This window comes from Hydrogenophaga sp. L310 (assembly GCF_055703065.1).
Genome location: NZ_JBVPZA010000006.1, coordinates 110397 through 165639, shown reverse-complemented (window position 1 = coordinate 165639; position 55243 = coordinate 110397). Strand labels below are relative to the sequence as shown.

Genomic DNA, 55243 nt, shown 5'->3' with positions numbered 1-55243 from the left:
GGGAGACAGCCACCCATGAACACGTTCACCACCCACGTCGAAGGCATAGCGCTCTGGGCCCCGGGCCTGCCGGGCTGGGCCACCGCACGCGCCGCCTTTCGCGGCGAAGCTCCCCTGCAGCAGCCACCGGCGACGGTGCCGCCCCCGCTGATGCTGCCCCCGGCCGAACGCCGCCGGGCCCCGGTGACGGTAGCGCTGGCGCTGGCGGCCAGTGAAGAAGCCATCCGCGCATCGGGTCAGGAACCCGGCGGTTTGCGCGCCGTGTTCTGCTCGGCCCACGGCGACCTGCCCATCATCGACCACCTCTGCAGCACGCTGGTGCACACGCCTCTGCTGATATCGCCGACCCGGTTCCTGCATTCCATCCACAATGCGCCCGTGGGCCTGTGGAGCATGCTCAACAACAACGTCCACGCCAACACCGCCGTCAATGGCGCCGGTCACAGTTTTGCCAGTGGCCTGCTGGAGGCCCTGGTGCTGTGCGAGGCCGAACGCTGCCCGGTGCTGCTCACGGGCTACGACACCGCCGCGGTGGGCGCACTGAAACACACCACCCGCAGCGAGGGCGCTCTGGCGGTGGCGCTGGTCCTGAATCCGGAAAGCACCCGCCACACACAGGCCACCTGGCGCTGGCGGCTGGCAACGGGTCGCATCGCCGAGCCGGACCTGCGCAGCGACGCGGCGCGCGCGCTGGGCGGCAACGGCATGTCCAGCGCGCTGCCGGTGTTCGAGTCGCTGGCGCGGGAAGAACGGGCATCGCTGGCGCTGCCGCTCTCGCTCCATCAAACCCTGTGCATCGATGTCGCCGCGCCAGATGACGATGCCCCGGCGCAGCGACATCCGGCCACCGCCGATGCCCTGGGCGGCCGATGAAACAAGCCGTTCCGAACCGCGTTTGAGGCGATACTCCACCATGGTCAACACCCCTCCCCTTCACGACGTCGTCATCCTCGGTGGCGGCCTGGCCGGGCTCACGCTGGCCATGCAACTGAAACGGCGCGATCCGGACATCGACATCCTGGTGCTGGAGCGGCGCGCTCACCCGGTCCCCGAGGCCATCCACAAGATCGGTGAGTCGTCCGTCGAAATCGGCGCGCACTACTTCGACAAGGTGCTCGGCCTCGGCGAACACCTCAGGGACAAGCAACTGCGCAAGTTTGGCTTCCGCTTCTTCTTCTCCGAAGGTCGGCGCGACATTGACCAGGTCACCGAAATCGGCGCCAGCCGCCACCTGTCGGTGCCCAGCTACCAGATTGACCGCGGCATTTTCGAGAACTTCCTCGCGATCGAAGCCCAGAACCGGGGCATCCGCTTTGTCGAGACCGCCATGGTGCGGCAGGTCGAACTGACCGACGGGGAACCGGGTTCCCATGCGACGCACCAGGTGGTTTACGAACACCAGGGCGCATCCCACACCGTCAACGCGCGCTGGGTGGTGGACGCCTGTGGCCGCGCCGGCCTGCTCAAGCGCAAACTGAACCTGGCCGAGCTCAACGACCACCCGGCCCATGCGGTCTGGTTCCGCATCAAGGACCGCATCCACATCGACGGCTGGAGCGACAACACCGCCTGGCGCGAGCGCTGCGACCCGCAGGCACGCTGGCTCTCCACCAACCACCTGGTGGGCGCCGGCTACTGGGTCTGGCTCATCCCGCTGTCGTCCGGCTCCCACTCGGTTGGCATCGTGGCCGATCCGGCGATCCACCCGCTGGACCGCATGGACAGCTTCGACAAGGCCATGACCTGGCTGGAGCAGTACCAGCCGCTGCTGTTCGACGAACTGGACCCCAAGCGGCACCTGCTGCAGGACTTCGCCTTCTTCAAGCGCTTCTCCTATGGGTGCAAACAGGTGTTTTCGGCCGACCGCTGGGCGCTCACCGGCGAGGCCGGCCTGTTCCTGGACCCCTTCTATTCACCGGGCAGCGACTTCATCGCCATCAGCAACACCTACATCACCGAGCTGATCGCCATGGACCGGCGCGGCGAGCGGCTGGGCGCACGCACGCAGATCTTCGACCAGCTGTTCCATTCCTTCTATGACAGCACCATGGTGCTGTACCAGGACCAGTACCCGCTGTTTGGCGATCCGGAAGTGCTGCCGGTCAAGGTGATCTGGGACTACACCTACTACTGGGGCGTGCTGGCCCAGTTCTTCTTCCACCAGCGCCTGACCGATCTCTCGTCGCTCGCGGCTTTGCGCAGCGAACTGGCCGAGTGCCAGCAAATCAACGTGCTGGTGCAGGCCTTCCTGCGCCGGTGGTCGCTGGTGAGCCAGAAGCGCAACCCGGCGGTGATGCTGGACCAGGCCGGGATACCCTGGTTCGCGGAACTCAACCGCAGCCTGAACGACGATCTGGACACCGAAGCATTCCTGGTGCGCATCCGCGAATCCCATGCGCGCCTGAAACAGCTGGCTGGCGAGATCCTGCTGCGGGCCCTGGCCGATCATCCGGACCTCAACGCCGACGAACTGGCCGCGTTGCTGCCGGCGACCGCTGATGCGCCGTCGCGCTCGAACGGCGCCCGCATGCTGCCCGAAACGGTTCTCTGAAGACCCGGACCGCCCACCGCCCTACCGGTGGCACGGCCTCATGGCGCTGCATCCGCCGCCAGCTTTCCATCCGGTCGGAGAGACTATCATTCGGGGCTTCCAGCCGCCCATCGGCATTCCAGAGTCCCATCCCATGAATCCAAAGGCCCAGGGGGAACCAGGCCCAACCTGCGACGTGCTCGTGATCGGCGGCGGCCCGGCCGGCTCGACCGTGGCCAGCCTGCTGGCCGAGAAGGGGCACCACGTGGTGGTGCTCGAAAAAGCCCACCACCCCCGCTTCCACATCGGCGAATCCCTGCTGCCGGCCAACCTGCCGCTGTTCGAAAAGATGGGCATCGCCGATCAGATCAAGGCGATCGGCATGCACAAGCCCGGCGCCGAGTTCGTGTCGCCCGATCACGATTGCACACAGACGTTTCATTTTGCCGATGCCTGGGACAAGTCCATGCCCAGCGCCTACCAGGTCCGGCGCGCCGACTTCGATCACATCCTGTTCCGCCACGCCTCCGGCAAGGGTGCCGTGACGCACGAAGGCGTCAAGGTCACGAAGGTGGATTTTCTGGCCCAGGGCGGTGCCGACGTCAGCGCCCGCTGCGACGACGGTCACGAGATGCAATGGCGCGCGCGCTTCGTGATCGACGCCTCGGGGCGCGACACCTTTCTCGCCAACCGTTTCAAGATCAAGCAGCGCAACCCGCGCCACAACAGCTCGGCCGTGTACGCGCACTTTGACGGCGCACAACGGCGCGAAGGCGCCGACGAGGGCAACATCACCATCTTCTGGTTTGCCCACGGCTGGTTCTGGTTCATTCCCCTCACCAACGGCACCACCAGCATCGGCATGGTGACCTGGCCGTACCACATGAAGACGCGCGGGCAGCGCAGCCTGCAGCAGTTCATGATGGACAACATCGCCACCTGTGCGCCGCTCGTCGAGCGCCTCAAGGACGCCCGCCAGGTCAGCCCGGCGGAGGCCACCGGCAATTTTTCCTACGTCTCGCAGAGCAACCACGGCGCCAGCTACCTGATGCTGGGCGATGCCTACGCCTTCATCGACCCGGTGTTTTCTTCCGGTGTCTGGCTGGCCATGCACAGCGCCGTGGTGGGCGCCGACACCGTCGACACCTGCCTGCGCGAACCGCGGCGGGCCGCTGCAGCGCTCAAGCGCTTCGACCGCGTCATGCGCCATGGACCGCGCGAGTTTTCCTGGTTCATCTACCGCGTCACCAACCCCATCATGCGCGACTTCCTCATGGGCCCCAGGAACGTGTTGCGGGTCAAGGAAGCGATCCTGTCGGTGCTCGCGGGCGACGTGTTCGGCAAGACGCCGATCTGGCGCTCAATCCTCGTTTTCAAGGCGATGTACTACACCGCCAACATCCTTCAGCCCAAGCGCGCGTTCATGGCCTGGCAGCAGCGCCGCTTCAACATCCGCAAGGTGGACGACCCCGCCATGTACAACGCATGACACCCAAGCACAGCCGTCGTCCGGCACGGCATCCCTTGCAGCGGCTCGCCGCCTGTGCCTTGCTGCTGTGCAGCGCTGGCCAGACCGCACACGCGGCCGAAGAAAAGCCCCTGTGGGAGGCCGGCATCGGCGTGGCCACCGTCAGCTTCCCGGCCTACCGGGGATCGGACCAGCACCACAACTTTCTCCTGCCCTCGCCCTACTTCGTCTACCGTGGCGAGTTCCTGAAGGCCGATCGGGATGGCGTGCGTGCGCAATTGTTCGACTCGGATCGTGTGGAACTGACCTTCTCGGCCGCGCTCTCGCCGCCGGCCTCCAGCGATGACATCCGCGCACGCGCCGGCATGCCGGACCTGAAGGCGAACTTCGAACTCGGGCCGCAACTGAACCTGACCCTCTGGCGCACCGACGATCGCGCCCGCCAGCTCAAACTGCTGCTGCCCCTGCGCGCGGCCTTCACGCTGGAGAAACAGTCCCGGAGCCTGGGCTGGGTGGTGCATCCCAAGCTCAACCTGGACATCAGCGACCTGTCCGGCTTCCCCGGCTGGAACCTGGGACTGCAGCTCGGCCCCCTGTTCGGCGACCGCAAGCAGCACGACTACTTCTACGGCGTCGATACCGCCTACGCCACCAGCGACCGGCCGGCCTACGCCGCGGGTGGCGGCTTTGCGGGCATGCAGGCCATCGTGGGCGTGTCCAAGCGCTACCCGAAACACTGGGTCGGTGCCTTCCTTCGCTACGACAACCTGAGCGGCGCCCGTTTCGTGGACAGTCCCCTGGTGCGCACCCGGAACTACGTCGCCGCCGGTGTGGCGGTGTCCTGGATCCTGGGTGAATCGACGACGCGTGTCCTGGTTGATGAGTGAGCACCAGCCGCCGGGCCGTCCTCTGTGGACGCTGTACGAGCATGTCGCGATGCTCATCGGGCTGGGCAGCCTGGCCGCGCTGTGTCTGGCCTGGCTGCCGTTTGCCATGCTGTTGCACCCGGTGCTGCCGCGAGCGCTCGGTGAACGCCTGGGTCGCCAGGTCATCATGGGGGGGTTCCGCGTCTACCTGCGGCTGCTCGGCGCCTTGTGCGCCTGCCGTTTTGACCTGACCGCGCTGGACACCCTGCGCGACCAGGGGCCGCTGATCATCGCGGCCAACCACCCGTCCCTGCTCGACGCGGTGCTGATCGTCTCGCGGCTGCCCAACGTGGTCTGCGTCATGAAAGCGGCCCTGATGCTGCACCCTTTGTTCGGGTCGGCGGCGCGGCTGGCGCGCTACATCCGCAACGACGGCATGCTGCAGATCGTGCAGCAAAGCCGGGAAACGCTGCAGACCGGCGCGCAGGTGCTGATGTTTCCCGAAGGTACCCGCACCAAGGCTTTTCCGCTGGACCCGCTGACGCCGACGCTGGGGCTGATCACCCGGCGCTCGGGCGCCCCGGTGCAGACCGTGATCCTGGAGTTTTCGACTCCCTACCTCGGCAAGGCCTGGCCCCTGTTCCGCAAGCCAACGCTCCCGCTGCACTGCCGCGCCCGCCTCGGTCGCCGGTTCGACGCCCCCAACGACCACCATGCGTTCACCCTGGAACTGGAAGCCTATTTCCGGCAGGAAATGACCCCGCCCGCCCAAGCCGACCAAGATGCCTGAGACCACACCCCCTCCTTCAACCACCCACCTGGTGTTGATCCCGAGCTACAACCCCGGCCCCGGGGTGCTGGAAACGGTGCGCCAGGCGCGCGCGCAATGGACGCCCGTCTGGGTCGTCGTTGACGGCAGCACCGATGGCACCGGCAGCAGCCTCCAGGCCATGGCCCAGGGCGACCCCGGACTGCGGGTGATCGTGCTGCCGGAAAACCGCGGCAAAGGTTCGGCCGTGCTCGAAGGCATCGACCACGCGGCCCGCGCCGGCTTCTCACACGCGCTCACCATGGACTCCGACGGCCAGCACCCGGCGGACCTGATCCCCACCTTCATGGCCGCTTCGTTGAACGCGCCCCAGGCCATGGTGCTGGGCAAGCCGGTGTTCGGCCCCGAAGCCCCCGCCCTGCGCGTCAACGGCCGCAAAGTGTCCAACGGCTGGGCGAACCTGGAAACGCTGTGGATGGGCATCGGCGACTCGCTCTACGGTTTCCGCGTCTACCCCATTGCTCCTTTGGCCCGGATCATGCGCGCCAATCCCTTCATGCGGCGTTTCGACTTCGACCCCGAAGCGGTGGTGCGGCTGTGCTGGGCCGGCGTGCGGCCGATCAACATCGACGCGCCGGTGCGCTACCTCAGCGCCGAAGAAGGCGGCGTCTCGCATTTCAAATACCTGCGCGACAACGCCCTGCTCACCTGGATGCACACCCGGCTCTTCCTCGGTTTCGTGCTGCGCCTGCCGTTGTTGATCTGGCGCCGTCTGCGTGCCTCCGGAGATTGAACATGACCGAACCCCAGGAACGCACCGCCGCGCTGAAGTCCGACCCGCGCATGAAACACTATTTCGGCAGCGAAGACGAACGCCGCCGCATGACGCAGACCCTGTTTGACGAAGCCGCGCCGGGCTACGACAAGGCCGAAGCCCTGACCGGCCTGGGCAGCGGCGCCTGGTACCGGCGCGAGGTGTTGCAGCGCAACGGCCTGAAGCCCGGCATGGCCCTGCTGGACGTGGCCGCGGGCACCGGCCTGGTGACCGTGGCCGGCGCCGAACTGGTCGGGCCGCAAGGCCGTGTGTGGGCACTCGACCCCTCGCCGGGCATGCTGGCCGAGCTGCGCAAGAAGGTGGATGTGGAAACCATCGTCGCCTACGCCGAGGCCATTCCGCTGCCCGATGCGCAGGTCGATTTTGTGTCCATGGGCTACGCGCTGCGCCACGTCGGCGACCTGAACCTGGCGTTCGCCGAATACCTGCGCGTGCTGCGCCCGGGCGGCCGCGTCTGCATCATGGAAATCAGCCGTCCCCGCAACCGGCTGCTGCGTGGCCTGCTGCACTTCCATATCGGCGTGGTCGTGCCGGTGCTCGCACGCCTCACGCGCCGCCACGCAGACGTCCAGCGCCTGTGGGCCTACTACGGCGACACCATCGAATCGGCGCTCGAACCCGAGCTCATCCTCGATGCGCTCAAACGCGCCGGTTTTACCGATGTGGACTGCTCGGTCTCCCTGGGCATTTTCCGCGAATACACCGGGCGCCGACCGTGAACACCACCGAGGTCTTCCTGATCGCGATGCTGATCATCTTCAGCATCCCCTGGCTGGTCTGGCGGGTCTTCAAGACCGACTATTTCGCGCCGCTGGTGGTGGTGCAGATCGTCATGGGCATCGTGCTCGGCCCGGGCGTGCTGGGCCACTGGTTTCCGGCCTACTACGAATTCGTCTTCACGCCCACCGTGGTGCATTCGCTCAACGGCATCGCCTGGTGGTCGGTGATGCTGTTCGTGATGATCGCGGGCGTCGAGCTCGACCTCGGCAAGGCCTGGCAACACCGGCGCGAAAGTGGCATCACCGCCGGCCTGGCGCTGGGGGCCCCGCTGCTGCTGGGCTGTGGCGCGGCCGCCGTGCTGCTGGGTTTTGACGGCTGGATGGGCCCGAAGGCACAAACCTGGCAGTTCGTGGTCGGTATCGGCATGGCCTGCGCCGTCACCGCCCTGCCGATCCTGATCCTGCTGATGGAGAAGCTCGACATCCTGCGCCAGCCGCTGGGCCAGCGCATCCTGCGCTACGCCAGCCTGGACGACATCGCGATCTGGGGCGTGCTGGCGCTGATCCTGATGGACTGGAGCCGCATCGGCAAACAGCTCGCCTTCCTGATCGCCTTCGTGGTGCTGGGCCTGGCGTTTCGCCGCCTCATGGCCTGGCTGGACGAGCGGGACCGCTGGTACGTGGCACCGATCTGGCTGGCCCTGTGCGGCCTCGGTGCGGACTGGGCGGGCCTGCATTTCATGGTCGGCGCGTTCCTGGCCGGTGCCATCATGGACGGCCACTGGTTCAACCAGGAAAAGCTCGACCTGCTGCGCCACCACGTGCTGCTGGTGATGATGCCGGTGTTTTTCCTCTCCACCGGCCTGCGCACCAACTGGGCCGTGGGCGGCACCGAGGTGTTCGCCGCCGCCGCGCTGCTGCTCGTGGCCTCGGTGACCGGCAAGCTGATCGGCGTGCGCATCGCTGCACGGGTGCTGCACTGGGCACCGGGTGAAGCATCGATCATCGGCTGGCTGCTGCAGACCAAGGCCCTGATCATGATCATCTTCGCCAACATCCTGCTGGACAAACAGGTGATCACCAGCGAGGCCTTCACCGCCCTGCTGCTGATGGCGGTGGCCAGCACCATGCTGACGGTGCCGATGGTGGAGCCACAGATGCGCCGCTCGCGTGCGCTGGCGGGTTCAGCCGCTCGAAACAGCTGAAGCCGCGCGGATCAGGCGCCGCTGCAGCCGACGCGCTCGACCTTGATCGAGCCCATGACGGAGACGCCTTTGGCGGCGTTTTCGCCGCTCATGACGGTGGTGCCGCTGCTGGCCGAGGCCAGGCGGGCGCCGCAATGCAGCTTGATGTCCATGCCGCCCATGACGTTGACGGCCGCGCGCAGGCAGTACCAGCCGTTGGGGTTGAGCAGCTCGATCTCGGAGCCGCCCATGACGTTCACGCCCGGGTTCACCATGATCAGGCTCGGGCCCGGCGTGACCTCGCGGTCCGCCGTTCCCTGGCCGATGCCGAACACCTTGACCGACGTGGCCAGCGTCCTGTAGGCGGGGTTGGGGCCGAAAGGGTGTTCGCCCCAGGCCTTCAGGCAGGCCTGCAGCGCACCGCTTTCGCTGTCCTGGGCCTGCGCCAGTCCGGTGGCGCCACCCAGGATCAGACCGGCGATCAGGACGTTGCGGGTGAATCGGTTGCGGAGGTGTGTCATGGGATTGAGGCTCCTTGGAATGCGGTCTCGGCCGATGCGATCAGATCATCGCGCCGTTGATGGAAATCACCTGCCCGGAAATGTAGGACGCGCGGTCCGAGGCCAGGAAGGCCACCAGGTCGGCCACTTCTTCCGGGCAGCCCACGCGCTGCATCGGCACCAGACGTTTGACCATGTCGGCGTCGAACGTGCCTTCGATCATGCTGGTGGCGATGAGCCCCGGCGCGACCGCATTCACCGTCACGCCCCGGCTCGCCAGTTCCAGCGCCAGCGACTTGCTCGCGGCGTGCAGCGCGCCCTTGGCGGCCGAGTAGTTCACCTGCCCGCGGTTGCCCGCCACGGCGGCGACCGACGAGATGCTGACGATGCGGCCCCAGCGCGTGCGCATCATGGGCATGGTCAGCGGCTGGGTCACGTTGAAGAAGCCGTTGAGTGACACGTCGAGCACGCGGTCCCACTGCTCGCCGCTCATGCCGGGGAACACCGCGTCGTCGTGGATGCCCGCGTTGTTCACCAGGATCTGGATCGCACCGGCCTCGGTCAGCGCTTCCAGCGCGGCGGCTGTCGCCGCACGGTCGGTGATGTCGAAAGCCACGGCTTCGGCGCTGCCGCCATCGGCCACGATCTGCGCCGCGATGGCCTGCGCCTTCTCCAGACCCCGGTTGGCGTGCACGATGACATGGTGGCCGTCGGCGGCCAGGCGCTGACAGATGGCGGCGCCGATGCCGCCGCTGCCGCCGGTCACGAGGGCGCGCCTGCTTTTCGGTGAAGAGGTCATAGGGTCTGTGCGTCGAGCACCACCGAAGCCCGGCCTTCGATCAGGCAGCGTTCTCCGTGGTGGAGGTGGAACTGGTAGAGGATGAGCCGCGCATCGCCCGAGAGGCGCTCGGCGGTGATCCGCAATGGCCCGGACTGGTGATCCAGCCGGTCCACGTGCAGGCTGAGGCCGCGCACGCTGGTGAGGTAGCCCTGCGTGGGCGCAGCGGCCGACTGCGCGAGCAAGGCGCCGTGCACGGCCATGGCCTGCGCGGCGTACTCCACGCCGGTCGCCGCGCCCAGGCGGTCGGCCGCACGCAGGGGATTCAGGGGGTCGGTGTGACTCAGCGTGTCACAGACGATGCGCTGCTCGCTCCATTCGAGCACGTTCTCCAGCAGGCACATGCTGCCCTGGTGGGGAATGTGCGCGGCGATCCAGTCGCGGTTCAGCACGGTTGCAGATCCACCTGAAGCTGCATGGGTGCGAGGTAGTCGAGCACCACCGGGCCGGCCGCGCCGCGCGCCAGGCGCCGCAGCAGGGGCAAGGCGCGCAGGGCCGGGATGTTCTGGCGCAGCCCTTCGAGAGCCGCGTCCTCCAGCACATCGGCGGGCGCCCGGCTGGGTGTGACCGTGATCGACGCCAGCGAAGCCTCGCTGCGCTGGGCGCTGAGCAACAGCGCCACGCCACCGCAGTCGGGCGTGTCACGCTTGGCGTGCAAGGGTTCGGGGTATTCGCTGTCGTAGGCCACCAGCAGCACCGGCTGGCCGTCCAGGGCCACCTGGGCCAGGGCATCCAGCAGGCCGGCGCCGAAGCTGGCGTCGAACGCGCCCAGCACCTGGCAAGGCGCCATGCTGCGCGTGGCGATGCCCCAGTAGCCGGCGGCGGCGTTGTGCACCGAGTTGTGAAAGCGCGTGGGTGAAATCTGGCGATCCTCGCCCGCGAGCTGCTCGCACAGCGAATGGCAGTTGTGGCCGTCGGCGCCCGAGGCGGCGAACACGGTGGCCAGCGTGGACGCGTCGGCGCCCGCGTGGGTCACGGCCTCCTGCCCCACGCCCAGGCTGAGCCGGATGACGCGGCTGGCGCGGCGACGCTCGGCCGGGGGCAGCAACAAGGGCACGGGCAACACGCTGGGTGCCGCCACATAGGCCGCTTTACCGCGCAACACCGCCGCAGCGGTGGCCCAGTCGGGCAGACCGGGTGCGATGAGGCCGATGCCGTTGATCCACGCTTGCAGAGGTGCTGCGTTCATGCGATCTGGCGCCGGGCCGCCCCAAGCCGGATCAGCCCCCTCGGGGGGCAACGACCCGCGCAGCGGTGGAGTGTGTGGGCTCATTGCGTCACTCCAAGAACCAGGCTGCAGTTGCTGCCACCAAATCCGAACGAATTGCTCAGCGCATGGCGCAGCGGCACGTCGGCGCCGTGGAGCTGGTAACGGATCGGTATGGCCGGGTCCAGCGAGCCGGTGCCGGGGCTGCCGGGCAGGCGGCCATCGGTCAGCGCCATCGCGCAGATGATCGCTTCGATCGCGCCCGCGGCGCCCAGGGTGTGGCCCATGTAGCCCTTGGTCGAGTTGCCGGGCACGGTGTCGCCAAACAGCGCGCTCACCGCCTGGCCTTCGGCCGAGTCGTTGGCGGGCGTGGCCGTGCCGTGCAGGTTGATGTAATCCATGTCGCTGGCGCCCAGGCCCGCCGAGCGCAGCGCGGCTTCCATCGCCAGACGCGCACCCAGACCCTGCGGGTGCGGCGCCGACATGTGGTACGCGTCGCTGGACTCGCCAGCACCCAGCAGCAGCACGGTGCCCGGCGCAGGCTGGTCCGGGCGCTCCAGCAGCGCGAAGGCGGCACCCTCGCCGATGGAGATGCCGTCGCGTGCCGCGTCGTAGGGCCGGCAGGGTTGTGACGAGGTCAGTTGCAAAGAGGCAAAGCCATACAGCGTGGTCAGGCAGAGGGTATCGACACCGCCCACGATGGCCGCGTCGATCTGGCCCAGCGCGAGCTGGCGCGCCGCCGCGGCAAACACCTTGGCGCTGGACGAGCAGGCGGTGGAGATCGCCATCGCCATGCCCTCCAGACCGAAGTGGTCGCGCGTGAACTCGGCGAGCGAGAACGCGTTGTGCGTGGTCCGGTAATGGAAATCGTCGGGCAACGCGCCGCTGACCGGATCGCGCCGCCGGTAGGCCAGCTCGGTCTGCAGGATGCCGGCGGTGCTGGTGCCCAGGAAAACGCCGATGCGATCGGCGCCGTAGCGAGCGACGGCCTCACGCACGCGCTGCGCGAACCCGTCGGTCTCCAGGCCCATCAGGGTCAGCCGGTTGTTGCGGCAGTCGTAGCGGGCCAGCGCATCGGGCAGGCGCTGCGCATCGACACCCGCGACCTCGCCCACCCAGGTGTCGAGCGCCACCGATTCAAAGGCACAGGGTGCGAGTCCCGAGCGCTCGGCGCGCAGGGCCTCGCGCGTGGCCTCCAGCCCGCGGCCCAGGGCGGTGGTCAATGTGTAAGCTGAGAGTTGCAGTGGGGTCACGTGAGGCGGTGGATCGTCTAAACCCGCAGTGTAGAGGAAGGCACCGATCAGACCGGCACCCGGCACACCAGCATCACGTTGGCAAAGGGCTTGCCTTCGCTCATGGGTTCGGTTTCAACCTCAAAGCCCAGCGCGGTCAGCAGCGCCTGCCACTCGGCCAGGCTGCGGCAGTACAGGCGCGGCGGACGGCGGCTGCGCGCCAGGGTCACCGCGCGGTCCACCCAGTTCGACACCAGAAAGGGCCAGCCCGCTTCGGCGTCACCGACGCGGGTGAGGAACAGGCCGCCGGGCGGCAGGGCCGCGCGAATGCGTCGCAGCAGGCGCTCTTGCGAGGCGGGGTCCACGTAGTGCAGCGCATCGAGGATGGTGACGGTGTCCACCTGACCGACATCCACCTGGGTCATGTCGCCCTGCTCCACCTGCACCAGCGGGTGGTGGCCGCCGAACGCCGCCGCAGCGCGTTCGACATCGCGCGACATCAGTTCCACACCGCGCAGGCTCTGGAAACGGGGCGCGGGCGCCCAACCGGCCGGCCACTGCCCGCGCTCCGACAGGCGCTGCGCCGCCAGCAGCCAGGCGAACAGGCAACCCTGCCCGCAACCGAGGTCGAGCAGCCGCCCGCCCCTGGACAACAGGCCGCGCCGCAACAGCTCCCGGAAGATCGGGTCGCCGCCCAGCTTGCCCCAGGCGTGGAAAAAAGCGAAACGGCCTGCCGCCCAGAAGAGGCGGCTCGCGTCGGCGCGCAGGATTTTCAGAAACACCCGGGGCGCGGGTGCAGCGCCGCCCTGCGGACTGCGGTGCGAGCTCGCTTGGGTACGGCCCGGCGCTTCGCTCATGCCATGGCCTGCTGAAGTGTCACAGCCCGCAAGGACTCGGCTTTCAGCCGGTCGAGCAGCAGCGGCAAGGTGGCCAGGATCACCGGCTGCCCATCGGGCGTGAGCGCAGCGTGGCCGTCGTGCATGAGCAGGATGTCGCCCGGCCCCAGCCCTCGTGTCAGGCGTTGCAGCACCTGCTGTGGTCGTCCGTCGCGCGTGTCGTAGGGCCGGCGGGTCCAGGCGGCCAGCTGCAGATCGAGCCCGGCGAGCACCGGCTCCAGGAAGGGGTTGCGCAGACCGGCGGTGGGCCGGAAAAACAGCGGGGCCTGGCCGGTGATGTCAGAAAGCGTGGCCTGGGCGGCCGCGACGTCGGCACGCATGCGCCGGGGACCGAAGAGGGAAAACGCGTTGGAGTGCGAGTCGCCATGGTTCTCGACCCGGTGACCGCGCGCCACGATCTCGCGGCAGAGTGCCGGGTGTGCCCGCGCGCGCCAGCCGATGCAGAAAAAACTGGCCTGGGCGCCAGCGACGTCCAGCAGGTCGAGCACGCGCGGCGTGACCTCGGGGTCGGGCCCGTCGTCGATGGTCAGCGCCAGTTCGCGCCGCGCCTGTGAGTGCGCCGGCAGGCGGGTGAGGTTGGGGCCCAGCAGGCTGGAGCGGGGCAACAGGCCGGCCACTGTGATCACCGCGTGGTTGAGCACCACGGCCCCCAGTGCCCAGGGCCAGGCGGCTGGCATGGCCACCGTGCCCAGCGCTGCCCCCGCATGCAGCAGCGCGGACGCCTTGATCGCGGGGGGGACGGTCCAGGGCCGACTCATGGCAACGCCGAAAAATGCCCCTGGTCCAGAAAGCGCTGCCACAGCGGCAACCAGACCGCCCAGTCGTGTTCACCCGGCAAGGTGATGTGGGTCGCTTCGGGCATGTGCCGGGCCAGCAGGCGCATGCCATCGGCAAAACGGTCCTGCGCCCCATAACCCATGAACATCGGCACCTGGGGCAAGGGCTGCCTGAGCCACTGCCAGAGGCGCACGTCGGGGTCGGTCTGCTGATCGGGGCCCGCCTGCCAGACGTCAAGCCCGCCCGCACGATCGATCGCGTTGGTGGTCAGCCGACCGCCCGCGTAGGGGGCGAGCAGGCACAGGCCGTGCACCTCGCCCGTTCGCCCGGCGAGGCAGGACAGCGCCAGCTGACCGCCGCGCGAAATGCCCCCCAGCCACACCCGCTGGTAACGCGCACGCGCCGGCGCCAGCCAGTCTTCTTCCAGGCATCGCAGCGCCAGCTGGTTGTCGGCGCCCTCGGCGTGCAGGTCGGGCGCGATCAGGTCCAGCGCCAGACCCCGCCGCTGCACCTCGGCAAACAGGCCCGCCTGCACCATGTGCTGCGGCGTCATGAGGGCCCCGGGCAGCATGAACAGCACGCTGTCGGCCCCGCATTCGTGACGCTCGGCGGGGTTCACTTCCCGCCCTTGGGGTACACCAGCACGGCCGACAACAGCAGCGCCAGCAACGCGCCCGGCCCGACCGTGATGCCCACGGCCTGCAGCACCGGCACGCTGGAGCTGGCCAGCGTGCCGAACCCGATCACCGTGGTGAGCACGGCCACGGCCATGGACATCAGTGTGGCCTCGTCCAGCGGCTCCCCCGCCGCCACGCGGTCAAAGAACAGCGCGTAGTTGGAGCCCACGGCCACGATCAGCAACATGCCCACCAGGTGCAACAGGTGCAGCCGCGCGCCCGAGAGATGCAGCAGCGCGATCACGCAGGCCACGGTCAGGGCCAGGGTGAACAGCACCCGGGACAAGCGCGCGGCCGAGCGCATCGTGAACGCCAGCAGCAGCGCGATCGCCGCCACACCCGCCAGCGACAGCTGCACCGCCTCGCTCACGTAACCGCTGTAGAGCGATTCGAATTCGGTCTTGAGATCAACGAACACGGCGCCGCTGCCGGCCAGCGCGGCGCGAAGCTGATCGGCCGGCAGGCTGGCATCGAGGGCGTCCGCCGTGGGACGCAGCGGCAGCATCGCGGTCCACCCGCCGTTCTCGGTGCGGGTCAGCATCGAGTCCACCCCCAGCGCCAGGGCACTGCCCTCCAGATCGGCGCGCTGCATCACGCCCTGGCTGCGGGCTGCCGTCACGTCGCTCAGGAACGGACCGAGCTTGCTGGCCGGCAAGGGCGAATCGACCAGCGCCCGGTCCAGCCGGGCCTGCAACTCGGCCGGCTCGGGCAGGCTGGACAGGCGCTGGCGCTGCAGCTGTTCGCTGGGCAGGAACCGCGCGGGGCTGTCGTAACCACCGATCACGCCCGTCTCCACCAGTCGGTCCAGCCGCTCACCCGCGCGCTCGGCGGCCTGCAAAGCGCCCTCCTGGTCGGGCGCCGTCACGGTCACGAGGTAACGTGCGTCGGGCGCGGCCAGGTCGGTGCGCATGCGCGAATCGGCCGTCGCCTCGGCCTCGCTCACCGTGGACAGCGCCGAGAGGTTGCCGTCCCACAAACCATCGCGTACCTGCCACAGGTAGGCGCCGACCAACACGGTCAGCACCACCGCCAGCCAGCGCAGGCGGTGGGCCTGGTTCAGCAGCGAGAGCCCTTTCCTCACCCAGGGCCCCGACTGCGGCACGCTGACGCCCGCACCGGTCAGCGCGGGCAACACGAAACGGGTCACCAGGGCCGCGGTGACCACGCCCGACAAGGCGTAGAGGCCCAGCTGCGACAGGCCCGGAAAACCCGAGAACAACAAGGCACCGAAACCGATGGCCGTGGTCATGACCCCCAGCCGGATGGTCGGCCAGAACACCCGGCGCCATTGGTCGACGCCCTGATGACCGGCCTGCACGAAGTAATAGATGGCGTAGTCCACCGCCTCGCCGATCAGGGCCGACCCGAAGCCGACCGTGATGCCAAACACCGTGCCGTGCACCAGGCTGACCATCACGATGCCGGCGAGGGTGCCACTGAGCACCGGAATCAGGCCCAGGGCGAGCAGGCGAAACGACCGGTAGACCCAGAACAGCACGAGCCAGATGGCCACGGAACTGATGAGCGACAGCCGGGCCACCTCTTTCTTGATGGTTTCACGTGACTGCACCGCGAACTGGCCGGGCCCAGACAGATTGAGTGTCAGCGCCGAATGACCGGTGGTCTGCAGGGACTGGGCAAAGGCCTGGCGCACGCTGTCGATCGCGGCGGCCTGCCCGTCCGTGTCGGACCCGAGCGCACGCGTCTGCAGCAGCAGCATGGCGCGATCGCCATTGCGGGAGGCCCACACGCCCGCGCGGGTCTGCGGCTGTGTCGCCGGGTTCAGCTGGCCCAGCACGGCCAGCACCTCACCCGTGGGGTCGTTGGCCAGGTAGGGCTTGAGCAACACGCCAGCGGGCGATGTCAACAGGTCAATGGTGTCGGTGACTGCCGACTTCAGACCCTCTTCGGTGAAGCGCTCGGGCGAAACCGCCGGGCTGAGCTGGTAGCGGTAGCGCAGCAGCACATCACGCTCGCTCTCCAGCCCGCCCGCCTCGCCGTTCTGCACCGACACATAAGCCGGGTCGCTGGCCAGGCGCTTGCGCAATTCGCGCGAGACTGCGGCGCGCTGGGGCGCGTCACCGCCTTCGATCGACAGCATCAGCAGGCGTGAGACCGTGCCGTCCTTCAGTTGCCCCACCAGCGCCTGCTGCTCCAGCGTGGGCTTGGACGGCAGAAAAAAGGACATGTCCGCCGAAAAGCGGCTGTTCCACACCACGGCCACCCCGGCCAGCATCAGCGCCAGCCAGACCAGAAACACCTTGACCGCCGACGACCTCATTGGAAAACCTCCGTCCGGCGGACTGCGGTGCGAGCCCCTTCGGGCGGCCGGGCGGGGCTCATTGAGCTTCAATCGGTTCGATGGTGATCTCCGAACGATCGCCGTCCACCTGCAGATACTCGATGTGTCGCACCTGGCTCTTGCTGCCTGTCACCGTGATGCGCTGGAGCAGCGCAGCGATGGCGGGTTCGCTCGGCACCAGGGTCAGCACCCACTGGGCGCTCTCACCCTGAAGCTTGAGCGCGTAGCTCTGTTCCAGCGACTTGCGGTTGCCGGCGAGTGTGCTGCGGATGCTGTCGACGAAGGCCAGGGCCTCCGGGCGGCTCTGCAGGTTGATGGTGAGCTTGCGCTTGTCGCGTTCCATGCTGAGCATGTCCTTGTCCAGCACCATGGTTTCCACCTTGGGCAGCAGCGTTCGCTTCTCCAGCCGGTCGGGCGGGCTGTACACCATCTCGCCGCTGGCCTGCACCGGTTTGTCGAGCAGGGCCACATGGCGTTTTTCGACAAAGCGCGCGCGCCCGCCCTTTTGCCCGGCCAGATCGGTCATCAACTGATCGATGTCGTACGCCGCATGAGCGGCGGTCGCCAGTCCCAGCCACAGCAGGGCCATCCCAAAGCGTCGCATCATTTTTTCCAGAAGTCGAAGAAGTTGAACCAGTTGTAGGGCGCCAGCCTGCAAAGTCGCGCCAGGCTGTCGGCATAGGCCTGCACGGCCGCCTTGATCGCCGCGTCACGCCCACCGCGCTCGACATTTGAAAAATCGGCCAGCTGTTCGAAATGCAGCTGGTAGCGGTTGCCCCCGAGGTACAGACCCGCCATGAGGAACACCGGCCGCTTGAGCATCGCCGCCATGCGCCAGGGACCCAGCGGAAAAGCCGCCTGTTCACCCAGAAACTCGACCGACAGGGTGGCGTCATCGTTCAGCGATCGGTCCGCCAGCATGCCCACCAGATACCCTTCGTCGAGCTTGTCGCGAACCTCCAGCATCGACTCCAGGTGTCCCAGGGAGATGATATCTTGCATCGCCTTGGGGTTGATGGCCGCGAGCGTGGCGTTGAGCTTGCGCGCGTTCTGCTCGTACATCAGCATGGCCACGCGCAGTCCCTTCTTCCCCCGCCCCATGGCACGCAGCACCTCAAAGCTGCCCAGGTGGGCCCCCATGAGCAGCGCGCCGGGCTTTTTTTCAATCGCCGCCAGCAACGCCTGGTCGCCCTTGACCTCGATGTCAAACACGTTGAAGCGGTCATTCAGCAGGTAGATGCGGTCGTGGATGGTGCTGGCGAAACTGAACACGTGGCGGTAGCCATCGCGCCAGCCCGCGTAGCGGCCCAGGACACGGTGCAGGTAGGCGCGGCTCGCACGGCGCGCCGCGGGCGCAAACAGCACGAAATAGACGGCGATGCCGTGCAGCACCAGACGCCCCACCCGCCGGCCGAACGCCAGCGAGATCCAGACCATCAGGCGCAGGATGGCCAGGTTGCTGCGCTCCTGGCGCCGCATCCACTCGGGTTGTGCGTCGGTCTGTCGGGTTCCGGTGTTCATGGGTTCAAGGGCTGCAGGCTGCCCGAGGCGACATCGCGGTCGCCACAGCGCACCACGAACGACAGCCCGCCCCGCGCCCCGTCCTGCAGCGTGAACACCAGTTCGTCATCCGGCCCGCAGGGGCTGAGGAACTTGGCCTGCGCGACCTGCCAGGCACCGCCCGCGAGCCCCAGGTGCGCTTGCGCCAGCAGCACGGCCTGATCCAGCAGGACCACGCCGGGCACGATGGGATGCCCCGGAAAATGCCCGGCAAAGGCCGGATGATCGGACGGCACCCGCCAGGTTTGCTCAAACACGGCCATGACCCAAGCGTTCCTGGTAAAGCGCCAGCAGCGCCGTGCGCGGCAGCTTGCCGGTGCTGTTGCGCGGCAGCGCGTCCACCAGCACCAGCGGACGGGGCAGGAAGACCCGGTCGATGCGCTGGCGCAAGGCGCGTTGCAGCGAGTCCGCCGACACACCGGGCGCCACCACAAACGCCGTCAGCCGTGTGATGCCTTCGACCTCATCGCCCGCGGAGTCGGGCAGGAAAAAGGCGCCGTCGAGCACGCCTTCGATGGCACACAGCTGGTGGTTCAGGTAGGCCAGCGAGCTGCGTTTGCCCGCGATGTTGATCAGGTCGGCATGCCGGCCGTGCAGGAGAAAACGACCCTCGCCCTGGAGTTCGATGATGTCCGACAGCGGCACCCGGCCTTCCACATGGCCGTCGCGGGCATAGGTGGTGTCGTTCTCCTGCTCCAGCACGACGCCCGGCAACAGGTGCCACATGGGACCGTCGGTGGTGCGCCGGCAGGCCAGCTGGCCCGACTCCGTCGAGCCGTAAATCTCGTGCACCGGTGCCCCGCTGCGCTGCTCGGCGCGCGCAGCGAGTTCGGTGCCCAGCGGCGCGGTGGCGGACAGGCACATGTCCAGCGCCGGCCAGGCCAGATCGGACGCCAGCATGGCCGACAGGTGGAAGGGTGTGGTGACCAGCATGCGCGGCCGCGGCACGGCCTGCAGCGCCTCCACCACATCCTGCGGGTAGAACGGCTTGCCGCTCCAGAAACTGCAACCGCCGTGCAGCGCGAGCAGAAAGGTGGACTCAAACCCGTAACTGTGCTGCGCTGGCACGGTGCCCACGAGCACCGTTCGCTTTCCACCCAGCCCCAGCCCCGCGGCCTCGGCCTGCCCGTTCTGCACCAGCCGGCCCCAGGTCTTGGCGTGCGGCTGCGGCAGACCGGTCGAACCCGAGGTGAACAGGATCGCGACCACACGATCGGCATCCACCACCGGCATCTCCTGCGCCGGTGAGCGGGGCAAAGTGGCCAGATCGGGAAAGTCGATGCAAGGCAGGTCGGCCACATCGAAGGGACCATCCACCACGCCATAAGCACCGGGATGGTCCTGCGCCAGCCGCTGCAGGGTCTCCCCCGAGTGCGAGGCCGGTTGCAGGCTGGTCTTGCCCGCGAGCACGCAGGCGGCAAACAGCACCGCGAAGTGGTACCGGTCTTCGCACAGGTTGAGCACCCCCTGGCCAGCGGGCAACACGCCGGCCACCGCCTGGGCATCGGCCAGGAAGTCGCGCACCGTCACCGGACCCGAAGGACGCCAGGCGAGCACGTCGTCCAGCCCATGAGCGCTGATCAGGGGCAGCCGGCTCATGCGCCGCCAGCCTGAAACCGCCAACAACCCCTGGCTCGCGAAACGCCCCAGGTCATTTGGTGCGCTGGCTGGCGATATGGGTCGTCAGCGCACGCAGGGACGCGTAGATCTTGTCGTTGTTCTCGTTGTCCGAGCGCAGCTGGAAACCGTAATGCTTGGAAATGACGAGCGAAATCTCGAGCATGTCGATCGAGTCGAGACCCAGCCCCTCGCCGTACAGCGGATCATCGGGTTTCACATCCTGGGGCTGCACGTCCAGGTTGAGGGCCTCCACGATCAGCGCAGCCACCTCGCTCATGAGGTCTTCGAACGGGACGCTGGCAAAGTTTTCTGACATGGGGATTCCCTGGTATTCAGTGGGTAGGCGTCGGGGCGGCGGCAAAGACCAGCACGGCATTGCTGCCACCAAACGCAAAGGAGTTGGACAGGGCAGCACGCAAGGGAATCTGGCGGCGGCCTTGATAGACATGATCCACCCCTTCGCAGGCGGGATCAAGCCGACCCTCCAGGTGCGCGGTCGGAGGGATCGCCTGCTCGCGCAGCGCCAGCACGGTGGCCAGCGCCTCGATGGCGCCCGCGGCGCCCATCAGGTGGCCATGCATGGATTTGGTGGCGCTCACGGGCAGCGCGGGCGCCAGATCGCCAAAGACCTGGCGCAGGGCCGCGATTTCCACCGGGTCACCCTCCTGGGTCGCGGTGCCATGGGCGTTGACGTAATCGATATCGGCGGGTGAGAGCCCGGCATCCGACAACGCGGCCTGCAAGGCACGGGCCTGGCCCTGTGGGTCGGGGCGCACCAGGTGGTTGCGGTCGCAGCTCGCACCGTAGCCGACGATCTCCCCCTGGATGCGGGCACCCCGAGCCACGGCGTGATCCCAGTCTTCCAGCACCAGCGCAGCGCCGCCTTCACCCAGCACCAGACCTCGGCGATCGGCCGAAAACGGCCGGCAGGCCGAAGGTGCGGTCTGCTCGTCGCCGGGAGAAATCAGGCGCATGGCTTCCCACGCACGCGCCACACCGTAGGTCTGCGTGCCGTCGGAGCCTCCCGTGATCGCCACCGTCGCCTCACCCGAGCGCACGCGCCGGAAGGCCTCACCAATCGCAACCGAAGAAGAAGAGCAGGCCACGGTGTGGCTCATGCTCACTCCGCCCAGACCGAGCTGAATGGACAGGTGTGCATTGACGGCATTGTTCATGCCCATCACCACGCTCAGCGGCGACAGGCGCTCGCGCCCGTTCTGCCACATGTCTCGGTAGCCCTTCTCGAAGGCCATGATGCCGCCCAGCGCCGTGCCCCAGATGCAGGCCCAGTCATTGCGCTCGTCCAGATCGGCGGGCAATCGCTCCAGTCCGGCGTCTTGCCAGGCTTCGAAAGCCGCGGCCACACCCAGCTGTGCGAAGCGTTCCATCATCGACGCCAGCGGTTTGCCCAGCGCCGCAACAGGATCAAACCCGGTGCAGCTCACGAACGGCATGGCCAGGGGCCTGGGCTTGTCATCGGTCTGGAGGTAGCGCACCGCCGAACGACCCGCGAGCAGGTGTTCAAAAAAAGGGGCCGCTCCATCCCCGTAGGGGCTGACCAGACCCAGCCCCGTGATGGCCACCCGGCGCCGGATCATGATGCGGAAGCTTTGGCTGCGCGCAGGGAATCGATCAGTTTCACCATCTCGCCGACAGACTTTGGGATCGCCACACTGGAGTCGATGGAAATCCCCAGGCGGTCTTCCGCCTCGAACATCAGCTCGGCGAGCATCAGCGAGTCAACACCCAGATCAGCGAGCAACGCACCAGGAACCACCGCCTCGGGCGCTGCACCCAGGCGATCGTGGAGAAATTGGCGAATCAGTTCGGTCGATTGCATGGCATACATTCAATGGCTGGCTGTCTTGCTCGACCCCGACACCCGGTAACGAATGCCCAGCAGGTCCGGAGGGTCGGCGAGGAGCCTCAACCCGGGCACAGACCGCCGATCAGCGCGGAATTTTCAATGATTTGATTGTACAGCCGGCACAATGCGGGCTGCCCTTCACCCGACCCCACCATGACCCTTCCTCAGCGAGACACCGCACGCCCACAAGCAACGCTTGTTGCCATGCCCACCTCCGAAATCACGCCCGGTCCTGCCGGAACATCGGGATGGCTGGGCAGGCTCGGGCGGCGCTTTGTCATCTACTGGCCACTCAAGGGATTTGGCACCACGACCTTCATGGCGCTGTTTTTCTGGAGCTATTTCTGGATCCTGGAACACCCGCGCAGCGTGGCCGTGGTCATGCCCGAAATCTGGCTGGACCGCTGGATCGGTTTCGTGCCGTCCGCGTTTCCGATCTACGTGTCGCTCTGGCTCTACGTCTTCCTGCCACCCGCGGTGATGGGCAATCTGCGTGCCCTGGTGTGGTTTGGCGTCTGGGTGGGGGCCATGTGCCTGTTCTGCCTGGCGCTCTTCTGGTGGTTTCCGACCCAGACACCCTTGGTCGACATGGACTGGAGCCTCTACCCCGGCCTGGCCGTGGTCAAGGGGGTGGACGCGGCCGGCAACGCCTGCCCTTCGCTGCATGTGGCTTCGGCGGTGTTCAGTCTCTGCTGGCTGCACCGCATCGTGGCCCAGCTGCGCGCCCCCAGAGTGCTGCAGTGGCTCTCCGCCGTGCAATGTGTGGCCATCGTCTGGTCGACCATGGCCACCCTGCAGCATGTGGCCCTCGACGTGTTTGCGGGTGTCGTGGTGGGACTGGCCTTCGCGGCCGCCTCGCTGGCCCACGTGAAGAACACCGCCTGAACCTGCGCAACAGTCAGTCACGGAGGACGCGCAAGACGTCCGAGTGGAACTCGCGGCTGTAGAGAATGGCCACCACCGTCAGCGTGCCCAGCACCATCGCCAGCGGCGACACGAACCAAGCCAGCGCGGCAAAGGAAAAGTAATACGCACGCAGACCGTCGTTGAAGGTTTCAGCGGCGGCGCCCACCATGGCGGCCGCGCGATCGGCGTACTGGTTGCGGTCGAACTTGCCCGATTCAAAATCTTCGGGTGGTGGCATCGCGCCGATCACCAGGGCGACAAAGGTGTACTGGCGCATGCACCAGGAAAAGCGGAAAAACGCATAGACGAAGATCGCCACCAGCACCAGGATCTTGAACTCGAAGACGATCAGCGAGGTGGCCTGCGCAAAAGGAATCTCGTTCATCAGCTCGGACGCCTTGTCGGTCGTGCCCAGCAGGGCAAATAGACCACCGATCACCAGGATCGACGTGGACGAGAAAAAGGCCGGTGTGTTCGACAAGGTCTGGGTGATCAGGCCGTCGAGCATGCGCGGGTCTCGCATGGCGGCCTGGCGCATCCAGTAGGCCCGGTAGCGGTTGGTGGTCACCAGCAGCGAGGAGCGGCGTCGACCCCAGACACTGGCGAACCAGGCGTAGCCCACCCACAAGGCAAAAAAGCAGACCAGCGCCAGCCAGTCTGCCCAGGGGAGGATGTCGATGATCTTCATCCGGCGGATGTTAGCCGCACGAAGCCGCCAACCGGCCGCTCAGCCCTTGAATTTTGCTGCCACCTCGGCGACGCGTTCCCCGAACAGGCGCGCCGTTTCCAGATCACCGGGCAGCATCTCGTTGGCACTCGCGTCCGACGGGCTTTGTGCGATCGCGCCGCTGTACGACACCAGGTAGTTCACATCATCGCGCTGTGCAGCCTTGGTGTTGCTGGGCATGAGGCCCTGGCTCACCCAGATCATGCCGTGCTGCATGGACAGCGTGAACAGGTAGTGCAGCGTGGACAGCTTGTCGCCGTTCATGCCGGCGCTGTTGGTGAAACCGGCCGCGAGCTTGTCTTTCCACTGCTGGGAAAACCAGGGTTTGCTGGAGGCATCGGCGAATTTCTTGAACTGCCAGCTCACGCTGCCCATGTAGGTGGGTGAGCCCATGATGATGGCGTCGGCCGCGGCCAGCGCTTCCCAGCCGCCCTCGGGCAGATTGCCGTCGGCGTCGATGGCGATCAGTTCGGCGCCTGCGCCACTGGCCACCGATTGCGCCATGCGCTGGGTGTGACCGTAACCCGAGTGGTAAACCACAACAACGTTTGCCATTGGAGACCTTTCAGAAAAGCGCCGCAGCGCGGGTGGGGAAAAGGGACTCGAAGATCACTCAGGCCGGGCGGCGGGCGTCCAGGCTGAAGGCGCCGGCACCGAAAGCTGCGAGCGCCAGCAGGCCGCCCGTCACACCGATGTTCTTCATGAACATCAGCTGCTGCATCATTTGCTGCTCGGCCGGCATGGCCCAGTAGTTGTGGAAAAAGAACGAGGCGCCCAGCGTGAACAGCGCCAGAGCCAGGGCAGCCCAGCGCGTGCCGAAGCCGACGATCAGCGCCAGGCCACCCAGCACCTCCACCGCAATGGCCACCGCAGCGGCCACGGTGGGCATGGGCAGGCCCACCGATGCGATGTAGCCGGCCGTACCGGCAAAACCGGTGATCTTGCCGATGCCGGCGGGCAGGAACAGGGCCGCCAGCAGCAGGCGGGACAACAGGGCGAGAGGGTTTTGCAGGGTGTTCATGGGAATGTCCTTGGAATGAAGTTTGGGGTGGATCAAAAAGCCTGTCTGTGCGTCAGGCCACCAGGTCAAACACCAGCACCTCGGCGTCTTCGCCGTGGGTCAGGTTGAGGCGCTCGGCATCGGCGATCACCGCCGCGTCGCCGGCCTGCAGGCGCTGGCCGTTCACGTCGAGCGCGCCGCGCACCAGGTGCACGTAGGCCTTGCGCTTCGGGTCCAGCGCCAGCTCGGCGCTTTCGCTGCCGTTGAAGAGGCCGGCGTACAGGGCCGCGTCGGCGTGGATGCTGACCGAGCCCCCGGCGCCGTCGGGCGAAGCCACCAGGCGCAGCTGGCCGCGCTTTTCAGACTCGGCAAAGCTCTTCTGCTCGTAGCCGGGATCGATGCCCTTCACATTCGGCTCGATCCAGATCTGCAGGAAGTGCGTGGTCTGGTCGGGTGCGTGGTTGAACTCGCTGTGGCGCACGCCGCTGCCGGCGCTCATGCGCTGCACGTCGCCGGGCGGGATGCCCTTGACGTTGCCCATGCTGTCCTTGTGCGCCAGGTTGCCCGACAGCACATAGCTGATGATTTCCATGTCGCGGTGGCCGTGCGTGCCGAAGCCAGTACCCGGTGCGATGCGGTCTTCGTTGATCACGCGCAGGTTGCCCCAGCCCATCCAGGCGGGGTCGAAATACTCGGCGAACGAAAAGGAGTGGAAGCTCTTGAGCCAGCCGTGGTCGGCGTAGCCGCGGGCGTCGGAACGTCGGATCTGCATCATGGTGTCTCGTCCTTTCAAGGGGGTGGTGCTGACCGGTTGCGGGACCGCAGCGGCTGGCATGGGTTGAATTGTGGAACCGCCACCCCCCCGGTGTGTTTGCACGGTTTTGATGGCATCATTCAATTCAATTGAACACACCAGTTTCGCAAGCACCATGGCCAGTCCCAGCCCCCGCGCCGCCCTGTCCCCCGAAAACCTCGGTCTTCTCGAAGCCGTGGCCCGGCTCGGCAGCATGGCCGCCGCCGCGCGCGAACTGGGCATGGTGCCCAGCGCCCTGACCTACCGCATCCGCCAGATCGAGGACGCGCTCGACGTGCTGCTGTTCGACCGCAGCGCGCGACGCGCCCAGCTCACGCCCGCCGGCGCCGAGCTGCTGCGCTGCGGGCAGTACCTGCTGAACGAGCTCGACGCGGTGGCCCAGCGTGTCAAGCGCGTGGCCACCGGCTGGGAGCCGCAGATCACCATCGCGGCCGACGCCATCATTGCCCGCGCGACCCTGTTCGAGCTGTGCGAGGCTTTTTACGCCGAAGGCGCTCCCACGCGCCTGAAGCTGCGCGCCGAAACGCTCTCGGGCACGCTCGAAGCCCTGCAAAGCGGCCAGGCCGATCTGGCGCTCGGCGTGCCCAGCGAGATGGCACAACCCGAAATCCAGACCGCGCCGCTGGGCAGCGTGCCGTTCGTCTACGCGGTGGCGCCTCACCATCCGCTGGCGGCAGCCACCCACAGCCTGAGTGACGAAGAGCTGCGCCTGCACCGCGCCGTGGCCGTGGCCGACAGCACCCAGCGCGGCAGCGGCGTCACCTACAACCTGCTGCCGGGGCAGGACGTGCTCACTGTGCCGACCATGCAGCACAAGCTGGAAGCGCAGCTGCGCGGTCTGGGTGCGGGCTTCCTGCCGCAAACGCTGGCACAACCCTTCATCAATGCCGGGCGCCTGATCGTGAAGACCGTGCAGCGCCCCAACCGCAGCATCCGCGTGGCCTACGCATGGCGCCAGCCACGCAGCGCGGGCGACACCGGGCGGGCGCTGCGCTGGTGGCTGGAGCGCCTGCAGCACCCCACCACCCGTGCCGCCCTGCTCCACAACCATCACCAGATTTGATGCAGCCGGGGTTCACGCCAACAGGCAGGCTGCTACAGTCAACCTCAACCGTCCCGCAACACAGGCGCCCCGAGACATGACCACCAGCAAAAAAACCCGCACCCCGTCCGCAGCCGTCCCGCGCAAGCCGGCCCGCACCCCCCAACCCAGGAAACCGACCCCGATGCACATCGCGGTGGTGGGCGCCGGCATGGCCGGCGTGGCCTGCGCGCGCACGCTGCTGCAGGCGGGTCACCGCGTCACCCTGTTTGAAAAGAGCCGCGGCTTCGGTGGCCGCATGTCCACCCGCCGCAGCGAATTCGGCGGCTTCGACCACGGTGCGCAGTACTTCACGGTGCGCGACAAGCGCTTCGCCCAGGCACTGCAGACCGCACAGTCCGTGGTGCGCCCCTGGAGTGCGAACACGGTGCGCGTGCTCGACGAATTCGGTCATGTGCTGGCCAGTTCCCCGCCGCCGTCCGAACCGCATTTCGTGGCCACACCCGGCATGAGCGGTCTGGTCGAGCACTGGGTCCAGCCGCTGGCCCACCCCGAACTCTTCGGTGACCTGCCCGCGCGCACGCTCACCGAAACCCGCGTCACCCACATCGAACGCGATGTGCTGAATCCCGAGCAGTGGCAGCTGCGCACCGAAGACGTCGAAGGCGGCCAGCACGTGCTCGGTGGCTTCGACCGCGTGGTGCTCGCCATTCCGCACCTGCAGGCCCACGACCTGCTGCTGGTCTCCGGCCACTCGCCCGAGCTGCGCCAGTCCCTCGCCCCGGTGCAGGTGGCCCCCTGCTGGACACTCATGGTCGCCTACCCCCAGGCCATGCAGCCCGGCCTGCCGCACATCGGCCCGCAATGGAACGCCGCGCGCAGCATCCACCACCGCATCAGCTGGCTCGCGCGCGAAAACAGCAAGCCGAGGCGCGAGCCCATCGAGCGCTGGACCATCCAGGCCAGCCCCGAGTGGTCGGCCAAACACCTTGAAGACGATACCGAGCGCGTCAAGGCCAAGCTGCTCAAGGGTTTTGCCGAAATCACCGGCATCCGCGCCACCCCCACCCACGCCGTGGTGCACCGCTGGCGCTTCGCGCAGACGCAGCAGCCGCTGGGCCGGCCCTACGTGTACGACAAGTCGCTCGGCATCGGCCTGTGCGGCGACTGGTGCCTGGGCCACCGCGTGGAAGACGCCTTTGTCTCCGGGCTCGAACTCGCTCTCGAAATGATTTGACCCCCCCTGCGCCGCTGCGCGGCTTCCCCCCGGGGGGACCACACCAGCGGTCTGGCGAAGCCAGTCCCGCGGTGTGTGCTGGCACAGACACGCGCTCCGAGTACATGGCTTTGTCGGTTGCTTCGTCCTACCGCGGGCGCTTCGCGCCCTCTCCCACCGGCCCGCTGCACGCGGGATCGCTCGTCGCGGCGCTGGCCAGCTGGCTTGACGCCCGTGCCCACGGCGGCACCTGGATCGTGCGCATCGAAGACGTGGACACGCCGCGCTGCGTGCCGGGCACCGACCGGCTCATCCTGCGGCAGCTCGCCACCTGCGGCCTGGTCAGCGACGAACCCGAGGTCTGGCAGTCGGAACGGGGCGATCTTTACCAGCAGGCGCTGAACCAGCTGGTCGCCAGCGGTCGCGCCTACCCCTGCGGTTGCTCGCGCAAGGACGTTGAAGCGGCGTTGTACGCGTCAGGGCTGGGCCGCGAGCGCCACCACGCCGCCGTCTACCCCGGCACCTGTCGCCCCGAGCGCGGGGGCCTGCAAGGCAAACCCGCCCGGGCCTGGAGGTTCCGCCTGAACGACGGGCACGTCGAGCTGCGCTGGATCGACCGACGCCTCGGCCCGCAATCCCAGAACCTCCGTGCCGAGGTCGGCGACTTCATCCTGAAACGCGCCGACGGCCTCTGGGCCTACCAGCTCGCCGTGGTGGTGGACGACGCCGCGCAGGGCATCACCCATGTGGTGCGCGGCGAAGACCTCGCCGACAACACCCCGCGCCAGATCGCGCTGCAGCAGGCCCTGGGCCTGCCCCTGCCGGCTTACCTGCACACCCCGCTGGTGCTGGGCACCAACGGTGAAAAGCTCAGCAAACAGAACGGGGCCCAGGCGCTGGACCTGAGCGAACCGTTGGTGGCGCTGCACCGCGCTGCCGCGACGCTGGGTCTGCCGGCCGCTCCGGGATCGGTGCCCGAAGCCCTCGCTTCCTGGGTTGCGCAGTGGAAGGACGCTCAGCCTCTCAGCCTTTGCGCCCACCCATGACCAGCACCAGGCCACCCACCACGATGGCGCCCAGGCCTGCCCACAGCGGCACGTTGACCGTCTTCTTCTCTTTCACGGTCAACTCCAGCGGCCCCAGCTTCACCGCAGTGCTGTCCTGCGTGTAGCTGAAGCCGCCGTAGATCAGGGCCAGCGCGCCGCCGGCGATCAGGACGAGTGCGATGAGTTTGGTGGCGTTCATGGGGATTCTCTGAAAAGGTTGTGGAAACAGTCACCCCCATTCTGCCCCCGAAGGGCGAACGCAGCACACGCGGCGTGACAGACCCGGGCTTCTACAATCTGACACCCCTCTCGCGCCGCACCATGAACTCCGACATCCCCGACACCCCCACAGCCGACCCAGCACCCCACCCGTCCGGCGCACCACAGCCCGATGGCGTGCCCTTCATGCGTGTGATCAAGAGCTATGTGCTGCGCGCCGGGCGCACCGGCCCGGGTCAGGCCCGCGCCTACGAACAGTTCGGGCCGCGCTTCCTGCTGGACTACGACGCCAGCCAGACCCTGGACGCCACGGCGGCCTTCGGCCGCAAGGCGCCGCTGATCATGGAGATCGGCTTCGGCATGGGCGGCGCCACGGCGCACATCGCCACCGTGCGCCCGGACGACAACTTCCTCTGCTGCGAAGTACACGAACCCGGCGTGGGCGCGCTGCTCAAGCTCGTCGGAGAACAAGGGCTCCAGAACATCCGCATCTTCCGCCACGACGCGGTCGAGGTGCTCGACCACATGCTGCCCGAACAAAGCCTGGACGGCGTGCACATCTTCTTCCCCGATCCCTGGCACAAGACACGGCACCACAAGCGCCGCCTGATCCAGACCCCTTTCGTGAACCGCCTGGCGCGGCATCTGAAACCGGGTGGCTACCTGCACCTGGCGACCGACTGGGAACCGTATGCGCAACAGATGCTGGAAGTGCTGAGCGCCGAACCCCTGCTGAAGAACACGGCCGCGGCCGGCAGCGACGGCTACGTGCCCAAGCCCGGCTACCGGCCCTTGACCAAATTCGAGAACCGCGGCATCCAGCTCGGCCACGGCGTGTGGGACTTGGTGTTCGTGCGCGCCTGAATTGCAACACCCCCCCGCACCGCTTCGCGTCACCCCCCACCAGGGGCGGCACTGGCCGTCTGGCAAAGCCCGCCCGGCGGTGCCTGCGGGTGGCGTTGTTTCATGCGGTGAGGGTGGTGCTCCCGCGCCGCGGAAAACTGATACCGAACATCGGGTCAATCGTCCTCGTCCGAGTCCAGTGCCGCGTCGGCACCGGCACCGATGAGCTGGCCGCCGATGCGGGCCGTGCCGACCGCCGCGTCCACCGCGAGGCCGGCCACGCCCACTACTGCCGATGCAGCCACATCGACCACGGCCACCACAGCGCAGCCGCTCAACAGCAGGCTGCTCACACCAAGCGCCAGCGCCAGGCGGGCACGGATGACGGTGTCGGAGAGGTTGGCGGCTTTGATCACGGCGGGGTCCTGTTGTGAAGGCGCAGAGAATACCCGCATTTCCTTCGCTCACCCTCCTCCGCCGTGGCCCGATCCTCCAAGAACCCGCTCATTCCCGCCCGCGACGGCGTGTCGCCCAGCTGCGTCGCACTGCCTGGGGTCAAAGCCGGTGACGCCCGCTGGCCCGGCGTGATCGACTTTCTGGACGAGCGCCTGCCCACGGTGGGTCGCGCGGCGTGGGCCGAGCGGCTGGCCACGGGCGCGGTGCTGGACGAAGCGGGCCAGGTCGTACCGCCCGAGGCGCCGTACCGGGGCAATACGCGGCTGTATTACTACCGCGAGCTGCCGGACGAGGAGGTGGTGCCATTTGAAGAAACGGTGCTCTACCAGGACGCGCACCTGGTGGTGGCCGACAAACCGCACTTTCTGCCCGTGACGCCGGGCGGGCGTTATGTGCAGCAGACTTTGCTGGTGCGCCTTCAACGCAAGCTCGGCCTGCCACAGCTGGCACCGCTGCACCGCATTGATCGCGAAACCGCCGGGCTGGTGCTGTTGGCCGTGAATCCCGCCGAGCGCGGGACCTACCACGCGCTCTTCAGTGGGCGAACCATGCAAAAGACCTACGAGGCCATCGCGCCGGCCACCGACGCATGGACCTGGCCGCGCACGAGCAGCAGCCGCATCGTGGAACACCCGGCCGATTTTTTCCGCATGAACGAGGTTGCTGGTGAGCCGAACAGCGAGACACGCATCGATGTGCTGGAGCGGCGCGGCGACTGGGCGCGCTATGCGCTGGAACCTGTCACCGGCAAACGCCATCAACTTCGCGTGCACATGAACGCACTCGGCCTGCCCATCGTGGGCGACCAGCTCTACCCGACCGTGCTGCACGGGCCGGACGAAGCGGAAGATTTTTCGAACCCGCTGCGCCTGCTGGCGCGGGGCATCGCCTTCACGGACCCGGTGACGGGCGAGCCGCGGCAGTTTGAGAGCGGGCTGAGCCTGGACTGGCCAGACACATAGCCCCCAAGCGTGCTCCCGCCGTCGGCGGGACCCCGGGGCTCCACCGCTGCGCGGGTCGCTGCCCCCTTGGGGGCTGTTTCGCCTTGGGGCGGCCCCGGCGGCGAAACCCTGGGTTACAGGCGCTCGGCCACCCAGGCCTGCACCGAAGCCAGCGCCTTCGGCAAACCCGACGCGTCGGTGCCACCGGCCATGGCCATGTCGGGCTTGCCACCGCCCTTGCCGCCCACCTGCTGGGCCACAAAGTTCACCAACTCGCCGGCCTTGACCTTGGCCATCACGTCGGCCGTCACGCCCGCAGCGATCTGCACCTTGCCGCCGTCCACTGCAGCCAGCACGATGGCGGCGGATTTCAGCTTGTCCTTCAGCTTGTCCATGGTCTCGCGCAGGCCCTTGGCGTCTGCGCCGGCCAGCACCGCCGACAGCACCTGGATGCCCTTGACCTCCACCGCCTGGTTCACCAGCTCGTCGCCCTGCGCCGAGGCCAGCCGACTCTTGAGCGCGTTCATGTCCTTTTCCAGATCGCGCATCTGGTCCAGCAGCGCACCCACGCGCGCGGGCACCTCGCCGGGCGTGACCTTGAGCGTGCCGGCCACACCGCCGAGCGTGGCTTCCATGCCCTGCACATAGCTCAGCGCGTTCAGGCCCGTCACCGCTTCCACGCGACGCACGCCAGCGGCCACGCCGCCTTCCGCGGTGATGGTGAAGAAGCCGATGTCGCCCGTGGCCTTGACGTGTGTACCGCCGCAGAGTTCGCGGCTGGAGCCGATGTCGAGCACACGCACCGACTCGCCGTATTTCTCGCCGAACAGCATCATGGCGCCGGTCTTCTGCGCCGATTCGATGTCCATCACGCGCGCCTGCGTCGCCGCGTTGGCCACGATCTCAGCGTTCACACGCTGCTCGATGTCGCGGATCTGCGCATCCGTCACCGGCGCGTTGTGCGTGAAGTCGAAACGCGTCTTGTCGGCGTCGACCAGGCTGCCCTTCTGCTGCACATGCGTGCCCAGCACCTCGCGCAAGGCCTTGTGCATCAGGTGCGTGACCGAGTGGTTGCGCACGGTGGCGGCGCGCTGCGCGGTGTCCACCGCCGCGGTGACGGTGTCGCCCACGGCCAGCGTGCCCTGCTCCATCACGCCGTGGTGGCCGAACACGTCGGACTTGATCTTCTGCGTGTCGCCCACAGAGAACTTCGCCGAGCCGCTGGTGATCACGCCTTCGTCACCGACCTGGCCACCGCTCTCGGCGTAGAAGGGCGTGGTGTCCAGCACCACGACGCCTTGTTGCCCTGCCTTGAGTTCGGCCACGGGCGTGCCGTCCAGGTAGAGCGCCACGACCTTGGCCGGGGCTTCGAGCTGTTCGTAACCGACGAAAGTGTTGCCGGCCCCGGTGTACTCCAGCGCCTTGTCCATCTTGAACTTGCCGGCTGCGCGGCCCTTGGCCTTCTGCGCTTCCATGGCGGCGTGAAAACCGGCCTCGTCCACCGTCAGACCGCGCTCGCGACAGACATCGCCCGACAGGTCGAGCGGGAAGCCGTAGGTGTCGTGCAGCTTGAAGGCCACGTCGCCCGGCAGCACTTTCGCACCTTCTGCCAGGGCTGCGTCCAGAATTTCCATGCCGTTGGCCAGGGTTTCGTAGAAACGCTCTTCTTCGGTCTTGAGCACCTCGCCGATGCGCTGCGCCTGGCTCGCCAGGTTCGGATAGGCATCGCCCATCACGGCCACCAGATCGGGCACCAGCTTGTGGAAGAACGGGGTTTTCTGCCCGAGCTTGTAGCCGTGGCGGATGGCGCGGCGCACGATGCGGCGCTGCACGTAGCCGCAGCCTTCGTTCGATGGAATCACGCCGTCGCTGATCAGGAAGGCCGTGGCGCGGATGTGGTCGGCGATCACCTTGAGCGAGGGGTTCGTGAGGTCGGCAGTGCCGGTCTCGCGGCCGGCGGCCTTGATCAGCGCGTCGAAGATGTCGATTTCATAGTTGCTGTGCACGTGCTGCAGGATCGCGGCCAGGCGCTCCAGGCCCATGCCGGTGTCCACGCAGGGCGCGGGCAGCGGCGTGACGGCGCCGGTCTCGTCCATGTTGAACTGCATGAACACGTTGTTCCAGATCTCGATGAAACGGTCGCCGTCTTCATCGGGGCTGCCCGGGGGGCCGCCGGCGATGTGGTCGCCGTGATCGTAGAAGATTTCCGAGCAGGGGCCGCAGGGGCCGGTGTCGGCCATCATCCAGAAGTTGTCGCTCTTGTAGCGCCCGCCCTTGTTGTCGCCGATGCGGATCACGCGCTCGGGCGGCAGGCCGATTTCTTTGGTCCAGATGTCGTAGGCCTCGTCGTCCTCTTCGTACACCGTGGCCAGCAGGCGCTCGGCCGGCAGCTTGTAGACCTCGGTCAGCAGCTCCCAGGCCCACTTCAGGCTCTCGCGCTTGAAGTAGTCGCCAAACGACCAGTTGCCCAGCATCTCGAAGAAGGTGTGGTGGCGCGCGGTGTAGCCCACGTTTTCCAGGTCGTTGTGTTTGCCGCCGGCGCGCAGGCAGGCCTGCACCGAGGCCGCACGCACGTAGGGGCGCTTGTCGGTGCCGAGGAAGACATCCTTGAACTGGACCATGCCCGAGTTGGTGAACATGAGCGTGGGGTCGTTGCCCGGCACCAGCGGGCTGGACGCCACCACGGTGTGGCCCTTGGAGGCGAAGAAATCCAGGAAGGTCTTGCGGATGTCGGCAACGGAGGCGGGGCGGGTCATGGTGGCCTTTGGAGGGGTTCTGTCGATCGGGTGCAGCCGGTGCACATGTGCACCAAACCCGGTATTTTCGCAAACTGGCGAGGCTTGTGCCTGGTGGGCCGCATCGGGCCCGGAAAACCGGGTGTCAGGCGCTCGTGCGGCCGCTTTTCAGGAAGGCCAGCACCTGCGGCTCTTCGGTGAAGGCCACGTTGAAGCGGAACCAGGGGCTGGGCTGCAGGTCGGGCGCGAACAGGTGGCCGGGCCCGAGCAGGATGTCCTGCTCCGCGGCCTTGTAGGCCAGCTCGGTCGCGTTGGCAATGTCGGGATGGCGTGCCCAGAGGAACATGCCCGCCTTGGGCTCGCAGAACAGATCGAAGCCCAGGTTCTCCAGTTGCTGGGCCACGCGCTGGTGTGCCTGTGCCAGGCGCTCGCGCAGGCTGCGAAGGTGTTTGCGCCAGCGCCCGTCCACCAGCGCGCCGTAGGCCAGGCGCTCGTTGAACTCGGACGAGGTCAGGCCCGAGATCATCTTGAGCTGGGCAAAGTCTTCCAGCAGGTCGGGCGGCGCGGCCAGGAAACCGACGCGGATGTTGGGTGAGATGGTTTTGGAGAAGCTGCTGATGTAGACGACCCGTTGCAACTGGTCCAGGCTGGCCAGCGAGGGCCGCGGCTCGGGGTCGAGGTCGGCGTAGATGTCGTTTTCCACCACCGTGAACTGGTGCTGCTCGGCCAGCTGCACCACACGGTGCAGGTGCGCCAGGTTGGCCACCGAACCGGTGGGACTTTGCAGGCGCGGCTGGGTGAAAAACACCTTGGGCTGGTGCTCCAGCACCAGGGCTTCGAGCGCGGCCAGGTCGTAGCCGGCTGGCGTGCGCGGCACGCCAATCAGCCGGGCACCCAGGAAACGCAGTGAAAACAGCAGATTGGGGTAACCGGGGTCGTCCACCAGCACTGGATCGCCCGGGCGAATCAGGCGGCGCGCCACCAGGTCCATGGCCTGGCTGGAGCCCTGGGTGAGCAGCACCTGGTCGGCGCTGACGGCGATCTCCTGCTCGGCCAGCAGGTCGCGCACCAGCTGGCGCAGTGGCGCAAAACCCTTGGGTTCACCGTAGCCACCCAGGTCCACGTTTTCAGACGCCAGCGTGCGCAGGCTGCGGCGCAGGCCTTCTTCAAACAGCCAGTTGCCCGGCAACCAGCCGCAGCCCGGTTTCATGCGCAGCGCGCGCGCCTCGAACACCCGGCGCAGGTACCACATGGAGTCGAAGTTGTAGTTCGCCGTCTCGGCGGGCACGGTGCCCGGCGCCTGCGGTGCCACGCCATCGCGCTTGCGCACAAAAAAGCCCGAGTGCGGGCGCGAGACGAAATAGCCCAGCGCCACCAGCCGGTCGTAGGCATCGACCACGGTGTACACGCTCACGCCGTGGGCATGGGCGAACTGGCGGATGGAGGGCGCCTTGGAGCCCGGGCGCAGGTTGCCGCTCTGGATCAGGTCGCGAAACCCCTCGACGATCTGCACCACGAGCGGGCTGGTGCTTTTGGGGTTCAGGGTGAACATCGGGCGCTATCAGGGTAAATGTGTACAGGTCCGCAGGGCTGCACAGTGCATCGCTGTGCAGGCACTGTCTGTATATGTTAGCGGTGGCCCGCGAGCCCTACAGTCCGCCCCAGTCTGAAATTTCTTCACGATCGGAGCCCACTGTATGCAACGCGAATCCCAAGCCACCAACGCCATGCTCATGGCCCGCCGCCAGGCCGCCATCCCCCGCGGCGTCGGCCACAGCCACCAGATCTTCATCGCCAGGGGCGAAAACGCCGAGATCTGGGACGTGGAAGGCCGCCGCTACATCGACTTCGCCGGCGGCATCGCCGTGCTCAACACCGGCCACCGCAACCCGGCCGTGATCGAGGCCGTGAAGGCCCAGCTCGACCAATACACCCACACCTGCTTCCAGGTGCTGGCCTACGAGCCCTACGTGGAACTGGCCGAACGCCTGAACGCCAAGGCCCCGGGCGACTTCGCCAAAAAGACGCTGTTCCTCACCACCGGCGCCGAAGCGGTGGAAAACGCGATCAAGATCGCGCGCGCCCACACCGGCCGCTCGGGCGTGATCGCCTTCACCGGTGGCTACCACGGCCGCACCCTGCTGACCCTGGGCATGACCGGCAAGGTCGCGCCCTACAAGACCGGCTTCGGTCCGTTCCCGGGCGAGATCTTCCACGCCCGCTTCCCGAACGCGCTGCACGGCGTGAGCGTGGACGATGCGATCGCCTCGGTCGAATCCATCCTCAAGAACGACATCGAAGCCAGCCGCGTGGCGGCCATCATCATCGAGCCGGTGCAGGGCGAAGGCGGCTTCAACGTCGCGCCGCCCGAGCTGATGCAGCGCCTGCGCGCGCTGTGCGACCAGCACGGCATCCTGATGATCTGCGACGAAGTGCAGACCGGCGCCGGCCGCACCGGCACCTGGTTCGCCTGCGAGCAGAGCGGCATCGCGCCCGACCTGATCACCCTGGCCAAGTCCATGGCCGGCGGTTTCCCGATCTCTGCCGTGGTCGGTCGCGCCGAAGTGATGGACGCGCCCGCCGCGGGCGGCCTGGGCGGCACCTACGCCGGCAGCCCGATGGCCTGTGCCGCGGCCCTGGCCGTGCTGGACGAGTTCGAAAAACACGACCTGCTGCAGCGCAGCCGCGACGTCGGCGCGCGCATCACCGCGAGCCTGCAGACGCTGGCGAAGAAACACAACTGCATCGCCGACGTGCGCGGCCTGGGCGCCATGGTCGCCATGGAGCTGTGCAAGAACGGCGACGTGCACCAGCCCGACGCCGACCTCACCAAGGCCCTCGCCGCCGAAGCCACGAAACGCGGCCTGATCATCCTGACCTGCGGCACCTACGGCAACGTGGTGCGCATCCTGGTGCCGCTGACCGCCAGCGATGCGGTGCTGGACGAAGGCCTGGCGATCATTGCTGCCTCGCTCGACGCGCTGCAAGGCGCATGAGCGCCGCGCCGGGCCGCCCCAAGCAAGCTCGCACCGCAGCCCGCAGGGCGAAGGTATCCCAATGAGAAACGATCAGCCCCCCGACGGCGCAAGCAGCGTGGCGCCACGCCCGCTCGCGGGCGTGCGCGTGCTCGACCTCTCGCGTGTGCTCGCCGGTCCCTGGGCCGGTCAGCTGCTGGCCGACTACGGCGCCGAAGTCCTGAAGGTGGAGCGCCCCGGTGCCGGTGACGACACGCGCAGCTGGGGCCCGCCCTGGTGGGGCGAAGGCGCCGGGCGCGTGGCCGCGTATTTCGTCTGCGCCAACCGTGGAAAACGTTCGGTGGCGATCGACATCGCCAGCGCCGAAGGCATCCAGCAGGTGCGCGAACTGGCGCGCGAAGCGGACGTGCTGATCGAGAACTACAAGGTCGGCCAGCTCGCCAAGTACGGGCTCGACGCCACCAGCCTGCAGGCCATCAACCCGCGCCTGATCTACTGCTCGATCACCGGCTACGGCCAGAACGGCCCGCTGGCGCACAAGGCCGGTTACGACTTCGCGATCCAGGCCGAAGCGGGGCTGATGAGCATCACCGGCAACAAAGGCGAAGAGCCGCAGAAGGTGGGCGTGGCCGTGACGGACCTGATGACGGGTGTGTACGCCACCACCGCCATCCTCGCGGCGCTGCACGAACGCGCACGCACCGGCAAGGGGCGCCACATCGACGCGGCGCTGTTCGATGTGCAGGTCGCCATGCTGGCCAACCAGGCGAGCAACCAGCTGATTGGCGACAAGACACCCACCCGCATGGGCAACGCGCACCCGAACATCGTGCCCTACCAGGTGTTCCCCACCCGGGACGGCCACATGGTGCTCGCTGTGGGCAACGACGGCCAGTTCGCCCGCTTCTGTGAAGCCTGCGACCACCCGGAAGTCTCGCGCGACGCACGCTTCTCGACCAACCCCGCGCGGGTGGAGCACCGGGCCACGCTGGTGCCACTGCTCACCGGCTGGACGCTGCAGCGCGACACCGCCGACTGGGTGCAACGGCTGGATGCCGCGGGCGTGCCTTGCTCACCGATCCTCGACATCGCCCAGGTGATGGCGCATCCGCATGTGGCGGCGCGCGGTTTGCGCACAAGGCCCGAAAGTGCCACAGTGCCACCCATGATCGCCAATCCGATGGTGCTGGACGGGCAACGCCCCGTCGCTGACCTGCCGCCACCCGCCCTCGGCGCCCACCAGGCACGATGGTTGCATGACCAGTCCTGAATCTCTTTCAGTCCACTTTTCCGACCCGATCGCGCCCATGACCACCCCCAACGCACTCGTCACCTTCACCGGTGTGCAGAAAACCTACGATGGCCACACCCTGGTGGTCCGGGACCTGAACCTGGAGATCCAGAAGGGTGAATTCCTCTCGCTGCTCGGTCCCTCGGGCTCGGGCAAGACCACCACGCTGATGATGCTCGCGGGCTTCGAGTCGCCGACTTCGGGTGAGATCAGCCTGAACGGCGTGCCCATCACGCGCACGCCGCCGCACAAGCGCAACTTCGGCATGGTGTTCCAGAACTACGCCCTGTTCCCGCACATGACGGTGGCCGACAACATCGCCTACCCGCTCACCGTGCGCAAGCTCGGCAAGGCCGACGTCGAAGCCAAGGTCAAGCGCGCGCTCGACATGGTGCAGATGGGCCACATGGGCAGCCGCTTTCCGGGTCAGCTCTCGGGCGGCCAGCAGCAGCGCGTGGCGCTGGCCCGCGCGCTGGTGTTCGACCCGCAGCTGGTGCTGATGGACGAACCACTGGGCGCGCTCGACAAACAGTTGCGCGAACACATGCAGCTGGAACTCAAGGCGCTGCACCGCCGCCTGGGCGTGACCTTCGTCTACGTGACGCACGACCAGTCGGAAGCGCTCACCATGTCCGACCGCGTGGCGGTGTTCAGCGAAGGCGTGATCCAGCAGATCGACCAGGTCGACCGCTTGTACGAAACACCGTCCAACCGTTTCGTCGCCAGCTTCGTGGGCGACAACTCGGTGCTCGACGCCCAGGTGGTGCAGACCACGGGCGAACACTGCGAGGTGGCGCTCGCCGACGGCACGCGACTGACCGGCGTCAACGTCAACCAGGCGCAGGCCGGTGAGACCGTGCAGTGCAGCGTGCGGCCCGAACGCATCACCGTGGTCAACGGCAGCGGCCCGACCGTCAACCGCCTGGGCGCGGCCATCGGCGACGTGATCTATTTCGGCGACCACCTGCGCCTGCGCTGCCAGGTCAGCGGCCAGCCGGAGATCAGCGTCAAGGTGCCGCTGCAGCACCTGGGCCACATGGACGCCGGCCAGGCCGTCCACCTGCACATCCCGCCCGAACACCTGCGCATATACCGCTGAACCTGTTTCCCCGTTCCTCAACCCCTGGAGATAAGCCCCATGAAACTCAAACCTGTTCTGTTGGCCGCGGCCCTGATGGTCGCCCTGCCGGTGATGGCCCAGAGCCAGCTCACCGTCGTCAACTTCGGTGGCGCCAACGGTGCCGCCCAGAAGAAGGCCTACTTCGAGGCCTTCGAGAAAGCCGGTGGCGGCAAGATCACCGCCGTGGAATACAACGGCGAACAGGCCAAGATCAAGGCCATGGTCGAAGCCAAGAAGGTCACCTGGGACGTGGTCGAAGTCGAGAGCCCGGACCTGAGCCGCGGCTGTGACGAAGGCCTGTTCGAGAAGATGGACTGGGCCAAGGTCGGCAACAAGGCCGACTTCCAGAAAGCCGCCGTGCACGAGTGCGGCGTCGGCACCTTCGTGTGGTCCACCGTGATGGCCTACGACGGCGACAAGCTCAAGACCGCGCCCACCACCTGGGCCGATTTCTGGGACGTGAAGAAATTCCCCGGCAAACGCGGCATGCGCAAGGGCGCCCGCTACAACCTCGAATTCGCCCTGATGGCCGACGGCGTCAAGACCGCCGACGTCTACAAGGTGCTGGCCACCAAGGACGGTGCCGATCGCGCGTTCAAGAAGCTGACCGAACTCAAGCCCAACATCCAGTGGTGGGAAGCCGGCGCGCAGCCGCCGCAGTTCCTGGTCGCCGGTGACGTGGCCATGACCACCGCCTACAACGGCCGCATCGACGCCGCCCAGCGCGAAGGCAAGAACCTCAAGATCACCTGGACCGGCGGCATCTACGACCTGGACTACTGGGTCATGCCCAAGGGCACGCCCAACAAGGAAGCGGCCCTGAAGTTCATCGCCATGGCCAGCTCGCCCGACGCGCAGGCCGAATACGCCAAGAACATCAGCTACGGCCCGACCAACAACAAGGCCCTGACCAAGCTCGACGCCAAGGTCCTGGGCCTGCTGCCCACCTCGCCTGCCAACAGCAAGGACGCGCTGCAGTTCGGCATCGGCTTCTGGGCCGACCAGGGTGAAGCCCTGGAGAAGCGCTTCTCCGCCTGGGCAGCGCAGTGATGAGCACCAGCGGAACCGATCTCCAGCCGTTCGCAGGGGCCGCCCTGGAACGATCCGCTCCGGCAGGGAGCATGGGTCAGGCCCTGGCGGGGGGAAGCCTCGCCGCGCAGCTGCACCGCGCCGAACGGCGCAGGAAGCTGCGCGCCCTGGCACTGACCATGCCCCTGCTGGTCTTTCTGCTGGTGTTTTTTCTGGTTCCGCTGGGTTCCCTGCTGGTGCGGGCGGTTGAAAATCCCGAAGTGGCCGACGTCCTGCCCCGCACGGGGCAGGCGCTGGACGACTGGGACCGCGAGAGCCCGCCACCGGCCGCCGCCTACGCCGCCATCCTGGCCGACATGGGCAGCATCGAAGAAACCGCCCAGGCCGGCATACTGGCCCGCCGCCTCAACAGCGAGGTGGCCGGCGCCCGTTCGCTGGTCATGGGCACCTACCGCGCCCTGCCGCTGGGCGACAACCTCACACCCGAAGAGGCTCGCGCCAAGCTCATCGAACACGACGCGCGCTGGGAAGAACTGCCCTACTGGCAGACCATCGCCAAGAACAGCTCGCGCTGGACGCCCGACTACCTGCTTGCCGCGCTCGATTTCAAACGCAACGCCCAAGGCGACATCGAGCGCGTGGGCGCCGAAGAAGCCGCCTTCAGCGACATCCTGGGCCGCACCTTCCAGATGAGCGCCGTGGTGACGTTCTTCTGCCTGCTGCTGGGCTATCCGCTCGCCTACTGGCTCAGCACGCTCTCGGCGCGCAAGGCCAACGTGCTGCTGATCCTCGTGCTGCTGCCCTTCTGGACCTCGGTGCTGGTGCGCATCGCCGCCTGGATCGTGCTGCTGCAGAACAACGGCCTGGTCAACCGCTTCCTGATCTGGGTCGGTGCGACCGACACCCCCATTCCCCTGCTGTTCAACCGCCTGGGCGTAATCATCGCCATGGTGCACATCCTGCTGCCCTTCATGATCCTGCCGCTGTACAGCGTCATGAAATCGGTGCCACCCAACTACCTGCGTGCGGCCATCTCGCTGGGCAGCCCGCCACTGGCCGGCTTCTTCCGCGTCTACCTGCCGCAGACCTACCCCGGTGTGGCCGCGGGCGGCCTGCTGGTCTTCATCACCTGCATCGGCTACTACGTGACGCCCGCCCTGCTCGGTGGACCGGCCGACCAGATGCTGAGCTACTACGTGGCGCAGTACACCAATGTCGAAGTCAACTGGGGCATGGCCTGCGCGCTCGGTGGTGTGCTGCTGACCGCCACCATGGTGCTCTACGCGCTGTACCGCAAGGTCTCCAAAGCCGAGCTGAGCCTCGGGTAACAGGAATCCGTCATGAAGTTGTTGCCCGTCTTCCCCGCCTACTACAACCTGCTCGACAAGCTCGGCTGGTTCGCCCTGCGCGGCGCCGGCATCGGTGTGATCGTCTACCTGCTGCTGCCGGTGGTGGTGATCATCCCGCTGTCGTTCAGCGACAGTTCGTTCCTCGCCTACCCCATCGAAGGCTGGTCGTTGCAGTGGTACCGCGAGATGTTCCATTCCGACGACTGGATCCGCGCCGCGAAGAACAGCTTCATCGTCGCGCCCCTCGCCACCCTGCTGGCCACCGTGCTCGGCACGCTGGCGGCCATGGGCCTGGCCAACACCAAATTCTTCGGCAAGGGCTTCATCACCAGCCTGCTGATCGCGCCCATGGTGGTGCCGATCGTGGTGGTGGGGGTGAGCAGCTACCTGTACTTTGCCAAGTGGGGGCTGAACGACACCTACCTGGGCCTCGTCATCGTGCACGCCGCGCTCGGTGCACCCTTTGTCGTGACGACCGTGCTGGCCACGCTGCAGAGCTTCAACCACAACCTGGTGAAGGCCAGCCTGAGCCTGGGCGCGAGCCCGCTGGAGACCTTCTTCCGCGTCACGCTGCCGGTCATCGCCCCTGGCGTGATCTCGGGCGCGCTGTTCGCCTTCGCCACCTCGTTCGACGAGGTCGTGGTCACGCTGTTCCTCGCCGGCCCGGAGCAGGTCACGCTGCCGCGCCAGATGTTCACTGGCATCCGCGAAAACATCTCGCCCACCATCGCCGCCGTGGCCACGCTGCTGATCCTGTTCACGACCGCGCTGATGCTGACGCTGGAGTGGCTGCGCGGCAGAAGAAAATAGTCCATGCCCTTCACCACCGACACCACCCTGACCGGCCTGCACGCGAAGCTGGTGCTCTTGCGCCCTGAGCACCACGACGACCTGGTCGAGGCCGTGCGCGACGGCGAACTCTGGAAGCTCTGGTACACCGCCATCCCCACGCCCGAAGGCATGGCTGCCGAAATCGACCGCCGCCTGGGCCTGCAGAAGACCGGCAGCATGCTGCCGTTCGCGGTGCTGAACGCCAGCGGCAAGGCCGTGGGCATGACGACTTACATGAACATCGACGCCGCCAACCGCCGCGTCGAGATCGGCTCCACCTGGTACCGGACGGCCGTGCAGCGCAGCCCGCTCAACACCGAATGCAAGCGACTGCTGCTGGCGCACGCCTTCGAGGTGCTGGACTGCATCGCGGTCGAATTCCGCACGCACTTCTTCAACCACCCGAGCCGGCGCGGCATCGAACGACTGGGCGCCAAACTGGACGGCGTGCTGCGCTCGCACCAGATCAACCGCCACCCCGATGCGAACGGCGCGCTGCGCGACACCTGCGTCTACAGCATCGTGGCCAGCGAATGGCCGACGGTGAAAGCGCACCTGACCCACCAGCTGACGCGCCCCCGAACCTGAGAACGCCATGAGCGAAACCGCTTTCAACCAGCCGCTGGGCGGCAATGCCATGCCGCGCTTCGGCGGCCTGGCCAGCATGATGCGGCTGCCCGTCGCCACATCGGCGACAGGTCTCAACGCCGGCTTCATCGGCGTGCCGCTCGACACCGGCACCAGCCACCGCCCGGGCGCCCGTTTCGGCCCGCGCCAGATCCGCGCCGAGTCCTGCCTGATCCGCCCCTACAACATGGCGACCGGTGCCGCGCCCTTCGACGCGCTGCAGGTGGCCGACCTCGGCGACGTGGCGATCAACACCTACAACCTGCTGAAGTCGGTGGACCTCATCGAGCAGCACTACCGCCCCATCATCGCGGCCGGCTGTATCCCGCTCACGCTCGGCGGTGACCACACCATCGCGCTGCCGATCCTGCGCGCCATGAAGGTGACACACGGCCCGGTGGCGCTGATCCACGTGGACGCGCACGCCGATGTGAACCCCGACATGTTTGGCGAAGCCATCGCGCACGGCACACCGTTCCGCCGCGCGGTGGAAGAAGGACTGCTGATCGGCGACAAGGTCTGGCAGATCGGCCTGCGCGGCAGCGGTTATTCGGCCGAAGACTTTGACTGGCCGCGCCAGCAGGGCTTCACCGTGGTGCCGGCACACGAAGTCTGGTGGACCAGCCTGGCGCCCTTGATGGTGCAGATCCGCGAAAAGATCGGCCCGGACACGCCCACCTACCTCAGCTTCGACATCGACGGCATCGATCCGGCCTACGCCGGCGGCACCGGCACGCCCGAGATCGGTGGCCTCACCGTGCCACAGGCGCTGGAGATCGTGCGCGGCTGCCGCGGGCTGAACCTGGTGGGCTGCGACCTGGTCGAAGTCTCTCCCGCCTACGACACCAGCGGCAACACCGCCCTGCTCGGCGCCAACCTGCTGTTTGAAATGCTGTGCGTGTTGCCCGGCGTGGCCTACCGCTGAACCCCGTTGTCACCAGGAAGACCCCATGAGTCGCCCACAAGCCGTCCCCACCGTGCAGATCTCCAATGAACGCGTTATCGTCACCGAGTGGCGTTTTGCGCCGGGCGCGGAAACGGGCTGGCACCGCCACGCGCACGACTATGTGGTCGTGCCCATGACCGGCGGCGAACTCCTGCTGGAAACGCCCGATGGCAACCGCACGGCGCCGCTGACACCGGGCCAGTCCTACACCCGGAACGTGGGCGTGGAGCACAACGTCATCAACCCCACCGGACACGAAGTCGTGTTCGTGGAAATTGAAATGCGCTGAACCCGCCCTTTTGCATCACAACCTGACGAAGAGACATCCCATGGACATGAAGACCTCCCCCCTGGCCCTGCTCAAAGACCCTACCCTGCTGAAGACCGACGCGCTGATCAACGGCGAGTGGGTGAAAGGCAGCAGCCGCTTTGACGTGCTCGACCCCGCCACCGGCCAGAAGCTCGCCGACGTGGCCAACCTCGGCCCGGCCGATGCCGAGAAAGCCATCGCCGCCGCCAACGCCGCCTGGGCCGGCTGGAAGGGCAAGACCGCCAAGGAGCGCAGCATCATCCTGCGCAAGTGGTACGACCTGCTCATGGCCAACCAGGACGACCTGGGCCGCATCATGACCGCCGAGCAGGGCAAGCCGCTGGCCGAAGCCAAGGGCGAAGTGGCCTACGGCGCGAGCTTCGTCGAGTGGTTCGCCGAAGAGGCCAAGCGCGTCAACGGCGAGACCCTGCCGCAGTTCGACAACAACCGCCGCCTGATGGTGCTCAAGCAGCCCATCGGCGTCTGCGCGGCCATCACGCCCTGGAACTTTCCGCTCGCCATGATCACGCGCAAGGTCGCGCCCGCGCTGGCCGCTGGTTGCACGGTGATCATCAAGCCCGCCGAACTCACGCCGCTGACCGCGCTGGCCGCCGCCGAGCTGGCCATCCGCGCCGGCATCCCGGCCGGTGTGCTGAACATGATCACGGCCGACGACCAGAACTCCATCGCCGTCGGCAAAGTGATCTGCGCCAGCGACGTGGTGCGCCACATCAGCTTCACCGGCTCCACCGAAGTGGGCCGCATCCTGATGGCGCAAAGCGCGCCGACGGTGAAGAAGATGTCGCTCGAACTCGGCGGCAACGCGCCCTTCATCGTGTTCAACGACGCCGACATCGACAGCGCGGTGGAAGGCGCTTTCGCCAGCAAGTACCGCAATGCGGGCCAGACCTGCGTCTGCTCGAACCGGCTGTACGTGCAGGAGGGTGTGTACGACGAGTTCGTCGAAAAGTTCGCAGCCAAGGTGAAAACCGCCAAGGTCGGCAACGGCTTTGAAGAGGGCGTGAATCAAGGGCCGCTGATCGAAGAAGCCGCGCTGGTCAAGGTGCAGCGCCACGTGGACGACGCCGTGGCCAAGGGCGGGCGTGTGGTGGCCGGTGGCAAGCGCCTGGCGGGCCAGTTCTTCGAGCCCACCGTGGTGGCCGACGCGACCGCCGACATGCTGTGCGCGAAAGAAGAAACCTTCGGCCCCTTCGCCCCGGTGTTCAAGTTCAGCACCGAACAGGAAGCCATCGACGCGGCCAACAACACCGAGTTCGGTCTGGCCAGCTACTTCTACAGCCGCGACATCGGCCGCATCTACCGCGTGGCCGAAGCGCTGGAGTACGGCATGGTCGGCATCAACGTCGGCATCCTGGCCACCGAGCACGTGCCCTTCGGCGGCGTGAAGCAATCCGGCCTGGGCCGCGAAGGCTCGCACCATGGCATGGACGACTACGTCGAGATCAAGTACCTCTGCCTCGGCGACATCCTCAAATAAAACACCCCCTGCGCCGCTGACGCGGCTTCCCCCTCTCTTGCGCCTTCGGCTTGGAGGGGGACAGCGCCTCGGGCCGGCGGAGCCGGACCCTTGTCGCCCCTGGGCGGAGGAACTTCCGTTTGCGGCGATGCGCGCTCCGGAGTCGACCGGTCACACAGGGAAGATCGGTGCTCGATTCGGCGCTGATCAGTTCACCACCTGCCAGCTGCCATCGGGCTGCCGGCAGGCCCGGCCGTAGACGTCGTCGGGCCGGCCGCCCACGATCGCCCGCATGGTGTATTCGCGGCAGGGCGCGCCAGCCGATTCATAGGTGCGCGTGGGCGTCACGGTGTACTGGTTGCGCGTGTCGGGGTTGACCCACTGGGTCGGCTGGCCGGTCTGCGAGGTTTCCAGCACCTGCGCGGTGCGCATGCGGTCGGTGCTGTCCATGGAGCGGCCGACGTTGGCGCCGATGTTGGCGCCGATCAGCGCGCCCACGATGGTGGCCGCCGTGCGGCCTGTGCCACCGCCCACCTGCGAGCCCAGGGCACCGCCGAGCACACCGCCGACGACCATGCCGCCGGTTTCGTTCGGACCACCCGGTGCAGCACAACCCGCCAGCGCCGCAGCGAGCGCGCCAACGAGGACCAGTCGTGCAGGAAAACGTGCGGGGAAACGCATATGAAACTCCTTGAAAAATGTGTCAGAAAGACGCTGGATCGGTCATGGCGGTGGTCCGTCTGGGCGTTTCCGGAACCCGGAACAGCCGCAGCGAGTGGCGCCACGCCCGTGCGTTATCATTCGAAGCGTTTTCGCGGGTGTAGTTCAATGGTAGAACGGCAGCTTCCCAAGCTTCATACGAGGGTTCGATTCCCTTCACCCGCTCCAGATACACAAAAGGCCCCTCGGGGCCTTTTGGCTTTTCTGCGGCCGGTGTGCACCGGGCGTCATTGGCTCAGCGTGCGCCCAGGCCCATGCTGCGCGAGATCACCTCTTTCATGATCTCGTTGGTGCCGCCGTAGATGCGCTGCACGCGCGCGTCGGCGTAGGCCCGGGTGATCGGGTATTCCCACATGTAGCCGTAGCCGCCGTGCAGCTGCACGCACTCGTCCATCACCTTGCACTGCAGATCGCTGCACCAGTACTTGGCCATGCTGGCGGTGGCGGTGTCGAGCTTCTCCTGCACGATCAGCTCGCAGCACTTGTCCACGAACACGCGCGCCACCTGCACCTCGGTCTGCAGTTCGGCCAGTGTGTAGCGCGTGTTCTGGTAGCTCGCGATGGGCTGGCCGAAAACCTTGCGGTCCTTCACGTACTGCACCGTCCAGTCGATGGCGGCTTGCGCCGCAGCCACGGCACCGATGGCGATCTGCAAACGCTCCCAGGGCAACTGTTCCATGAGGCAGATGAAGCCCTTACCTTCTCCACCCAGCAGGTTCGCCGCCGGCACCTTGACGTTGTCGAAGAAGAGTTCCGACGTGTCCTGCGCCTTCATGCCCAGCTTCTTCAGGCGTTTGCCCTTGCTGAAGCCCGCCATGCCCTGCTCCACCAGCAGCAGGCTCGTGCCCTTGGCGCCTGCAGCCGGGTCGGTCTTGGCAACCACGATCACCAGGTCGGCGTGCCAGCCGTTGGTGATGAAGGTCTTGCTGCCGTTGAGCAGGTAGCTGCCGTCAGGTTGTTTGATCGCGGTGCTCTTCACGCCCTGCAGATCGCTGCCCGCGGCGGGCTCGCTCATGGCGATGGCGCCCACCATCTCGCCCGTGGCCAGCAGCGGCAGGTATTTCAGCTTCTGCGCCTCGGTGCCGTAGTGCAGGATGTACGGCGCCACGATCTCGCTGTGCAGGCCGAAGCCGATGCCGCTCACGCCCGCGTGTGCGATCTCCTCCATCTGCGCCACCGAATACAGCTTGTCGGCACCGGCGCCGCCGTATTGCTCCGGCATGGTCATGCAGAGAAAGCCGTTTTCGCCGGCCTTGCGCCAGACATCGCGGTCCACGTATCCCTGCTCTTCCCAGCCCTCATGGAAGGGCGTAATCTCCTTTTCCACAAAGCGGCGAAAGCTGTCGCGGAAGGCTTCGTGGTCGGCGTTGAACAGGTTGCGGTCGATCATGGTGTCACCTTCCGGACGGGTGGAGTGATTTATACAAAGCATTTGCTTGGCGAAAGTCTATACTGATCTTATAGGCCCGACCATCCGGGCAAATCCCCCAGGAGACAAGCCCATGAGCGAAGCCTTCGTTTACGACGCCATCCGCACCCCGCGCGGCAAGGGCAAAAAAGACGGCAGCCTGCACGAGGTCAAGCCGGTCAACCTGCTGGCCGGCCTGCTGCGCGAACTGCAGCACCGCAACCACCTGGACACCTCGGCGGTGGACGACGTGGTCATGGGCGTGGTCTCGCCCATCGGTGAACAGGGTTCGGTGCTGCCCAAGGTGGCCGCACTCAAGGCCGGCTGGGACTGGCGCTGCTCGGGCGTGCAGCTCAACCGCTTCTGCGCCTCGGGCCTGGAGGCGGTGAACATGGCCGCCATGAAGGTGAAAAGCGGCTGGGAAGACCTGGTGGTGGCCGGCGGCGTGGAGAGCATGAGCCGCGTGCCGATCGGCTCGGACGGTGGCGCCTGGGCGCAGGACCCGGAGACCAACAGCGCCACGCTGTTCGTGCCACAAGGCATCGGCGCCGACCTGATCGCCACGCTCGACGGCTTCACGCGCGAAGACGTGGACGCCTTCGCGCTCGAATCGCAGAAGCGCGCCGCGGCCGCCCGCGCCGCCGGGCATTTCCAGCACTCGGTGGTGCCAGTGAAAGATCCGCTGGGCCAGACCATCCTGGCGATGGACGAGTTCATCAAACCGCACACCACCATGGCGGGCCTGGCCGGTCTGAAGCCCGCCTTCGAGCAGCTCGGCGCCATGGGCTTCGACGCCGTGGCGTTGCAGCGCTACCCGCAGGTGGAGCGCATCCACCACGTGCACCACGCGGGCAATTCGTCGGGCATCGTGGACGGCGCTGCCGCGATGCTGATCGGCAGCGAGGCCGCGGGCAAGACCCACGGCTTCACACCGCGCGCGCGCATCGTGGCCGTCGCGCTCTCGGGCGCGGACCCGACCATCATGCTCACCGGCCCCATGCCTGCCGCACGCAAGGCGCTGGCCAAGGCCGGCCTCACCATTCACCAGATCGACCTGTTCGAGGTGAACGAAGCCTTTGCCGCCGTGCCCATGCGCTTCATGCGCGAGATGGGCGTGCCGCACGAGAAGGTGAACGTGAACGGGGGCGCGATTGCGCTGGGTCACCCCTTGGGCGCCACGGGCGCGATGATCCTGAACACCCTGATCGACGAGCTGCACAGGACGAAAAAGCGCTACGGCCTGGCGACGCTCTGCGTAGGCGGCGGCATGGGTATCGCCACGATCGTAGAGCGCATCTGAACCGAGCGGGGACACCAACATGATCACCAAGACCATCCGCTACGAACTCGCCAACGGCGTCGCCACCATCACCTTCGACGAGCAAGATTCCCCCGTCAACACCATGTGCCTGCAGTGGCAGGACGATCTGGATGCCGTGACCGCCCAGGTGCTCAAGGACCGCGAGCAGATCCGGGGCATCGTTCTGGCCTCGGCCAAGAGCACCTTCTTCGCCGGCGCCGACCTCAAGGGCGTGATGCGATCGACCGCGGCCGACGGCCACCGCGTGTTCACCGAGATCGAGCGCATCAAACGTTGCTTCCGCAGCCTGGAAACGCTGGGCGTGCCGGTGGTGAGCTGCCTCAATGGCGCCGCGCTCGGCGGTGGCTGGGAGGTGGCGCTGGTCGGCCACCACCGCATCGCAGTGAACAACCCCAAGATCCAGTTCGGCCTGCCCGAGATCACGCTGGGGCTGATCCCAGGCGGCGGTGGCATCACCAAGATGACGAGGCTGCTGGGCCTGGTGGCCGCGCAGCCCTACATCCTGGAGAGCAAGCTCTTCGGGCCCGAAGAGGGCCTGAAGATCGGCGTGATCCATGAACTGGTGGCCACGGCCGAAGAGCTGATGCCGCGCGCGCTGGCCCACATCGAATCCGCGCAGGGCAAGCCCGAGGCCAGCCAGCACCCGTGGGACCGCAAGGACTACAAGATGCACGGTGGCACGCCGAACAACCCCAAGATCGCGGCCATGCTGAGCGTGGCGCCAGCGGTGCTCAAGCTGAAGACCCGCGGCCTTTACCCTGCGCCCGAGGCCGCGCTGGCCGCCATGGTGGAAGGCGCCATGGTGGACTTCGACACCGCCATGCGCATCGAGAGCCGCTACCTCGCCGGCCTCATGACCGGCCCGGTGGCCCGGAACATGATCAACACCTTCTTCTTCAACATGAACGCCATCAAGGGCGGCCAGTCGAGACCCAAGGACGTGCCGCGCTACAAGCCGCAGAAGGTGGGGCTGCTGGGCGCCGGCATGATGGGCTCGGGCATCGCCTACGCCCAGGCCAGCCGCGGCATCGCTACCGTGCTGAAAGACGTGAGCCTGGAAGCGGCCAACAAGGGCAAGGCCAACAGCCTGAAGGTGACGCAGCCGCGCGTGGACAAGGGCCGCATGAGCGCGGCCGACCAGCAGGCCCTGCTCGCGCGCATCACGCCGACCGCGAGCACCGCCGACCTGCGGGGTTGCGACCTGATCATCGAGGCGGTGTTCGAGCACCGCGAACTCAAGGCCGCGGTAACGCACGAATCCGAACCCATGCTGGCCGAGGGTGGTTTCTTCGCCAGCAACACGTCCACCCTGCCCATCACCGGCCTCGCCAAGGCGAGCGCGCGGCCACAGAAGTTCGTCGGCATCCATTTCTTCAGCCCGGTGGACAAGATGAAGCTGGTGGAGATCATCCGCGGCAAGGAGACCGACGACGAGACCATTGCCCGCGCCTACGACTACGTGCAGGCGCTGGGCAAGCTGCCGATCGTGGTGAACGACGCGCGCGGCTTCTACACCAGCCGCACCTTCGGCACCTTCGTGATGGAAGGCGCAGCGATGCTGGGCGAAGGCATTCCGGCGCCGGTGATCGAAAACGCCGCCATGCAGGCTGGCATGCCGGTGGGGCCGCTGGCCGTGCTGGACGAGACCGCGCTCTCGCTGTCGGTGCACGTGCTGGAACAGACCCGCGCCGACTTCGCCGAAGAAGGCCGCCACTACGACACCACGCCGGGCGAGGCGCTGGTGGAGCACATGGTGAAGCAGCTCCACCGCAGCGGCCGTGCGGCCGGCGCCGGTTTCTACGACTACCCCGCCGGGCAGAAGAAAACCCTCTGGCCGCAGCTCAAGACCCTGTTCGAAAAACCGGAGGTCGCCTGGGACCTGCAGGACGTGAAAGACCGCCTGCTCTACCGCCAGTCGGTGGAGACGGCGCGCTGCCTGGCCGAAGGCGTGCTCACCAGCGTGCACGACGGCAACATCGGCTCGATCTTCGGCATCGGCTTCCCGGCCTGGACCGGCGGCGCGCTGCAGTTCATCTACGGCATGGGCATCGAGGCGTTCGAGAAACGCTGCGCCGAACTGGCAGCGAAGTTCGGCCCGGGTTTTGCACTGACCGATGCCGTGAAGAAAGCAATCCGCCAGCACCAGCCGGTGTACTGAACGGCGCCGCTACACTTTTTCCCCAGCAGCCGGCGGATGCCAAAGCCCGTCGGCTTTTTTTTTCGAAACCCACGATCCTGAACCATGAAACGACTCGAAGGAAAAATCAGCCTCATCACCGGCGCCGCACAAGGCATTGGCCTGGCTACCGCGCTCAAGTTCGCGCGCGAAGGCGCGACCGTCATCGTCTGCGACGTGAAGCCCGCCGCGGTGGACGAAGCGGTGCAGCAGTGCCAGGCGCTCGGCGCCCAGGCGGCCGGCTTCGTCATGGACGTGACGCAGCGCGAGATGGTCGACGCTGTGGTGGGCCAGGTGCTGACGCGTTTTGGCCGCATCGACGTGCTGGTGAACAACGCCGGCATCACGCAGGATGCGCGGCTGCAGAAGATGACGCTGGAGCAGTTCGATCGTGTGATCGACGTCAACCTGCGCGGCGTCTTCCACTGTGCGCAGGCCGTGGCCGACATCATGGTTGAACAGGGCGCCGGCGTGATCCTCAACGCCAGCTCGGTGGTGGGCATCTACGGCAACTTCGGCCAGACCAACTACGCCGCCACCAAGTTCGGCGTGATCGGCTTCACCAAGACCTGGAGCCGCGAACTCGGCCCCAAGGGCGTGCGCGTCAACGCCGTGGCGCCGGGCTTCATCGCCACCCCCATCCTCAGCACCATCCCCGAGAAAGTGATCAGCGAGATGGAGCACCGTGTTCCGCTGCGCCGCCTGGGCCAGCCGGAGGAGATCGCCAACGTCTACGCCTTCCTAGCGAGCGACGAAGCGAGCTACATCAACGGCGCGGTGATCGAGGTTTCGGGCGGTATGTCGGTATAGATGGAGCACCCCCCGCGCCGCTTCGCGTCACCCCCCTCCAGGGGGGCGGCACTGGCCGTCCGGCGAAGCCGGCCCGGCGGTGCCTCTGGGTTGGGCTGTGGCGTTCGAGGCGGGTCGGGCTCCACCTTTGGAAACTGAAATGACCAACCCTTTGCCTCCCGGTGTGACCCTGCGCGAACCGCGACCGGGCGACATGGGCTGGGTGATCCAGCAGCACGGCGAGCTCTACTGGCGCGAATACGGCTGGAACGCCGAGTTCGAAGCCCTGGTAGCCAGCATCGTGGCTGGCATGATGAAGCGCCACGACCCGGCCTGGGAGCGCGGCTGGATCGCCGAACTCGACGGCGAACGCGTGGGTTCGGCCTTCGTGGTTCGCAAGAGCAAGACGGTGGCCCAGCTGCGCCTGCTGATCCTCACGCCCGCGGCGCGCGGCCTCGGCCTGGGCGGGCGGCTGACCGACGATTGCATCGCTTTCGCGCGCGACAGGGGCTACCGCAAGATGGTGCTCTGGACCAACCGCAACCTCGACGCCGCGCGCGCCATCTACGCCCGGCGCGGCTTCACCCTCATGGGCAGTGAGGCGCACCACAGCTACGGCCGTGACCTGGTGGGTGAACACTGGGAACTCACCCTGTGACCCTGGCGCCGCCACCGTGGCAGGCGCCTCATGAGGCCAGGCCCGGCACCCGATAATCGAGCCATGCCCGCCCCAGCAAGCACCCTCGACCCGGCCATTGACGCCGCCCCCAACCAGCCCCGATCCAAAACCGACCTCTTCATGTCGTTCACCTGGCTGGCCCTGCAGGGCTTTGGCGGCGTGCTGGCGGTGGTGCAGCGCGAGCTGGTGGAGAAAAAACGCTGGATGACGCGCGATCAGTTCGTGGAGGACTGGGCCGTGGCGCAGATCATGCCGGGGCCCAACGTGGTTAACCTCTCGATGATGATCGGCGGGCGCTACTTCGGCCTGCCCGGCGCACTGGCCGCGCTCACCGGCATGCTGGCCGCGCCGCTGGTGATCGTGCTGCTGCTGGCGGCGCTCTACGGCAGCGTGGCCGACAGTGCCACCGCACAAGCTGCGCTGCGCGGCATGGGGGCGGTGGCCGCCGGCCTCATCACCGCCACCGGCATCAAGCTGATCGCCGCACTCGGCAAGAACGCCATGGGCATCGGGGTGTGCATCGGCCTGGCGGCGCTCACCTTCGTGGCGATCGCCCTGCTGCGATGGCCGCTGGCCTGGGTGCTGCCGGGTCTGGGTGGAGCGGCCTGCCTGTGGGCTTATCGCGTGTTGGGTCGGCGCGAAACCGGAGCGGCGCAATGACCATGGCCCCCACGCTGGCGAACTGGGTCGACGTGTTCCTGCATTTCGCCTCGCTCTCGCTGCTGGCGGTGGGCGGCGCCATCACCACCGCGCCCGACATGCACCGCTACCTGGTGGGCCAACAGGGCTGGCTGAGCGAGGCGCAGTTCACCTCGTCGATCGCGCTGTCGCAGGCCGCACCCGGCCCGAACGTGCTGTTCGTCGCCCTGCTGGGCTGGAACCTGGGCCTGAACGCGGGCGGTGGGCCGTCGGCCGGCTGGGTGGCCTGGGCGCTGGCCCTGCTGGGCGTCGTGGTGGCACTGGTGGCGATCATGCTGCCCTCGTCCATCCTCACCTACACCGCAACGCAATGGGGTCACCGCAACCGCGAGCTGCGCGCGGTGCGCGCCTTCAAGGCCGGCATGGCACCGATCGTGATCGCGCTGCTGATCGCCACCGGCTGGCTGCTGAGCGCGGCCCACAATGTGCCCGCGCGCGACTGGCCGCTGTGGCTGCTGACGGCGGGCGCCACCGTGCTGGTGTGGCGCACCAAGATCCACCTGCTGTGGCTGATCGGTACCGGGGCGGTGCTCGGCGCGTTCGGCTGGGTCTGAACGGCCGGCGCCCCACCGGTCATTCTTCGCGCTTCAGGGCGGACAGACCCTTGACGTCCAGCGCAGCCAGCGCACCACGAAGGCCGTCCATATCCACGTTGTCGCCCGTGAGCTCGACCATCACGCCGTTGGGCAACATCACCGACATTTCCGCGCGGCTGCCGTCCTTGCTGTACTCCTCTTTGAAGGAGGCGCCGTCCTTCTGGTAGATGCGCTCCACCTCGTCCTGGGTTTCGCGGTTGACGGTGCTCTGCGCCCAGGCGCCCATGGCCATGGTGAGCGCTGGCACGGCGCCGAGGTCCTGCACCTTGACTTCAATCCTGCCGTTCTCCCGGGTGTACTCGGCGGTGACGCTGGAGAAGCTCATGCCCATGGCACTGTCTGTGCGGGCTTCGATCGCGGTGCGTTCCAGACCCGCCAGCTTGTCCGGCACATGGGTCTGCAGCAGATCGGGCGCAAAGGGTTTGCCACCCTGCCCGCCCATGGCCGCGCCCATCATCTCGCTCAGCGCCTTGCCTGCGGCCGCGGAGTCGCCCTTGGCCTGGGCTTCTTCCATGCGCTTGCTCGCCTCCTCGACCTTCTTGCTTGCCGCTTCGATCTTGGCGGTGTCGAGGGTGATATCGGTCCCCGGCAGCTTGATGTTCACCTGGTCGGAGGAGGATGCGGCGCCACCCATCATCATGCCCGGGCCACCCCCCGTGAACAAGGCGTTGACCGCGCCCACCACCAGGCTCGCCACGATGCCGCACACGATCAGCACCGCGGTGTAGCCCACCGCCTTCTCCTCGGGCGCCTTCATCAGCACGGGGATGCCGGTGTAGATCAGGTAGATCGAATACAGCGCAGCCACCACCCCCAGCATGGACAAGGCCGGCAGCAGGTTGAAAATGCCGCCCACCAGTCCGGCCGTGGAACCATAGGCCACCAGCTTGAAGGCGTTGAGCAGGTTTTTCTCACCCTTGAAGGTGGGCGCCAGCGCGTTGGCGATCAGCGCCAGCACATAGACCATCACCAGCGAAAGAACGAAGCCCACCACCATGTTGGCCAGGCCGCTGAGGATGGGCACCCGGAACGAGATGCCAAAGGCACCGGCACCGATCAGGCTGAGCCCGATGAAGGTGGCGATGGCCGGTATGGCGGCCAGTATGAC

General features: G+C 67.2%; 57 protein-coding genes, 1 tRNA gene and 1 pseudogene (2 of these 59 only partly in view). 32 read left to right on the top strand and 27 right to left on the bottom strand.

What is annotated here, in order from left to right; all coding sequences use genetic code 11:
* The 9 genes from AC0GNO_RS12530 to AC0GNO_RS12490 all read left to right on the top strand — a co-directional run.
* Positions 1 to 19, top strand: partial view of a beta-ketoacyl-ACP synthase gene (locus AC0GNO_RS12530; RefSeq protein WP_472904145.1) — the final stretch only. 1202 nt of this gene lie to the left of the window's left edge; the window shows 19 of its 1221 coding nt (coding positions 1203-1221); its start codon lies off the left edge, out of view; the stop codon is at positions 17 to 19.
* Positions 16 to 873, top strand: a complete 858-nt coding sequence (locus AC0GNO_RS12525; RefSeq protein WP_472904144.1) for a beta-ketoacyl synthase chain length factor — start codon at positions 16 to 18, stop codon at positions 871 to 873. Before AC0GNO_RS12530 ends, AC0GNO_RS12525 begins: the two co-directional genes overlap by 4 nt.
* Positions 874 to 913: 40 nt before the next feature.
* Complete coding sequence (locus AC0GNO_RS12520; protein WP_472904143.1) at positions 914 to 2551, top strand: NAD(P)/FAD-dependent oxidoreductase; 1638 nt, start codon at positions 914 to 916, stop codon at positions 2549 to 2551.
* A 133-nt stretch (positions 2552 to 2684) separates the two neighbouring features.
* Positions 2685 to 4019 carry an NAD(P)/FAD-dependent oxidoreductase gene (locus AC0GNO_RS12515; protein WP_472904142.1) on the top strand — a complete coding sequence of 445 codons (1335 nt, stop codon included), beginning with the start codon at positions 2685 to 2687 and terminating at the stop codon, positions 4017 to 4019.
* Positions 4016 to 4885: a MipA/OmpV family protein gene (locus tag AC0GNO_RS12510; RefSeq protein ID WP_472904141.1), complete on the top strand. Its 870-nt coding sequence runs from the start codon at positions 4016 to 4018 to the stop codon at positions 4883 to 4885. Before AC0GNO_RS12515 ends, AC0GNO_RS12510 begins: the two co-directional genes overlap by 4 nt.
* Positions 4878 to 5654 (top strand): lysophospholipid acyltransferase family protein, encoded by a 777-nt coding sequence (locus AC0GNO_RS12505; protein WP_472904140.1) that lies wholly within the window; start codon positions 4878 to 4880, stop codon positions 5652 to 5654. Before AC0GNO_RS12510 ends, AC0GNO_RS12505 begins: the two co-directional genes overlap by 8 nt.
* Entirely contained in the window at positions 5647 to 6426 is a 780-nt protein-coding gene (locus AC0GNO_RS12500; RefSeq protein WP_472904139.1) for a glycosyltransferase family 2 protein, read from the top strand. Before AC0GNO_RS12505 ends, AC0GNO_RS12500 begins: the two co-directional genes overlap by 8 nt.
* Positions 6427 to 6428: 2 nt before the next feature.
* Positions 6429 to 7187 (top strand): class I SAM-dependent methyltransferase, encoded by a 759-nt coding sequence (locus tag AC0GNO_RS12495; RefSeq protein ID WP_472904138.1) that lies wholly within the window; start codon positions 6429 to 6431, stop codon positions 7185 to 7187.
* Positions 7184 to 8392, top strand: a complete 1209-nt coding sequence (locus tag AC0GNO_RS12490) for a cation:proton antiporter (RefSeq protein WP_472904137.1) — start codon at positions 7184 to 7186, stop codon at positions 8390 to 8392. Before AC0GNO_RS12495 ends, AC0GNO_RS12490 begins: the two co-directional genes overlap by 4 nt.
* An 11-nt stretch (positions 8393 to 8403) precedes the next feature.
* Here AC0GNO_RS12490 and AC0GNO_RS12485 read toward each other — a convergent pair whose 3' ends face one another.
* The 16 genes from AC0GNO_RS12485 to AC0GNO_RS12410 form a co-directional block, all read right to left on the bottom strand.
* Complete coding sequence (locus tag AC0GNO_RS12485) at positions 8404 to 8892, bottom strand: hypothetical protein (RefSeq protein ID WP_472904136.1); 489 nt, start codon at positions 8890 to 8892, stop codon at positions 8404 to 8406.
* Positions 8893 to 8932: 40 nt separating this feature from the next.
* Complete coding sequence (gene fabG, locus AC0GNO_RS12480) at positions 8933 to 9670, bottom strand: 3-oxoacyl-ACP reductase FabG (RefSeq protein WP_472904135.1); 738 nt, start codon at positions 9668 to 9670, stop codon at positions 8933 to 8935.
* Positions 9667 to 10101 (bottom strand): hotdog family protein, encoded by a 435-nt coding sequence (locus AC0GNO_RS12475; protein ID WP_472888472.1) that lies wholly within the window; start codon positions 10099 to 10101, stop codon positions 9667 to 9669. Before AC0GNO_RS12475 ends, fabG (AC0GNO_RS12480) begins: the two co-directional genes overlap by 4 nt.
* Positions 10095 to 10898, bottom strand: coding sequence for a beta-ketoacyl synthase chain length factor (locus tag AC0GNO_RS12470; protein ID WP_472904134.1), 804 nt, complete (start codon positions 10896 to 10898; stop codon positions 10095 to 10097). The genes AC0GNO_RS12475 and AC0GNO_RS12470 overlap by 7 nt, the downstream gene beginning before the upstream one ends.
* 80 nt (positions 10899 to 10978) lie before the next feature.
* Entirely contained in the window at positions 10979 to 12169 is a 1191-nt protein-coding gene (locus AC0GNO_RS12465) for a beta-ketoacyl-[acyl-carrier-protein] synthase family protein (RefSeq protein ID WP_472904133.1), read from the bottom strand.
* Between the two features lie 47 nt (positions 12170 to 12216).
* A complete protein-coding gene (locus AC0GNO_RS12460) occupies positions 12217 to 13005 on the bottom strand; it encodes an SAM-dependent methyltransferase (protein ID WP_472904132.1) in 789 nt (262 codons plus the stop codon).
* Positions 13002 to 13802 (bottom strand): polysaccharide deacetylase family protein, encoded by an 801-nt coding sequence (locus AC0GNO_RS12455; protein ID WP_472904131.1) that lies wholly within the window; start codon positions 13800 to 13802, stop codon positions 13002 to 13004. The genes AC0GNO_RS12460 and AC0GNO_RS12455 overlap by 4 nt, the downstream gene beginning before the upstream one ends.
* Positions 13799 to 14440 (bottom strand): hypothetical protein, encoded by a 642-nt coding sequence (locus tag AC0GNO_RS12450; RefSeq protein ID WP_472904130.1) that lies wholly within the window; start codon positions 14438 to 14440, stop codon positions 13799 to 13801. The genes AC0GNO_RS12455 and AC0GNO_RS12450 overlap by 4 nt, the downstream gene beginning before the upstream one ends.
* Positions 14437 to 16779: an MMPL family transporter gene (locus tag AC0GNO_RS12445; protein ID WP_472904129.1), complete on the bottom strand. Its 2343-nt coding sequence runs from the start codon at positions 16777 to 16779 to the stop codon at positions 14437 to 14439. The genes AC0GNO_RS12450 and AC0GNO_RS12445 overlap by 4 nt, the downstream gene beginning before the upstream one ends.
* A gap of 58 nt (positions 16780 to 16837) precedes the next feature.
* Positions 16838 to 17404, bottom strand: a complete 567-nt coding sequence (locus tag AC0GNO_RS12440) for a LolA-related protein (RefSeq protein ID WP_472904128.1) — start codon at positions 17402 to 17404, stop codon at positions 16838 to 16840.
* Positions 17404 to 18321, bottom strand: coding sequence for an LpxL/LpxP family acyltransferase (locus AC0GNO_RS12435; RefSeq protein WP_472904127.1), 918 nt, complete (start codon positions 18319 to 18321; stop codon positions 17404 to 17406). Before AC0GNO_RS12435 ends, AC0GNO_RS12440 begins: the two co-directional genes overlap by 1 nt.
* Positions 18318 to 18623 (bottom strand): 3-hydroxyacyl-ACP dehydratase FabZ family protein, encoded by a 306-nt coding sequence (locus AC0GNO_RS12430; RefSeq protein WP_472904126.1) that lies wholly within the window; start codon positions 18621 to 18623, stop codon positions 18318 to 18320. The genes AC0GNO_RS12435 and AC0GNO_RS12430 overlap by 4 nt, the downstream gene beginning before the upstream one ends.
* On the bottom strand, positions 18610 to 19959 hold the full coding sequence (locus AC0GNO_RS12425; RefSeq protein ID WP_472904125.1) for an AMP-binding protein: 1350 nt from the start codon (positions 19957 to 19959) through the stop codon (positions 18610 to 18612). The genes AC0GNO_RS12430 and AC0GNO_RS12425 overlap by 14 nt, the downstream gene beginning before the upstream one ends.
* Before the next feature lie 52 nt (positions 19960 to 20011).
* Positions 20012 to 20296 carry a phosphopantetheine-binding protein gene (locus AC0GNO_RS12420; protein ID WP_472904124.1) on the bottom strand — a complete coding sequence of 95 codons (285 nt, stop codon included), beginning with the start codon at positions 20294 to 20296 and terminating at the stop codon, positions 20012 to 20014.
* Between the two features lie 16 nt (positions 20297 to 20312).
* Entirely contained in the window at positions 20313 to 21578 is a 1266-nt protein-coding gene (locus tag AC0GNO_RS12415) for a beta-ketoacyl-[acyl-carrier-protein] synthase family protein (protein ID WP_472904123.1), read from the bottom strand.
* A complete protein-coding gene (locus tag AC0GNO_RS12410; protein WP_472904122.1) occupies positions 21575 to 21820 on the bottom strand; it encodes an acyl carrier protein in 246 nt (81 codons plus the stop codon). Before AC0GNO_RS12410 ends, AC0GNO_RS12415 begins: the two co-directional genes overlap by 4 nt.
* Positions 21821 to 22051: 231 nt before the next feature.
* On the opposite strand from AC0GNO_RS12410, the gene AC0GNO_RS12405 reads away from it, so the two are divergent.
* Positions 22052 to 22732: a phosphatase PAP2 family protein gene (locus tag AC0GNO_RS12405; protein WP_472888459.1), complete on the top strand. Its 681-nt coding sequence runs from the start codon at positions 22052 to 22054 to the stop codon at positions 22730 to 22732.
* 13 nt (positions 22733 to 22745) lie between these two features.
* On the opposite strand, the gene AC0GNO_RS12400 is transcribed toward AC0GNO_RS12405, so the two are convergent.
* Genes AC0GNO_RS12400 through AC0GNO_RS12385 form a run of 4 tightly spaced genes read right to left on the bottom strand, consistent with a single transcriptional unit; the run spans position 22746 to position 25255 of the window.
* Positions 22746 to 23441: a DUF599 domain-containing protein gene (locus AC0GNO_RS12400; RefSeq protein ID WP_472888458.1), complete on the bottom strand. Its 696-nt coding sequence runs from the start codon at positions 23439 to 23441 to the stop codon at positions 22746 to 22748.
* A gap of 39 nt (positions 23442 to 23480) precedes the next feature.
* On the bottom strand, positions 23481 to 24035 hold the full coding sequence (locus tag AC0GNO_RS12395; RefSeq protein ID WP_210822836.1) for a flavodoxin family protein: 555 nt from the start codon (positions 24033 to 24035) through the stop codon (positions 23481 to 23483).
* A 58-nt stretch (positions 24036 to 24093) separates the two neighbouring features.
* Complete coding sequence (locus AC0GNO_RS12390; protein WP_472904121.1) at positions 24094 to 24501, bottom strand: DoxX family protein; 408 nt, start codon at positions 24499 to 24501, stop codon at positions 24094 to 24096.
* Between the two features lie 52 nt (positions 24502 to 24553).
* Positions 24554 to 25255: a pirin family protein gene (locus AC0GNO_RS12385; protein ID WP_472904120.1), complete on the bottom strand. Its 702-nt coding sequence runs from the start codon at positions 25253 to 25255 to the stop codon at positions 24554 to 24556.
* A gap of 154 nt (positions 25256 to 25409) precedes the next feature.
* Here AC0GNO_RS12385 and AC0GNO_RS12380 point away from each other — a divergent pair, with 154 nt between their 5' ends.
* The 3 genes from AC0GNO_RS12380 to gluQRS all read left to right on the top strand — a co-directional run bounded on the left by AC0GNO_RS12380 (position 25410) and on the right by gluQRS (position 28598).
* Positions 25410 to 26357: a LysR family transcriptional regulator gene (locus tag AC0GNO_RS12380; protein WP_472904119.1), complete on the top strand. Its 948-nt coding sequence runs from the start codon at positions 25410 to 25412 to the stop codon at positions 26355 to 26357.
* A 76-nt stretch (positions 26358 to 26433) separates the two neighbouring features.
* On the top strand, positions 26434 to 27573 hold the full coding sequence (locus AC0GNO_RS12375) for an NAD(P)/FAD-dependent oxidoreductase (protein WP_472888454.1): 1140 nt from the start codon (positions 26434 to 26436) through the stop codon (positions 27571 to 27573).
* 104 nt (positions 27574 to 27677) lie between these two features.
* Positions 27678 to 28598 carry a tRNA glutamyl-Q(34) synthetase GluQRS gene (gene gluQRS / locus AC0GNO_RS12370; protein WP_472904118.1) on the top strand — a complete coding sequence of 307 codons (921 nt, stop codon included), beginning with the start codon at positions 27678 to 27680 and terminating at the stop codon, positions 28596 to 28598.
* Here gluQRS and AC0GNO_RS12365 read toward each other — a convergent pair.
* A complete protein-coding gene (locus AC0GNO_RS12365) occupies positions 28576 to 28797 on the bottom strand; it encodes a hypothetical protein (protein ID WP_305363115.1) in 222 nt (73 codons plus the stop codon). The genes gluQRS and AC0GNO_RS12365 overlap by 23 nt on opposite strands.
* Positions 28798 to 28919: 122 nt before the next feature.
* Here AC0GNO_RS12365 and trmB point away from each other — a divergent pair, with 122 nt between their 5' ends.
* Complete coding sequence (trmB, locus tag AC0GNO_RS12360; protein WP_472904117.1) at positions 28920 to 29681, top strand: tRNA (guanosine(46)-N7)-methyltransferase TrmB; 762 nt, start codon at positions 28920 to 28922, stop codon at positions 29679 to 29681.
* Positions 29682 to 29836: 155 nt separating this feature from the next.
* On the opposite strand, the gene AC0GNO_RS12355 is transcribed toward trmB, so the two are convergent.
* Complete coding sequence (locus tag AC0GNO_RS12355) at positions 29837 to 30076, bottom strand: hypothetical protein (RefSeq protein ID WP_226466130.1); 240 nt, start codon at positions 30074 to 30076, stop codon at positions 29837 to 29839.
* 63 nt (positions 30077 to 30139) lie between these two features.
* On the opposite strand from AC0GNO_RS12355, the gene AC0GNO_RS12350 reads away from it, so the two are divergent.
* Positions 30140 to 31078: a pseudouridine synthase gene (locus AC0GNO_RS12350; protein ID WP_472904116.1), complete on the top strand. Its 939-nt coding sequence runs from the start codon at positions 30140 to 30142 to the stop codon at positions 31076 to 31078.
* Positions 31079 to 31191: 113 nt separating this feature from the next.
* Here the strand turns inward: AC0GNO_RS12350 and alaS are convergent, their stop codons facing one another.
* Both alaS and AC0GNO_RS12340 read right to left on the bottom strand, forming a co-directional pair.
* A complete protein-coding gene (alaS, locus tag AC0GNO_RS12345; protein ID WP_472904115.1) occupies positions 31192 to 33813 on the bottom strand; it encodes an alanine--tRNA ligase in 2622 nt (873 codons plus the stop codon).
* A gap of 124 nt (positions 33814 to 33937) precedes the next feature.
* On the bottom strand, positions 33938 to 35344 hold the full coding sequence (locus tag AC0GNO_RS12340) for an aminotransferase-like domain-containing protein (RefSeq protein WP_472904114.1): 1407 nt from the start codon (positions 35342 to 35344) through the stop codon (positions 33938 to 33940).
* Between the two features lie 145 nt (positions 35345 to 35489).
* Here AC0GNO_RS12340 and gabT point away from each other — a divergent pair, with 145 nt between their 5' ends.
* The 10 genes from gabT to AC0GNO_RS12290 all read left to right on the top strand — a co-directional run bounded on the left by gabT (position 35490) and on the right by AC0GNO_RS12290 (position 45768).
* Entirely contained in the window at positions 35490 to 36788 is a 1299-nt protein-coding gene (gene gabT, locus AC0GNO_RS12335; protein WP_472904113.1) for a 4-aminobutyrate--2-oxoglutarate transaminase, read from the top strand.
* Positions 36789 to 36849: 61 nt separating this feature from the next.
* On the top strand, positions 36850 to 38037 hold the full coding sequence (locus AC0GNO_RS12330) for a CaiB/BaiF CoA transferase family protein (protein WP_472904112.1): 1188 nt from the start codon (positions 36850 to 36852) through the stop codon (positions 38035 to 38037).
* A 37-nt stretch (positions 38038 to 38074) separates the two neighbouring features.
* A complete protein-coding gene (locus AC0GNO_RS12325; RefSeq protein ID WP_472904111.1) occupies positions 38075 to 39157 on the top strand; it encodes an ABC transporter ATP-binding protein in 1083 nt (360 codons plus the stop codon).
* 39 nt (positions 39158 to 39196) lie between these two features.
* Positions 39197 to 40228: an ABC transporter substrate-binding protein gene (locus AC0GNO_RS12320; RefSeq protein ID WP_472904110.1), complete on the top strand. Its 1032-nt coding sequence runs from the start codon at positions 39197 to 39199 to the stop codon at positions 40226 to 40228.
* A gap of 71 nt (positions 40229 to 40299) precedes the next feature.
* Positions 40300 to 41535, top strand: coding sequence for an ABC transporter permease (locus AC0GNO_RS12315; protein WP_472904212.1), 1236 nt, complete (start codon positions 40300 to 40302; stop codon positions 41533 to 41535).
* A gap of 12 nt (positions 41536 to 41547) precedes the next feature.
* A complete protein-coding gene (locus AC0GNO_RS12310; RefSeq protein WP_290967405.1) occupies positions 41548 to 42366 on the top strand; it encodes an ABC transporter permease in 819 nt (272 codons plus the stop codon).
* Between the two features lie 3 nt (positions 42367 to 42369).
* On the top strand, positions 42370 to 42975 hold the full coding sequence (locus AC0GNO_RS12305) for a GNAT family N-acetyltransferase (protein WP_472904109.1): 606 nt from the start codon (positions 42370 to 42372) through the stop codon (positions 42973 to 42975).
* 7 nt (positions 42976 to 42982) lie between these two features.
* Entirely contained in the window at positions 42983 to 43939 is a 957-nt protein-coding gene (speB, locus tag AC0GNO_RS12300) for an agmatinase (protein ID WP_472904108.1), read from the top strand.
* Positions 43940 to 43964: 25 nt separating this feature from the next.
* Positions 43965 to 44249, top strand: a complete 285-nt coding sequence (locus tag AC0GNO_RS12295; RefSeq protein ID WP_472904107.1) for a cupin domain-containing protein — start codon at positions 43965 to 43967, stop codon at positions 44247 to 44249.
* Between the two features lie 40 nt (positions 44250 to 44289).
* Positions 44290 to 45768 carry an NAD-dependent succinate-semialdehyde dehydrogenase gene (locus AC0GNO_RS12290; RefSeq protein WP_472904106.1) on the top strand — a complete coding sequence of 493 codons (1479 nt, stop codon included), beginning with the start codon at positions 44290 to 44292 and terminating at the stop codon, positions 45766 to 45768.
* A 186-nt stretch (positions 45769 to 45954) separates the two neighbouring features.
* Here AC0GNO_RS12290 and AC0GNO_RS12285 read toward each other — a convergent pair whose 3' ends face one another.
* A complete protein-coding gene (locus AC0GNO_RS12285) occupies positions 45955 to 46428 on the bottom strand; it encodes an RT0821/Lpp0805 family surface protein (RefSeq protein ID WP_177135361.1) in 474 nt (157 codons plus the stop codon).
* A 133-nt stretch (positions 46429 to 46561) separates the two neighbouring features.
* On the opposite strand from AC0GNO_RS12285, the gene AC0GNO_RS12280 reads away from it, so the two are divergent.
* Positions 46562 to 46635 (top strand) — tRNA-Gly (locus AC0GNO_RS12280).
* Positions 46636 to 46702: 67 nt separating this feature from the next.
* Here the strand turns inward: AC0GNO_RS12280 and AC0GNO_RS12275 are convergent.
* Positions 46703 to 47857 (bottom strand): acyl-CoA dehydrogenase family protein, encoded by a 1155-nt coding sequence (locus tag AC0GNO_RS12275; protein ID WP_472904105.1) that lies wholly within the window; start codon positions 47855 to 47857, stop codon positions 46703 to 46705.
* Positions 47858 to 47969: 112 nt separating this feature from the next.
* Here AC0GNO_RS12275 and AC0GNO_RS12270 point away from each other — a divergent pair, with 112 nt between their 5' ends.
* From AC0GNO_RS12270 to AC0GNO_RS12245, 6 genes and pseudogenes are all read left to right on the top strand, one after another.
* Positions 47970 to 49175: an acetyl-CoA C-acetyltransferase gene (locus AC0GNO_RS12270; RefSeq protein WP_472904104.1), complete on the top strand. Its 1206-nt coding sequence runs from the start codon at positions 47970 to 47972 to the stop codon at positions 49173 to 49175.
* Positions 49176 to 49194: 19 nt separating this feature from the next.
* The gene (locus AC0GNO_RS12265; RefSeq protein WP_472904103.1) at positions 49195 to 51354 is read left to right on the top strand and encodes a 3-hydroxyacyl-CoA dehydrogenase NAD-binding domain-containing protein; all 2160 of its coding nucleotides are present in this window, start codon (positions 49195 to 49197) and stop codon (positions 51352 to 51354) included.
* A gap of 84 nt (positions 51355 to 51438) precedes the next feature.
* On the top strand, positions 51439 to 52182 hold the full coding sequence (gene fabG, locus AC0GNO_RS12260) for a 3-oxoacyl-ACP reductase FabG (protein WP_472904102.1): 744 nt from the start codon (positions 51439 to 51441) through the stop codon (positions 52180 to 52182).
* 163 nt (positions 52183 to 52345) lie between these two features.
* Positions 52346 to 52819, top strand: a pseudogene (locus tag AC0GNO_RS12255) (GNAT family N-acetyltransferase); the annotation flags it as partial.
* Positions 52820 to 52882: 63 nt separating this feature from the next.
* Positions 52883 to 53500 carry a chromate transporter gene (locus AC0GNO_RS12250; protein ID WP_472904101.1) on the top strand — a complete coding sequence of 206 codons (618 nt, stop codon included), beginning with the start codon at positions 52883 to 52885 and terminating at the stop codon, positions 53498 to 53500.
* Positions 53497 to 54093, top strand: a complete 597-nt coding sequence (locus tag AC0GNO_RS12245; RefSeq protein WP_472904100.1) for a chromate transporter — start codon at positions 53497 to 53499, stop codon at positions 54091 to 54093. Before AC0GNO_RS12250 ends, AC0GNO_RS12245 begins: the two co-directional genes overlap by 4 nt.
* 19 nt (positions 54094 to 54112) lie before the next feature.
* Here the strand turns inward: AC0GNO_RS12245 and AC0GNO_RS12240 are convergent, their stop codons facing one another.
* On the bottom strand, positions 54113 to 55243 hold the 3' portion of the coding sequence (locus tag AC0GNO_RS12240; RefSeq protein WP_472904099.1) for a Yip1 family protein. The gene runs 108 nt beyond the window's last position; 1131 of the gene's 1239 nt are visible here — the last part of the coding sequence; its start codon lies beyond the right edge, outside the window; the stop codon is at positions 54113 to 54115.

Bases quoted from the DNA above. Each gene is read 5' to 3' on its own strand.
- AC0GNO_RS12525 (WP_472904144.1), top strand. From the start codon at position 16: ATGAACACGTTCACCACCCACGTCGAAGGCATAGCGCTCTGGGCCCCG.
- AC0GNO_RS12520 (WP_472904143.1), top strand. From the start codon at position 914: ATGGTCAACACCCCTCCCCTTCACGACGTCGTCATCCTCGGTGGCGGC.
- AC0GNO_RS12515 (WP_472904142.1), top strand. From the start codon at position 2,685: ATGAATCCAAAGGCCCAGGGGGAACCAGGCCCAACCTGCGACGTGCTC.
- AC0GNO_RS12510 (WP_472904141.1), top strand. From the start codon at position 4,016: ATGACACCCAAGCACAGCCGTCGTCCGGCACGGCATCCCTTGCAGCGG.
- AC0GNO_RS12505 (WP_472904140.1), top strand. From the start codon at position 4,878: ATGAGTGAGCACCAGCCGCCGGGCCGTCCTCTGTGGACGCTGTACGAG.
- AC0GNO_RS12500 (WP_472904139.1), top strand. From the start codon at position 5,647: ATGCCTGAGACCACACCCCCTCCTTCAACCACCCACCTGGTGTTGATC.
- AC0GNO_RS12495 (WP_472904138.1), top strand. From the start codon at position 6,429: ATGACCGAACCCCAGGAACGCACCGCCGCGCTGAAGTCCGACCCGCGC.
- AC0GNO_RS12485 (WP_472904136.1), bottom strand. From the start codon at position 8,892: ATGACACACCTCCGCAACCGATTCACCCGCAACGTCCTGATCGCCGGT.
- fabG (WP_472904135.1), bottom strand. From the start codon at position 9,670: ATGACCTCTTCACCGAAAAGCAGGCGCGCCCTCGTGACCGGCGGCAGC.
- AC0GNO_RS12470 (WP_472904134.1), bottom strand. From the start codon at position 10,898: ATGAACGCAGCACCTCTGCAAGCGTGGATCAACGGCATCGGCCTCATC.
- AC0GNO_RS12460 (WP_472904132.1), bottom strand. From the start codon at position 13,005: ATGAGCGAAGCGCCGGGCCGTACCCAAGCGAGCTCGCACCGCAGTCCG.
- AC0GNO_RS12455 (WP_472904131.1), bottom strand. From the start codon at position 13,802: ATGAGTCGGCCCTGGACCGTCCCCCCCGCGATCAAGGCGTCCGCGCTG.
- AC0GNO_RS12445 (WP_472904129.1), bottom strand. From the start codon at position 16,779: ATGAGGTCGTCGGCGGTCAAGGTGTTTCTGGTCTGGCTGGCGCTGATG.
- AC0GNO_RS12440 (WP_472904128.1), bottom strand. From the start codon at position 17,404: ATGCGACGCTTTGGGATGGCCCTGCTGTGGCTGGGACTGGCGACCGCC.
- AC0GNO_RS12435 (WP_472904127.1), bottom strand. From the start codon at position 18,321: ATGAACACCGGAACCCGACAGACCGACGCACAACCCGAGTGGATGCGG.
- AC0GNO_RS12430 (WP_472904126.1), bottom strand. From the start codon at position 18,623: ATGGCCGTGTTTGAGCAAACCTGGCGGGTGCCGTCCGATCATCCGGCC.
- AC0GNO_RS12425 (WP_472904125.1), bottom strand. From the start codon at position 19,959: ATGAGCCGGCTGCCCCTGATCAGCGCTCATGGGCTGGACGACGTGCTC.
- AC0GNO_RS12420 (WP_472904124.1), bottom strand. From the start codon at position 20,296: ATGTCAGAAAACTTTGCCAGCGTCCCGTTCGAAGACCTCATGAGCGAG.
- AC0GNO_RS12415 (WP_472904123.1), bottom strand. From the start codon at position 21,578: ATGATCCGGCGCCGGGTGGCCATCACGGGGCTGGGTCTGGTCAGCCCC.
- AC0GNO_RS12410 (WP_472904122.1), bottom strand. From the start codon at position 21,820: ATGCAATCGACCGAACTGATTCGCCAATTTCTCCACGATCGCCTGGGT.
- AC0GNO_RS12405 (WP_472888459.1), top strand. From the start codon at position 22,052: ATGCCCACCTCCGAAATCACGCCCGGTCCTGCCGGAACATCGGGATGG.
- AC0GNO_RS12400 (WP_472888458.1), bottom strand. From the start codon at position 23,441: ATGAAGATCATCGACATCCTCCCCTGGGCAGACTGGCTGGCGCTGGTC.
- AC0GNO_RS12395 (WP_210822836.1), bottom strand. From the start codon at position 24,035: ATGGCAAACGTTGTTGTGGTTTACCACTCGGGTTACGGTCACACCCAG.
- AC0GNO_RS12390 (WP_472904121.1), bottom strand. From the start codon at position 24,501: ATGAACACCCTGCAAAACCCTCTCGCCCTGTTGTCCCGCCTGCTGCTG.
- AC0GNO_RS12385 (WP_472904120.1), bottom strand. From the start codon at position 25,255: ATGATGCAGATCCGACGTTCCGACGCCCGCGGCTACGCCGACCACGGC.
- AC0GNO_RS12380 (WP_472904119.1), top strand. From the start codon at position 25,410: ATGGCCAGTCCCAGCCCCCGCGCCGCCCTGTCCCCCGAAAACCTCGGT.
- AC0GNO_RS12375 (WP_472888454.1), top strand. From the start codon at position 26,434: ATGACCACCAGCAAAAAAACCCGCACCCCGTCCGCAGCCGTCCCGCGC.
- gluQRS (WP_472904118.1), top strand. From the start codon at position 27,678: ATGGCTTTGTCGGTTGCTTCGTCCTACCGCGGGCGCTTCGCGCCCTCT.
- AC0GNO_RS12365 (WP_305363115.1), bottom strand. From the start codon at position 28,797: ATGAACGCCACCAAACTCATCGCACTCGTCCTGATCGCCGGCGGCGCG.
- trmB (WP_472904117.1), top strand. From the start codon at position 28,920: ATGAACTCCGACATCCCCGACACCCCCACAGCCGACCCAGCACCCCAC.
- alaS (WP_472904115.1), bottom strand. From the start codon at position 33,813: ATGACCCGCCCCGCCTCCGTTGCCGACATCCGCAAGACCTTCCTGGAT.
- AC0GNO_RS12340 (WP_472904114.1), bottom strand. From the start codon at position 35,344: ATGTTCACCCTGAACCCCAAAAGCACCAGCCCGCTCGTGGTGCAGATC.
- gabT (WP_472904113.1), top strand. From the start codon at position 35,490: ATGCAACGCGAATCCCAAGCCACCAACGCCATGCTCATGGCCCGCCGC.
- AC0GNO_RS12330 (WP_472904112.1), top strand. From the start codon at position 36,850: ATGAGAAACGATCAGCCCCCCGACGGCGCAAGCAGCGTGGCGCCACGC.
- AC0GNO_RS12325 (WP_472904111.1), top strand. From the start codon at position 38,075: ATGACCACCCCCAACGCACTCGTCACCTTCACCGGTGTGCAGAAAACC.
- AC0GNO_RS12320 (WP_472904110.1), top strand. From the start codon at position 39,197: ATGAAACTCAAACCTGTTCTGTTGGCCGCGGCCCTGATGGTCGCCCTG.
- AC0GNO_RS12315 (WP_472904212.1), top strand. From the start codon at position 40,300: ATGGGTCAGGCCCTGGCGGGGGGAAGCCTCGCCGCGCAGCTGCACCGC.
- AC0GNO_RS12310 (WP_290967405.1), top strand. From the start codon at position 41,548: ATGAAGTTGTTGCCCGTCTTCCCCGCCTACTACAACCTGCTCGACAAG.
- AC0GNO_RS12305 (WP_472904109.1), top strand. From the start codon at position 42,370: ATGCCCTTCACCACCGACACCACCCTGACCGGCCTGCACGCGAAGCTG.
- speB (WP_472904108.1), top strand. From the start codon at position 42,983: ATGAGCGAAACCGCTTTCAACCAGCCGCTGGGCGGCAATGCCATGCCG.
- AC0GNO_RS12295 (WP_472904107.1), top strand. From the start codon at position 43,965: ATGAGTCGCCCACAAGCCGTCCCCACCGTGCAGATCTCCAATGAACGC.
- AC0GNO_RS12290 (WP_472904106.1), top strand. From the start codon at position 44,290: ATGGACATGAAGACCTCCCCCCTGGCCCTGCTCAAAGACCCTACCCTG.
- AC0GNO_RS12285 (WP_177135361.1), bottom strand. From the start codon at position 46,428: ATGCGTTTCCCCGCACGTTTTCCTGCACGACTGGTCCTCGTTGGCGCG.
- AC0GNO_RS12275 (WP_472904105.1), bottom strand. From the start codon at position 47,857: ATGATCGACCGCAACCTGTTCAACGCCGACCACGAAGCCTTCCGCGAC.
- AC0GNO_RS12270 (WP_472904104.1), top strand. From the start codon at position 47,970: ATGAGCGAAGCCTTCGTTTACGACGCCATCCGCACCCCGCGCGGCAAG.
- AC0GNO_RS12265 (WP_472904103.1), top strand. From the start codon at position 49,195: ATGATCACCAAGACCATCCGCTACGAACTCGCCAACGGCGTCGCCACC.
- fabG (WP_472904102.1), top strand. From the start codon at position 51,439: ATGAAACGACTCGAAGGAAAAATCAGCCTCATCACCGGCGCCGCACAA.
- AC0GNO_RS12250 (WP_472904101.1), top strand. From the start codon at position 52,883: ATGCCCGCCCCAGCAAGCACCCTCGACCCGGCCATTGACGCCGCCCCC.
- AC0GNO_RS12245 (WP_472904100.1), top strand. From the start codon at position 53,497: ATGACCATGGCCCCCACGCTGGCGAACTGGGTCGACGTGTTCCTGCAT.